This is a genomic window from Salinispora goodfellowii, assembly GCF_059570675.1.
In genome coordinates this window covers 171,358-229,028 of record NZ_JCANTD010000006.1, presented here as the reverse complement: position 1 = coordinate 229,028, position 57,671 = coordinate 171,358, and the positions used below count along the sequence as shown (strand labels likewise).

The following is a 57,671-nucleotide window of genomic DNA, read 5'->3' as shown; positions in this document are numbered from 1 at the left end:
ACCTCACCGGTGTCCAGGTCCGCGACCAGCCACGAGCTCGCGGTCACCTCGGGCGGCTGGGCCGCACCATCCGGGACCACCAGCCCAGCGGTGGCCAGTGCCGCCCCGCCGACCGCCTGGTCGTCAGCGACCGCCGGTGGCGGGGAGGGCCGGGACGGCGTCGATGCCGACAGGCTGGCCTGTGGGCACGGCACCACCGTCGGCGTGGGTGCGGCGGCGGCCGACGCGGGCACCACGACGGGGAGTAGCAGGACGCTTGAGGCAGCGGCCATTAGCCGATTTCTCACGTCCGGGATCCTAGCTAATAAAGATCAGCAAACCGGGCATGGGCACCGTACCGCCATCGGGAGGTGCGCCGCCCGTGCCCGGCCTCAGGCCAACGGCCGCTTGAGGTGATAGCGGTGCACCTCAGTGCTGCCCTGGACGTTGTTCACGTCCTCGGCCGCGGCGACGAGCTCCCATCCCTCGCGCCCAACCCGGTTGAGGTGGGCGATCGCGGTGTCGCCGTAGCTGGTGACATCTCGGCGGGATCCGTCTGGGCCGTACCAGACGAAACTGACGTGAAAGCTGCGGCCCTGCCCTTGGTAGCGGCGGACCAGCAGTGCGTATTCCCAAGCGACCATGGACTCCATTATGGGTGTCCATCGAGGACCACTGGCAACGGGGTAGTCACTCCTTGCCATTCTGTGAACGCGAAGAGTCAACCCAACTCGGCCGGGACCGATGACCCGAGCCGTGAACCAGGTGACGCTGGACCGCGCGGGTCAAGGGCACACGCCGCTACCCGGCCATGACGCTGGCACCCGCCCTGCCCGTCGGGGCGACAGCCATCGCGTCGGGCCGCGCGCCGGCCGGCTACCCGCGCCGCCAGCGCGAGGGTGACACATCGCCGCTGCCGGCCGGGCACCTCGCACCAGCCAGGGTGCGGGATGCCCGGATGCCGTCAGGGCAGGGTCGGAGTCTGGGCAAGAATGTGGAAACGCAGGGAGCGGGCATCAGTGAAGCACTCCCGCATCGGGCGGACCAGGTCGCGGTGCTCCGGGCTCCGTTCCCACGCCTCAAAATCCGCCAGACTCGCCCACTCGCTGGTGATCAGCCACTGCTCCGGGTCCACCGCCGACCGGCACACCTGATCGACCCGATGTCCCGGCACCCCGTCCGCGACGAGATGCCGCACCGCCTCGTACGCGGCCAGGAACGCCTCCGTCCGCTCGGCCGGCACCCGTACCAGGAACACCACCCGCCCCCCGGCCGTACCGGCACCAGGCCGGGCCGCCGCCGTTCGTTCGTCCAGTTCGGTCACTACTCACCGCCGTCGCTCGGCGCCGCCCCCAGCAGGACCAGCGCACTGTTGAACCCGTCGAAACCGCGGGCGCAGACCAGCGACAACCGGTTCACCGGCTGTCGCTGCTCCCGCAGGAAATCCAGCTCGCACCCCGGCGCGACCTCCTCCGGTCCCGCGGACGCGGGCAGCGTGTCATGGGCGAAGGCGAGCAACGCGGTCGCCACGTCCAAGGCGGCTCCCCCCTGGTGGGCCCGCCCGGTCAGCGACTTCTGCGTGGTGACCGGGGGTGGCCGGTCGCCGAAGACAGCGCGCAAGGCAATCGCCTCGCTGCGGTCGTAACGCGGCACCCCCAACGCGTCGGGTACCACCACGTCGACCGCATCCGCGCCGACTCCGGCCCGGTCCAGCGCCAGCCGCATCGCCCGGGCGTACTGCACCGGATCGCCCGCTGTGTCCGCGGTGGTGTGCGCGCCGTCGTGGGTGGCGCCCCACCCCATCACCTCACCGTAGACCCGGGCCCCGCGGGCCAGGGCATGGCTCAACTCCTCCACCACGAAGACCGCACCCCCCTCGGCCGGCAGATAGCCACTCGCCCCCGCGTCGAAGGGTCGGTACGCCCGCTCCGGGTCCGCCCCCTCGCTGAGCATCCCGGAGGCAAGCTGACAGGCGAGCGCGTACGGGCTCAACGGGCACTCGGTCGCCCCCGCGATCACCACCGGGGTCCCCCGACGGACCGCCCGGGCGGCGTGCGCCAGGCTGTCCAGCCCACCGGCGGTCTCGGACACCAACACCCCGCACGGCCCCTTGAACTGGTGGTGGATCGAGAGCTGACCGACGCTCGCGGCGTAGAACCAGGCGATCGACTGGTACGCCCCGACCGTCCGGGTGGACCCGCCCCACAACCGTTGCAGCTCCCGCTGCCCGAACAGGTTCCCCCCGGACGAACTGGCCAGGGCGACCGCGTAGCCGTACGGGTCCGGGGCCCGCAGCGGCAGCCCCGCGTCGGCCAGGGCCAGCCGGGTGGCGGCGAACCCGAGGTGCGTCCACCGGTCGGTCTGCACCAGCCGGCGGTTGTCGGCGTAGGCAGCGGCGTCGAATCCGGACACCTCACCGCCGAAGCGGGTCGGGTAGCTGGAGGGGTCGAACAGGGTGATCGGCCCGGTACGGCGGGTTCCGGTGAGGACCGTCTGCCAGTGCGCGTCGGCGCCGACACCGCTCGGCGCGATCACCCCGATCCCGGTCACCACCGCCCGCGCGGTCACGACGTCACCGCCGACAACCGCCGAAACACCATCGCCGACTGGAAGCCGCCGAATCCACTGCCGACCGACAACGCCACGTCCACCGGCAGTTCCCGCGCCTCGTTCGGCACGTAGTCCAGGTCGCACTCCGGGTCGCGGGTCGCCCAGTTAGCCGTCGGCGGTACCACCCCGAACTCGATGGCCAGCGCGCAGGCGGCCATCTCGATCGAACCGATCGCACCGAGCGAGTGCCCCACCATCGACTTGATCGAACTGATCGGCACCCGGTACGCGACCTCGCCGAGCGCCCGCTTGAACGCGGCGGTCTCATGCCGGTCGTTCTGCCGGGTTCCGGAGCCATGGGCGCTGATGTAGGAGACCTGGTCGGCCCGGATCCGCCCCTGGCCCAGCGCGTCGGTGATGGCGAGCCCCATCTCCAGCCCATCCGGACGGAGCCCGGTCATGTGGTAGCCGTTACTGCGGCTGGCGTACCCGGCGACCTCGCAGTAGATGTGCGCGCCCCGCCGCCGGGCCCGCTCCTCCTCCTCCAACACCAGCACCGCGGCGCCCTCGGCGAGGACGAAGCCGTGCCGGTCGGCGTCGAACGGGCGGGAGGCGTGCGCCGGGTCGTCGTTGTCGGGGCTGGTGGCCTGGATAGCGTCGAACGAGGCGACGGTAACCGGGGAGATCGGCGAGTCGGCGGCACCGGTGAGCACCACGTCGGCCTCGCCGTCAACGATGAGCTGATGGGCGTAGCCGATCGCGTCGATGCCGGACGTGCAGCCGGTGGAGACCACCTGCACCGGGCCGTGCAGCCCGTACCGGCAGGCCACGTCGGCGGCGAGGCTGCTCGGCACCAACGCCTGATACAGGTACGGGCCGCCGAGGGCGGCGTCCACCAGCCAGTTCCGGCCACCGTCGCTGACCGTGACGTACTCCTGTTCCAGCGCCATCGTCCCGCCGACGGCGGTGCCCAGGACCACACCGGTGTGTTCCCGGAGCGCGTCGGTGAACTCCAGGCCGGCGTCAACGACGGCCTCGGCCGCGCAGGCGAGCGCGAACTGCACGTACCGGTCAGCACGCCGCTGTTCGGGAATGCTGAGGCCGGCGGCCACCGGCTCGAAGTCACACTCGGCGGCGATTCGCGACCGGAACGGCGACGGGTCGAAGAAGGAGATCCGCCGGGTCGCCGTACGCCCCTCGGTGATCGTCTTCCAGAACCGGTCCCGAGTGGCGCCACCCGGCGCGACCACCCCGACGCCGGTCACCACCGAGCGGCGCCCGGTCACGGTGCCACTCCGATCTTCACGCTCATGATGTCCTCAAGTCGCGACTGCGGGGCTCGCAAACCCGGCTCACTCCTCGCGCTCATGATGCCCGCCATTCGCGACTGCGGGGCTCGCAAACCCGGCTCACTCCTCGCGCTCATGACCCACCTCGTTGCGCGACGAGTTCGGTGTCGACGTGGCCCAGTTCGGGGCGCGGGGCGAGCGGACCGAGGTGGAACACGACCTCGGCGTCCACGGTGCCGGTGTTGCGCAGTCGATGCCGGACATTGATCGGGACGAAGAGCGCCTCGCCGGTCGCCAGCGAGACCGGCGCGTCGTCTAGGTCCACGGTGATCGCACCCCGGGCGACGTAGAGGAACTCCTCGCTGTAGGGGTGGTAGTGCTCGGCGATCCGCTCCCCCGGCCGCAGCGTCGCCACGCCCATAAACCCCGAGGTGCTGCCGACGGTACGCGGACCGAGCAGCACCCGCAGCTCGCCGCCGCGGCGGGTGTCGGCGGCTACGTCCGCCGCGGCCACCACCCCGGGCTCCCGCTCACTCATCCCCGGCTCCCGTCTCCTGCGCGGCCCGCCGCTCGACCTTCTCCTTGATCACCGCGAGCTGCACCGCGCTGTTGGCGTTGATCCGGTCGGTCATCTCGGCGTTGTTCAACGGGGCGGTGGGCTTCATGGCGAAGTCCTGCGTCCAGATCATCCGGGTGCCACCGGGCTCCTCGACGTAGCGCCAGTGGATCCGCATGTACTCGAACGGCCCCGGCTCCACCCGCTGTGCGTGGACCTCCCGCCCCTCCGGGTCGGCCGAGCGCTCGCTGACCCAACTCCAGGCGATCCCGTTCTCGTCGGGGTGCATGGTGAGCCGGAACCGGACGGTGTTCCCCTCCTGCTGCAGGATCTCGGCCACCGCGTACTCGGTGAACAGGTCGGGCCAGCCGGCGACGTCGTTGGTGACCTTCCAGACCAGCGGTAGGGGGGCGACGATCAGGATCTCGTTCTCGGTGTGCCCGGCCGGCTCGACGCGGCGCGCGACCAGATCCGCGACGCCCGCGATGCTGAGCTGCCCGGTCTCCTCGGGGATTCGCACCTGCCAGCGGTCGGCGACCACGGCGGAGAGCTCGAGCAGGGCGAGCGAGTCCATGCCCAGCTCCTCCAGCGAGGCGGCCGGGGTGCGGGCGGCGTCGTCGGGGTTAAGCCCGCAGTGGGCTACCAGGATGTCGGTGATGTCGGCGGCCAGTGGGCGGCCGTCGGTTACGGTCATGCGTTCCTCCTCGATTGGGTGGACAGGTCAGCGAGTAGCGTCTCGACCAGACCGGTGCAGTGGCGGCCCTTACGGAAGCCGGCGTCGTCGAGCACCCGCCGGACGAACGGAATGGTGGTGTGGACCCCGGGGCCGGCGACGTCGAACTCGCCGAGCGCACGTTCCAGCCGGTTCAGGGCCAACTCCCGGTCCGGGGCCCAGACCGCCACCTTGGCCAGGAGCGAGTCGTAGTGGGGGCCGACGACGTAGCCGGGATACCCGTGGGTGTCGACCCGGGTGAAGGGGCCCCCCGGGGGGACGAACCGCTCCAGCCGGCCGGGGGTCGGTACGAAGTCCCGATCGGGATCCTCGACGTTGACCCGGCACTCGACCGCCACCCCGTGCGTCACGATCTCCTCCTGCCGCCACCGCAGCGTTCCGCCGGCGGCCAGGTGCAGCTGCTCGTGCACCAGGTCGATTCCGGTGACCATCTCGGTGACCGGGTGCTCCACCTGGATCCGACAATTGATCTCCAGGAAGTGGAACTGTTCCGCCGGGTCAACCAGGAACTCCACCGTCCCGGCACCGGTGAAGCCGACCTCCAACGCGCCGCGTAGCGCGCTGTCGGCGATCGCGTCCAGGGCGGTCGTGGACAGGGCCGGGGCGGGCGCCTCCTCGACGAGCTTCTGGTGTCGGCGCTGCACCGAGCAGTCCCGGGTCCCCAGGTGCACTCCGTTGCCGTGGCTGTCGCAGAGCACCTGCACCTCCACGTGCCGGGCATTGCCGAGGTACCGCTCGACGTACACCCGGTCGTCGCCGAAGGCCACCTGGGCGGCGGCCCGGGTTCGGGCGTACGCCCGCGGCAGCTCGGCCGGCGTGGAGACCACGGTCATCCCCCGGCCACCACCCCCGGCGGCGGCTTTCACGATCACCGGGTAGCCCACCTCGGCGGCGACTCGGGCGGCGTCGGCGGCGGTCGGCACCGGTGCGATGCTGCCCGGTGGCAGCGGCAGGCCGGCCCGGCTCATCAGCGCCCGAGCGGACGACTTGTCGGCCAGCGCGGCCATCACCTGCGGCGGCGGACCCACGAAGGCGAGACCGTTGTCGGCGCAGATCTCGGCGAAGTCGGCGTCCTCGGAGAGAAAGCCGTAGCCGGGGTGCACCGCCTGCGCCCCGACCAGGCGGGCGGCCTCGACGATGGCCGCGGGGTTCAGGTAACTGCGGCGACTCGCCGCCGGTCCGATCAGGACCGCTTCGTCGGCGAGCCGCACCGCGGTCGAGTCGGCGTCCGCCGTGGAGTAGACCACCGCGGTCCGGATGCCCAACTCCCGACAGGCACGCAGCACGCGCAGCGCGATCTCGCCCCGATTGGCGATGAGTACCTTGCCGAACATCAGCTCACCCGCCTCAGATCGGATCCACCGCGAGCAGCGGCTGGTCGTACTCCACCGGCTGACCGTCGTCGGCGACGATCTCGGCGATTCGCCCGGCCCGGTCGGCGGTCACCTCATTCATCAACTTCATTGCCTCGACGATGCCGACGACCTGGCCGGGGTGGACCCGGTCGCCGACGGCGACGAACGGCGCCGCACCGGGCTCCGGCGCCCGGTAGAAGGTGCCGACGATCGGTGATCGCACCGCGTGCCGAGCGGCGGGCCCGGCTGCTGGTTGCGGGGGGACGACCGGTTGCGCGGCGAGAAGCGGTTGCGGGGGGACGACCGGTTGCGGGGGCGGTTGTCCGGTGTCACCTACCGCGTGCCACTCCACCTCCAGGACCGCGTCGCCGCTGCCCAGCCGGATCCGCCGGATCGGCCCGGCCAGCTCGGCGAGAAGTTCCCGGGCCTGACGGCGCAGGTCGGTCAGGGCGACGTCCGCGGGAACGTTGGCTACCGCCCCCGCCGTGACGTCGAGGGCCCCGCCGGACCGTGGTTCCAGGTCCACCGTCGCGTCACCATTGAGGATCGTGACGCCGGTCGGTGCCAGTTCGGCGCTCATCGGGCACCCGCCTTGGCTCCGAGGCCGGCGGCACCGAACCGACGGAACCGCCGCCTTCGGCGGCGAACCAGGGTCGCGGTGGGCACGTCGAGCAACGGCACCAGATGCGCCAGCACCGCCTCCCGCACCGCCCGCATGGCCGCCGGTGGGTCGTGGTGCGCGGCCGGCGCCGGTTCCGGCACCACCGCGTCCACCACCCCGAGCCGACAGAGGTCGGCGCTGGTCAGCCGTAGTGCGCGGGCCGCCTGCGGGGCCGCAGACCGGTCCGGCCAGAGAATCGCGGCGCACCCCTCGGGGCTGATCACCGAGTAGACGGCGTGTTCCAGCATCAGCACCCGGTCGGCGACCGCGAGTGCCAGCGCACCACCGCTGCCGCCCTCGCCGGTGATCACCGCGACGACCGGGGTCGGCAGCATCGTCAGGGTCAGGATGTTCTCCGCGATCGCCGCAGCCTGGCCCTGCTCCTCCGCGCCCACTCCCGGGTCAGCGCCCGGGGTGTCCACGAGGGTGACGACGGGCAGCCCCCACCGCACGGCCAGCCGGACCAGCCGGAGCGCCTTCCGGTGCCCGGCCGGGCTCGCCATTCCGAAGTTGCGGGACATCAGATCGGCGGTCGTGTGGCCCTTCTGGTGGCCGACCACCAAGACCGGCCGGCCAGCCAGCTCGGCCAGCCCGCCGACGACCGCCGGACAGTCCGCGCCCAGCCGGTCACCGTGCAGCTCGACGAAGCTGTCGAAGGCCGTCTCCAGATAGTCCAGGGTGGTCGGGCGCCCCGGGTGCCGGGCCAGCCGGACCGTCTCCCAGGCGTCCCGCTCGTCCGCGCCCGGCGCCGGCGGGCTGCTCACGGGTGGACCCTCCGGTTCGGGCCCGGCACCCACCGGTTGACGCCCGCCGGATGCGGCAGCGAGCAGCGTGGCGAGACAACCGCGCAGGGCGTGCCGGGGCACCACCCGATCAACCTGGCCGTGCCGCAGCAGAAACTCGGCGGTCTGGAACCCGTCGGGCAGCTCCCGGCCGGTCACCTGGCGGATCACCCGAGGACCGGCGAAGCCCATCCGGGCACCGCTCTCGGCGACCACCACGTCGGTGTTGGTGGCGAACGAGGCGGCCACCCCGCCGTACGTGGGGTCGGTGAGCACGCTGACGCTTGGCACTCCGGACTCGCGCAACGCGGCGACGGCCTGGCTGACCGTCGCCATCTGCATCAGCGACAGCACCCCTTCCTGCATCCGCGCTCCGCCGGAGGCGGTTACCACCACCAGCGGAACCCGGTCGGCGAGGGCGCGTTCGGCGGCCCGGGTGATCAGCTCACCGACCGCGCACCCGAGGCTGCCACCAAGGAAGCGGAAGTCCATCACGGCGATCACGCAACGGCTCCCGGCCACCGTGGCGGTGCCGCAGACAACCGCCTCGGCCAGCCCGGTGCCACTACGCGCGGCGGTAAGCCGATGGGGGTAGGGGAGCACGTCGACGAAGCCGATCGGATCCACCTCCGGCGCCTGGTCGGCGAGCGCGGTAAACGACCCGGGGTCCACCAGCTGCGCCAGGCGGGCCGGCGCGTCGAGCCGGGAGTGGGCGCCGCACTCCGGGCACACGTCCAGGTTCCGCCGCAGCCGCTTGCGATACAGCAGGCTGGCGCAGCCGCCGCAGCGGGACCAGAGCTGCCCGCCCGGGGGCGTGGTCGGGTTCATGGCCGCTCTCCGGGAGCGTCGAACCGGTACACGCACCGGGCCATCGCGTCTCGCGGCTCCCGCCAGGTCGGCAGGTACGGCGAGACGTACGGACGCAGCCGCTCACTGACCCGGACGAACTCCGGGTGATGGCGGGCCTCGGCGACCGCCGTCTCCCCCGGCAACTCCGTTTCCAGGAGGTGTAGATACAGGTTTTGCAGCCGGTACAGCGACCGGTGCTGGACCCCGGCCAGGCGAGGCAACTCGGTCGCGTCGGACTCGGCGAAGATCTCGGCGATCCGCTCCTCCGCGCTCGGGTCGACCTTCGCGACGATCAACGAACGCTCCATCGATGAACCTCCCCTAACGGCTGCGGACGCCGACGGCGCCGTACGCCGAAAAGCCGGATGACTATGCGCACCATGGCCGCGCCACCGTCACCGGCGCGTCACCGGAGCCGTCCCCGGCCCAGAGTTTGGTGACGTTGCGTTGACGCTGACTGTGTAGGAGCTGTGACATGCAACCTGCACATAGTGACCTATCCCCAGTTCAGAGCGGGTTTCATAGCTGTTACACACCGATCGGGATGTTGACGGTGCGTGACTAGATTGATAATCTCCGTCACGGTTAACCCGGTGGCCGCGACCCGACGCCGTGCCGCGGGACCAGCTACCCCGACCCGTGGGGTCACGGGCAGCCGCGCCGGGCGACACAACCGAGGAACATTCCGCAGGGGGTCCGCCATGGCCGCTGGTCCGTCCATGCCGACCGCCGGGGACCGTCCGGGTACTCCGATCCGGCTGCACCTGCTGGGCGGGTTCCGGCTGTTGCACAGCGACGCCCCGGTGGTCGTACCGCGCGGGCTCCAACGCGTACTCGCGCTGGTCGGCCTGCGCCCCGGCACCACCCGCAGCCACCTCGCCGGGCTGCTCTGGCCAGACACCCCGGAGGAGCGCGCCCTCTCCTCACTCCGCACCGCCCTGTGGCGGTTACGGCAGGACCCCTACTGCCCGCTGCGCACCAGTGGGGACACCCTCCGGCTCGGGCCCGCCGTCCAGGTTGACGTGGACACCCTGGTCGGCATGGCCGCCCGGGTCCGCGACGGGGACGACCCGAACACCGCCGCGGCCGTACTCGCCAAGGGCCGCCACGACCTGCTGCCCGGCTGGTACGACGACTGGGTGTTGGCCGAACGGGAGCGGCTACGCCAGCTGCGGCTCCACATGCTCGAGGAGTTGGCCGACCACTACCTGACAGCGGGCCGGCACGGTGAGGCGCTCGAAGCGGCGTTGGAAGCGCTGGCCGCCGAGCCGCTCCGCGAGACACCCCACCGCCTGGTGGTCCGCATCCACCTCGCCGAGGGCAACGCCTTCGAGGCGGTGCACGCGTTCTACGTCTACCGCGACCTGCTGCGTCGGGAGCTACGGCTGGAGCCGTCCGCCGCGATGACCGCCCTACTCGACGAGACGCTCCGGCCGATCCGGCAGGCCAGCCGTGACCCCCACGGACGCCGGCAGCCGCCGACCCCCCGCGTCACCAGAACCGACCTGGATGTGACGGGCAGGTGACAGGGGGCTCGGCAGCGTGGTGAACGGCACGCGCCCCGGACCGGCCGCACGGGGCACCACGGCGGAAGGAATCCCAAAATGAGCCGACTACTGATCGTCAGCAGGATCGTCCCCGGCGCGGAGGGACGGGTGGCCCAGATCTTCGCCGAATCTGACGCCACCGAGTTACCCAGCCTCACCGGCGTCCGGCATCGCTCCCTGTACTGCCTACATGACCTGTGCATCCACCTGATGGAGACCGCCGACGTAGACCCGGACACCCTGGCCGGCGCCCGGAACCATCCGCTCTACCGGCAGGTCAACGAACGACTCTCCGCGCACACCTCCCCGTACCTGCCGACCTGGCGCTCGCCGCGCGACGCCATCGCCGGCTGCTTCTACCGTTGGGACTCCGCGGCTGCCGCCGCGCCCCACGTGGCGGGCTGACGCGCACGTGTCCCGCAACCAACCGCACGTTCTGATCATCGGGGCGGGGACCGGTGGGCTCTGCCTGGCACAGGGACTGCGCCAGGCCGGAATCGCCGTGACCGTCTATGAGCGGTACCGCACCCGAGGCGATGGCCTACTCGGCTACCGGGTCGGCATCGGACCAACTGGCAGCCGGGCGTTGCGCGAGTGCCTGCCGTCCGAACTTTTCCACACCTACCTGGCCACCTGCGCCAAGTCGCCCCGCTACTTCAACGTCATCACCCAACGGCTCCGGCAGACCGCGTCCTTTCCGCTACGACCGGAGACCGACGTGGTGAACACCGAACGATCCGTCGCCCGGATGACCCTGCGCCAGGTCCTGCTCACCGGTTTGGAGGACGTGGTCCACTTCGACAAGGCCCTCACCCACTTCGAGCAACGCGATGACGGCAGCGTCACCGCGTACTTCGCGGACGGGGACAGCGCCACCGGCGACCTGCTGGTGGGCGCCGACGGCACCCACTCGGCGGTCCGGCGCCAGTACCTGCCGCACGCCGTCACCCGAAACGCGGGCACCATCAACATCGCCACCCGGGTCCCGTTCACCGAGGAGGTACGGGCGCTGCTGCCGGAGCGGATCGAGAAGGGCATCTCGCTCATCTTCGGCAACGGTGGGGTGATGGGTGTCCTACACGTCATGGAGTTTCCGTGGGACCGCTCGGGCGCCCTCAAGGACGGCCTCGATCCGGCCGATGTGGCGCTGTTGAACCGCTGGCCCGGCCGGGCGCACGACAGCACCCGCGACAACGTGAACCTGGTGGTCTGGAGTACCGCCCGGCGGTTCCCGCCGGACATCATGCGCCAACGCGGCGAGGAGCTGATTCGGACCGCGCTCGGCCTGACCCGCAACTGGCACCCGCACCTGCGCCAGCTGCTGAACCTAGCCGACCCGGCCAGTGCCCTGCCGGTCAAGGTCTCCACCAGCGAGCCGGTTCCGCCCTGGAAGAGCAGCACTGTCACCCTGCTCGGCGATGCCATCCACACGATGACGCCGGGGCGCGGGGTGGGCGCGAACACCGCCCTGCGGGATGCCGCCCTACTGACCCGGCAGTTGTGCCACACCGCCGCCGGGGAGAAGACGCTGTTGCAGGCGGTAGCCGACTACGAGGCGGCCATGCTGCCGTACGGCTTCGCGCGGGTGGCGGACTCGTTGAACCGCAGCGGCACCAGCGGCGACGACCCCATGTACAAACCGGTCGTCGGGCGGCTCGCCCTGCTCGGGGCCCGTGGTTACTTCGGCATCACCAGCCGGGTGCCGAGCCTGGCCCGTCGGTTTGTCGATGACTTCTACAGCTACCGGGGCGAGGAGGAGGACTGACCACAATGGCCGGACCCAGCCCGGGGTCCGGCCACACCCCGCTAACCTTTTCGGCGACGTTGAGTCGCGCCATGAACACCATGGGTGTGATCCGGTCCGGCTACGAGCAGTGTTAGCAGGCCATGCTGTCGTACCGCACCGGGAATGTGGCAAGCTGCGGCGAGCTTTCTCGACTAACTCGCTAATCGAAAAGGGGAGGTCTGCCGTGGCGTGGTCGGACTGGCCGTTGATTGTCGTGGCCCTGCTAGTGGGCGCCGCCGCCGGCTGGGTGGTCCGCAGCCGGCGTAAAGCCGTGCGGGATGGTGGTACCACCGGGGATGGTACGCCGGCACCCGCGACGAGGACCGCCGGAGGAGCGCCCGCCCCCGCCGACACCGACACCGACACGCGCAGCGCGACCGAACCGGCTCCGACCTCGGCGGCGCCACAGCCGGCGTCAGCGTCGGAGCCGGCGTCAGCGCCAGAGCCGGCGTCAGCGTCGGAGCCGGCGTCAGCGCCAGAGCCGGCGTCAGCGCCAGCGTCGGAGCCGGTCGACCTGGCACCGGCGGCCCGGGAGCACGCCCCGGCGGCCGACAGCAGCCCGGCCGAGGAACCAGCCGATGCCGAGCCGGCGGACCAGGCCCCGGTGGTCGCTGAGTCCGAACCGGAGCCGGACGCCGAGGACGACTTCCGTCGAATCCAGGGGGTCGGGCCGAAAATGGCCGCGGCGCTCCACACCGCCGGTATCCGCACCTACCGGCAACTCGCCGAGTTGGACGAGCCGGCGCTGCGGGAGGTGATTCGCTCCGCCGGCCTGCGTGGCGCGGCGAGCCTGCCGACCTGGCCACAGCAGGCGAAGGCGCTGGCCAAGGCGCCCGAGCCAGCGGGTGTGCTGCCGGCCGAGAGCGGCTCGGGCGCCTGACATCGCGGGCCCGGGCGACGCCGGCCGACGGGTATCCGACCGCACCGGGGACGGCAGAGCCGTCCCCGGTGCGGTCGGATACCCACCTGATCGCGAGTGGTGTTACCGGAAGCAGTTCAGCACCGGGCCGGTGCTACCCAGACAGTTGGTCTGCTGGTTCTCCCCGACCACAGTCTGCGAGTCCAGCGTCGCCTGCGCCTTGTCCACCAGCAGGCCGCCGGCCGGCAGGGTTGACTGATTCCCGGTTACCTGACTGCGGTAGAGCGCGACCCGGCCCATGCTGACCGCGATCCCACCGCCGGTGGACTTCGCTTCGACGGCACGGTTGTCCCGGACCGTGCTGCTCCGGACCAACAGGTTCGACTTGGCCGCGTGAACGCCGCCGCCCGAGCCGTGTGCCGTGTTGCCCGCCACCACGCTGTCGTCCAGCGGCACGAGGCCCTGGGAGGTGGAGAGGCCGCCGCCGTTGCCGGTGGCGAGGTTGTCCCGGATCTCCATTCCGCGCAGGAAGATCAGTGCGTCCGAGTTCGCGATCCCGCCCCCGGTTCCCGCCTGGTTGCCGACGACGGTCGAGTCGGAGACGCGGGTCCGGGCCGAGAAGCTGGCCAGACCCCCACCCTGCGCCGCCGAGTTCTGCTCGAAGGTGCTCGTGTGCACCTCCGCCGCGGCCTGGTAGTTGCCCAACCCGCCACCATAGGCGGTGGCGCTGTTCCCCGTGAAGGTCGAAGAGTGCAGGGCCAGCACCCCGTTGTTGAGCAGGCCCCCGCCCTTGCCCGCCGAGCCAAGGGCGTGGTTGTTGATGAGCGTGCTGTCCCGGACGACCATGTTGCCGTCGTTGAACAGGGCTCCCCCGCCGCCCTCCGCCGAGGACGAGGTGTTGTTCATCGCCGTCACCTGCTCGATCAACGCCGATGCGCCATGCACGACGTGGACGGCACCTCCCTCGGCATCGGAGTGACCGCCGACGAGCCGAACATTACGCAGAGTTAGCTCACCGGCGTCACGGACAGTAAAGAAGCGGAACACTTCGGCATCCTGCGCACGCTCGATCGTGGCCTGCTCGCCTTCGATGGTGACCGGGTGGTAGATGACCGGAAGTCCCGCCTTGTCGTCGGCCGGGTTACGCGGGGGCTTCTCGGCCGCACCGGGGTTCTCGGCCGCGTCCGCCGCCTCCCGCGCGTCCCGGATCCCGCCGTCGTACAGGTCGGGCTGATGGAAGGCGTCGGTGAGCGTGTAGGTGCATCTTGGCGCGAGCCGCAGCACCCCACCGCCCTCGGCGTTGACCCGGACCAACGCGGCGACCAGTTGGGCGCTGTCACAGGGCACCGGCGCCCCGAGGGACTCTCCGCCGACCTCGCCGACGGAGTCGCCTTGGGTCACGGAGGCGTTCTCGCTGCCGTTCGGTCGCTCGTGAGCCGCGGCCGTGCCGGCCAGCCCCGCCGCTCCGACGACCAGGCCGCTGGCCACCAACCCGCCGGCGAGCAGCCGTCGGGGCCGGCGCCGGCCCCGCGGCGGTCGCTGGCTGTCGTGATACGTGGACATCGTGCTCTCCTGCCTTCCCCTCACACCTGAGCCGACCGGACGATTCCGGACGGTAGGGCACCGACCACGTGGTCGTCACCGAACGTCACGGTACGGATCGAATGAGAGAGCAGGCGCGCCAACGTGAATAAATCACCTCTTTACCTCATATTCGGAGACACAGTGCCGACGGTCGACATCGCCGGGCGTTCACACCTCACCGCCCCAACGGCTCACCAGGGTGGCCCTGCCACCACATTTAGGGAGAGCTGCTCGTATTCATGCCTACGTGGGGGTTATGTCGGTTTAACTCGAGGACGGTTGCTACCGCCTACCTGGTAGTCGAGGAACAGCACCCGGCGCCCCGGGTGACTGGCTGCTCGTCCGCGACGGGAAGGACACCGAGACCGCGATGAACCATCCGCACCACGACCACGACCACGAACCGAACCAGTCAGGTGGAGGCCGAACGAGGGGACGATGGTGGACCCTCGGGCTGGCCGGGGTGGCGGGACTGGCCTTGACCGCCGCCGCCGCTGCCCCGGCCGCCGCCGCCATCGGGCGCACTCTCGCCACCGACGACCGACCCTCCGCCGACGGGCACCGCGAGGCGGGTAAGGGCGACAGCAAGACAGGCAAGGAGGACAAAGCCAAGGGCACCCCCGTCCCCTGCAACACGGACAAACTCATCGCCGCGATCGCCCTCGCCAACGCCCGCGGCGGCGGCATCCTCGACCTCGCCAAGGACTGCACCTACCTGCTCACCACCAACATCGAAGGCAGCGGGCTTCCCGCAATCACCACCCCGATCACCCTCAATGGCAGCAAGCGCACCACCATCGAACGCTCCACCGCCGCCGATCAATTCAGAGTCCTCAGCGTCGACACCGGCGGCAACCTCACCCTCAACAAATTGAAGATCACTGGCGGTGCGGCCGAGAACGACGGCGGGGGCGTCCTCGTCAACCAAGGCGGAGAGTTGACCGTCAAACACAGCACCATCACCCGCAACTTCGCCGAGGACAACGGCGGCGGCATCGCCAACAACGGCACCACCAGGGCCAAGAGCTCCATATTCACCCTCAATCGAGCACAGGCCGGTGGCGGCATCCAGAGCAACGGCCACCTCAGTGTGACCGAAACAGAGATCACCCTCAACGCCGCCGGGGATATCGGTGGCGGCGTTGACGTAGGCGAGGATGGCACCGCGCTGGTGCACAAGAGCGTGGTGAACAACAACATGGCGGAAGAGGCCGGCGGACTGAACATCGACTCCGGAATCCTCCAGCTCACCCACTCGGAAGTCGTCGGCAACTCCGGTACCGATGACGGCGGCGGACTCCTCCTCGGCGAGACGCAAGCCACCCTGCAGCAGGTTAAGATCATGAAGAACACCTCCTTCCAGGGCGCAGGAATAACTGCCAACTCCGACTCCACGCTCGTGGCTGAAAAAACTCTGATCAAGAACAACATCTCCCTTGGGGAGGGTGGCGGAATTTACAACGACGGCCAGGCCGTGCTGCGCAAGAACGAAATCGTCAGCAACCTTGCGGAAGGGGAGGGTGGCGGAATCTTCAACGACAGCGACGGCACCATCAGCCTGTTCACCACCAAGGTCATTAAAAACATCTCCGCCGAGGACGGTGGCGGGATCTTCAACGAAGGCGGCGGCACGGTGAACCTCAACACCGCCACCGGCACCGTGGTGGCCAAGAACCGGCCGAACAACTGCTCCGGAGACGTGCCCGACTGCGCCGGATAGCAGCATCCGAACACCTCGGCCCGAGGGGGTTCCGCTCCCGCCGCCCGCCGGTGGGGGCGGAACCCCGCAGTTCGTACCGAACCGGCTCAGTCCCCGTTCAGGACTCGGCTACGACCCCGGAACTCGGCGATCACCACACCGTCGGCTCGGGTGACGGTGACGTCGTAGATCCCGCTGCGGCCGTAGCGGAGGCGTTCGGTGGCGTGGGCAAGCAGCAGATCCCCCTCGCGCGCCGGTCGGACGAAGATGATGTCACCGCCGGCCGCTACGGTCACCGGTCCGTGGCTGTTACCGGCCAAGGCGAACGCGGTGTCGGCGAGCAGGAACAGATAGCCGCCGTGGGCGATGCCGTGACCGTTGACCATCGCCCCGGTTACCCGCATCCGGGCCACCGCCGACCCCGCCGCCGCCTCAACCAGCTCGATACCGAGCGCACGCGAGGCGAGGTCGGCAGCGAACATGTCGTACGCGGCGTTGCGCCGTTGTGGGTCAGGCGGATGATCCGGGTGGGGCGGATGATCCGCCATCGCCGCTCTCCTCCCTGCGCCGGACCGACAGTTCGTCGATCTTGCCACCGTACGCCACCGCGACGGTTCCGGCACCACCCGCTACCCGCTACCGCGTGGCCGTGCCGCCCTGCCGTTAGGGTGGGCTCGGTCAACGGCGGGGTGGATGGGGGAACGGGTGTCCGGACCGGAGCGGCGACGCGTCGACCCCGATGTGGACCTGGCAGTGCCCGCCGATCGAGCCGAGTTGCCCGCCCACCCGGCCGCGGTGCTCGCCGCCGTCTCCGCCGGCGGTGTGCTGGGCGCGCTGGCCCGCGCCGGCCTCTCGGCGGTGCTGCCGCACAATCCCGCGGGCTTCCCGTGGCCGACGTTCGCGGTCAACCTGAGCGGGTGTCTGCTGATCGGCGTGCTGATGGCGGTGCTCGCCAAGCAAACCAACCCACCGGTGCTGGCCCGACCGTTTCTCGGGGTCGGGGTGCTCGGCGGCTACACCACTTTCGCCACCCACGCCGTGGAGGCGCGGCAGCTGGCCGCCGCCGGTGCGGCGACGACCGCCCTGGCCTACCTAGCGGCGACCCTGGCCGGTGCGCTGCTCGCCGTCTGGGTCGGGTACGCGGCCACCGACCGGCTCACGCCGCCGGTCGGCGGGACCGGGGCGAGGCAGCGGGCGGTGCGCGGATGACCGCGCTGCTCGTCGCGCTCGGCGCGGCCGTCGGGGCGCCGCTGCGCTACCTCGCCGACCGAGCGGTACAGGACCGCTTCGGTGCCCGCTTCCCCTGGGGCACCTTGACCGTCAACGTGGCCGGCTCGCTGCTGCTCGGGTTCCTGCTGGGACTCCCGCTCCCGCCGGCGGCCGGCGTACTGCTCGGCACCGGGCTCTGCGGCGCCCTCACCACATACTCGACGGCCAGCTACGAGACCCTGCGCCTGGCCACCGCCGGTCGGTTTCGTCCGGCGGCGGCCAACGCGTTCCTCGGTGTCGCCGCCGCGGTGGCCGCCGCGACGCTCGGCCACCTCGCGGCGACCGCCCTGCCCTGGCCGTGAGCCGAGACCGCCGCGCTTCCCCACCACCGGGTTGGCTCACCTGCGCGGCGGACGTCAGCCGGGAGTCAGGTCAATGACCCGACGCGGCCAGGACGGGCTCCGCGACGAACGCCGCGACCGGGCCGACCACGAAGACCGCCGGGGGGCAAACGCCCGCCCGAGCCGCCACCGCAGCGATCCCGTCCAGGCGCGCCGGCAACGAACGCTGCCCGGGATGGCCGGCATCCTGCACGGCGAGGGCGGGGGTGTCCGGGGCGCGCCCGTGCGCGATCAGCTCCACGGCGACGGCGCCGATCGTCTCGACTCCCATCAGCACCACCAGGGTGCCCTGGGCCCGGCCCAGCGCCGCCCAGTCGACCAGCGAGTCCGGATGCCCCGGCGGCAGGTGCCCGGAGACGACGGTGAACTCGTGCGCCATCCCGCGATGGGTGACCGGCACCCCGGCCAGGGCCGCCGCGGCCACCGCGCTGGTCACCCCCGGCACCACGGTCACCGGCACCCCGGCCGCCACGCAGGCCAACACCTCCTCGTGCCCGCGCCCGAACACGTACGGGTCGCCGCCCTTGAGCCGGACCACCCGCCGCCCAGCACGGGCGTGCCGGACCAGTGCGGTGTTGATGGCGTCCTGCCCGACGGACGGCCCCCGGGGTGACTTCGCCGCGTCCACCACCTGCACCCCCGGGCGTAGTCCGGCGAGCAGCTCCTGCGGGGCGAGCCGATCCACCACCACCACGTCGGCGACCGCCAGCAACGCCCGACCCCGGACGGTGATCAGGTCTGCCGGGCCCGGTCCGCCGCCAACGATCGCCACCGCACCCGGCCGCAACACGGGCTCGGGGTGCTGGTGCTGGTGCTGGTGCTGGTGACTGTGTCCGCCCACCGGGTCGTCCGGGTGGTCGTGCGGGGTCTGCGGCCGACCCACCTTGTCGACGAAGCCCGGCATCGACACCCGGTATGCACAGGTGTCGCAGTTCATCCGGATGTCGCCCCGCACCGCCTCGGCGTGGCGTTCCAACACCAGGTCGGCGAGGGCATCGCAGTCACCGATCAGGTCCGCCACCCGCAGGTCCAGCTCGGGATGGGCGGCGGCGTACTCCCGGGACTGGGCCCGAATGCGATCCGGTAGCACCCCGGCGAACAGGAAGTACGGAGCGACGACGATCCGCCGCGCCCCCAGCCGGCGCAGCCGATCCAGGACCGCCGGCACGGACGGCTCGGCGAGCGAGATGAAGCCCGGCTCAACGCCCGCGTAGCCCCGGCCCTCCCACAACAACCGGGCCACCTTGGCAACCTCGGCGTTCGCGTCCGGGTCGGTGGAGCCACGCCCGATCAACGCCACCCAGGTGTCGGCCCGCTCCGCGCCGGCCAGCGCGGCGTCAATCCGCTCCTGGAGAGCGGTGTGCAGCAACGGGTGCGGGCCAAGCGGTCGGCCGTAGGCGTAGCGCAGGCCGGGGTGGCGCTGCTGTTCCCGAGCCAGTGCCGCCGGGATGTCACCCTTGCCATGCCCGGCCGCGGTCAACACCAGCGGCAGCGCCACCAGTGCCCGGTGCCCCCGGCCGGCGAGCGCGCCGACGGCGTCGGTCAGGGGCGGACGGGACAACTCGATGAAGCCCCCCTCGACGTCGCCGACCGTATCGCCGGCCCGGGTCCGGACCCGTTCGATCAGCGCGGCGAACTGCGCCACCCCCTCAGCGCTACGGGTGCCGTGCCCGACGATGACCAGTGCGGTCACTCTTCCCCCTCCACATAGAGCAGGGCGTTGAGGGCGGCGGCGGCCACCGCCGACCCGCCCTTCTCGCCCCGGTTCGAGATTCCCGGCAGACCGCTGATTCGGAGCGCGGCCTTCGACTCCGCGGCGCCGACGAAGCCCACCGGCAGGCCGACCACCAGGGCCGGCCGGGCGTCCAGGGCGAGCAGTTCGGTCAGCGCGGTGGGCGCGCAGCCGACCACCCACACCGCACCGGGCCCCACCCGGCCCAGGGCGATCCGCACCGCGGCGGCCGAACGGGTGATCCCGGCCTGCCGGGCCAGCGCGGCGGTGCCCGCCTCGGCGACTGGGCAGACCGTCGCCCGGCCGGTGATCCCGGCGGCAACCATCGCCACATCGGCCACGATCGGCGCGCCGGACCGGAGCGCGGCCAGCCCACCGGCCAGCGCGGTCTCGGCACAGACCAGATCCGTCACGTAGCTCAGGTCCGCGCTGGCATGTACCACCCGCTCGGTGACCGCGCGGGTCAGCGGCGGCAGGTGCCGAAGGTCAACCCGCTCCCGCAGAATCCGGTACGACTCGACCTCGATCGGATGCACCGGCCGGCTCATCCGTCCTCCCGCGCGGGTGCGGGGTTGACCGGGGTGCTGACCATCGGCTCCTCCAGGTGTCGCGGACCGGCGGTGCGGATGGCGCCGACCGGGCAGATCTCCAGACATTCCAGGCAGCCAGTGCAACGGTCGGCCCGGATGACAAGGCCGCCGGGCACCGGCCGGATCGCGTGCGTGGGGCAGGTCAGCAGGCAGGCCCCGCAGCCCTGGCAGGCGGCAACGAATACCGGTGCGGGGCCGGTCACGTCCGCCACCGGTAGCCCCGCGGGGTGACCATCCGGCCGGCGACCCGGCGCGTCTGGCTACTGCCCACGACCACGACGCTGTACATGTCGACGATCGCCGGGGCGAGAGTCGCCAGGGTGGCCAGGTGCACCCGCTGCCCAGCTCGGCTGGCGTTACGGACCACCCCGACGGGGGTATCCGGCGGTCGATGCTCCGCGAGGAGCCGCAGCGCCGCCGGCAACTGCCAGTCCCGGTTCCGGCTACGCGGGTTGTAGAGCACCGCGACGAAGTCCCCCTGCGCCGCGGCGGTCACCCGACGGGCGATGACCTCCCACGGGGTGTGCAGGTCGGAGAGGCTCAGGTAGGCGTGGTCGTGCCCCAGCGGCGCCCCGAGCAGGGCCGCCGCCGCGAGGGCGGCGGTCACCCCGGGCACGCCGACCACATCGACCCGCTCGTCGGCGTACTCCAGGGCAGGGCTCGCCATCGCGTACACCCCGGCGTCGCCGGATCCGACCAGGGCGACGGCCTGGCCGGCGGTAGCCTCGGCGACGGCGGACCGGGCCCGCTCCTCCTCGGCGCCGAGCCCGCTGGCGAGTACCCGGGTCCCCGGGCGCAACAGGTCGCGGATCTGGTCCAGGTACTGGTCCAAGCCGACCACGACGGCAGACCGCCGTAGCTCCGTCACCGCCCGGGGGGTACGCAGTTCGGCCGCACCGGGTCCGAGGCCGACCAGGGCGAGCCGGCCGCGCGGCGCATGCCGGGCGACCGCGACGGTCGCCATCACGGTCGCGGTCTTGGGCACCAGCAGTTCGGCGTCCCCGCCGAGCAACGCCGCGGCCTCCGCGACGCTTGGCGTGCCGACCGCGGCGCGAACCACCTCGCTGGGATTGGGCACCGCAACCGCCGCCAGCTCCGCGGCGGACCAGGTCGTCAGGGGTATCCGCAGCGCATCGGCGGTGGTACGGATACCGTCCTCATCGGCCTTGATGTCGACGCTGGCCAGACAGCGCAGGCTCGCCGCGCTGAGGCCCGCGGTGGCGAGCACCCGATCCAGCAGGGCACGTACCTCGGCGGCGGGCACGCCGCGGCTCGCCCCGACCCCGGCGACCAGGGAGGGGGGCCGGAGCACGGCGGTCCGCCCGTCTAGGGGCACGATCCGGTCGGTAACCAGCACCCGATAGCCCACCGCGGGAGCACCGGCGGGGCCGGCCGGGGCGACCTGGACGTTGGTTGGCAGTGCCGGCAGGGGCCAGGACGCGTCGGCAACCACCGTGACCGGCTCGCCGTCCAGGATCGCCCGGCTCACCGTGGCGACCGCCCCCTCGACCGGCCAGCCCAGGGTGTCCAGGCCAGGTAGGTCGACCGCGTCGGTGGCGGTGGTGACCACCGGCGCCGCGTCGAGTAACGCCCCGACCTCGGCCGCGAGGGCGTTGGCGCCGCCGGCGTGCCCACCGAGCAGGGCCACCGCGTGCCGGGCCGCCTCGTCCACCGTCACCACCGCCGGATCGCGGCGCTTGTCGTCAAGCAACGGCGCCAGCAGGCGGACCACCGCGCCGGTGGCCAGGAATGCGACGATCTGGTCGCACTCCGACCAGGCCGCCCGAAGTCCGGCGGCGGCGCTCTCCGCCTCCAGCAGCCGGGCCTGCGGCCAGGCACCGGCGAGGACCCGGGCGTGCCGGCGCCCCGCCGCGGTGACCGCGACCAGCCCGATCCGGCCCGACCGCGCCTCGGTGCATTCGACGTGCTTCACAGGAACTCCCCGGTGAGGACGACCACCGGATTGGTGGCCGCGAGACGGATCGACCCGCCGGGCAGGTCGGCGAGGCGAGCAGCGGAAAGTTGGACACCGTCGACGGTGTAGCCGGCGGCGCGCAGCACGTCCCGGGCCGGGGCGACCCGGTCCACCGCGGCGAGCGCGACGAGGACCCGCGCCGGTCGGCGGGCCGCCACCGCGGCGAGCACCCCGGTGCCGCCCCCGCCGACGAAGGCCGCGTCGGCGTCGGGAAGCCCGGCCAGGGCGGCCGGGGCGGCGCCGAGGACCACCCGTACGTCCACGCCGTGCCGAGCGGCGTTGTCGTGCACCAGGTCCACGGCGGCCGGGTCCCGCTCCACCGCGACAACCGCCGCGCCGAGCAGGGCACACTCGATGCCCACCGAGCCGCTGCCGGCACCCACGTCCCACACCAGCCGGCCGAGCCGGGGCCGCAGCCCGGCCACGACCAGCGCCCGCACCTCCGCCTTGGTGATCATCGAAGCGCGGTGCCGGTACGCCCCCTCGGGCAGCGCCCACCCGGCGGCCGGGGCAGCGGCCGGTTGGTTGTCCGCCCGGACCGCTCCGCCCGGACCGGGGCCGAGGCTCAGCAGCACATGTGGATCGGTCCAGCTACCAGCCGCCGCCTCCGCCGGGGTCGTCCAGGTGACCCGTTCGGCGTCGCTGCCGAGGTGCTCGGCCACCACCAGTCGACGGGACCAGCCCACCAGGCCGGCACCGAGTTCCGCGGCCCCCGCCCCCGGCGCGGTGAGCACCGCGACCCGGGGCAGCGCCCGGCAGGCGTTGAGCGCCGCTCGGGCGTCCCGGCCATGGGCGCTGACCACCGCCGCGCCGTCCCAGGAGAGCCCGGCCCGGGCGAACGCGGCGGCGACGCTGGACACCGCCGGTAGCACCCGCACCGGCAGCCCGGCCGCCCGCAGCCGGCGCACGATCCCGAAGCAGCCCGGATCACCGCTGGCGAGGACGACGGCCGGGGTGCCCGCGGCGACCGCGGCGGTGAGCCGTTCCAGGGCCGGCGGCAGCGGACCGAGCACGACCGTCTCCGCGCCGGCCGGCACCGGCGCGGCCGCCAGGTGCCGGGCGGCACCGACCACGAGCCCCGCCCGCGCCAGCTCGGCGGCGAGGGCCGGGTGCGCCGGGTTACCAGCGGCGTCCACACCGGCCACCGTCACCACCGTCGCACCGGCACCGGCACCACCGACGACGGAGGCGCCGGGGCCCTCAACACCGGTGTCCCGCCGACCCGTACCCGGCATACCGGTCACCGGGCCCACCGCCCACCGGCGGCCACGCATCGCCGCCCGGCGAAGTCCACCATCGCCACGTCGACGGCGAGGGCGTCCCCGGCGAAGCGTCGCAGCACCGCGCCGACCCGACGGCAGAGCAGGTCACCGGCGGGGCCGAGCAGGCCGGCGGCCTCCCACAACTCGTACGCGTGCCGACCGGTGTTGGCGGCGGTGACGGCGGCGGCCAGCTCGGCGGTGCCGCCCGCCTCGACGGTCACCGCGCCGAGGAGCGACAGGTCCACCCGGGAACGGGTGTAGTGGGTCATCAGCACCCCGGCGGCGAGCTTGGCCAGCTTGCCGGCCATCCCGACGAAGGCCACCCCGGACAGTCCGTGGGTAACGGCGGCGGTGACCGCCGCACCGGTGAAGTCACCCACCTCCACGAAGCACACCTCGGGCAGCTCCGGCAGCAGCTCTCGGGCGGCCCGCTCGGTCCGCCCACCCGTGCACAGCACCACCGTCGGCTCCCCCTGCGCAGCCGCCACCTGTACGGCCTGCACGACGCTGGCCCGCCAGGACGCGGTGGAGAAGGGCCTGACCACACCGGTCGTACCGAGGATCGAGATGCCGCCGAGGATGCCGAGCCGGCGGTTCGTGGTCTTCCGGGCCATGATCTCGCCGCGCGGGACGCTGATCACCACCCGGACGCCGAGGACGGCCAGGTCGACCAGCTCGGCGACCGCCGCGCCGATCATCTGGCGCGGGGTGTCGTTGATCGCCGGCCCGCCGACCGGCAGTCCCAGCCCCGGCTTGGTCACCGTGCCCACCCCGGGCCCACCCGCCAGGGTCAGTCCGGGGACCGGTCGCCAGCCGACCGTGGCGGTCAGCTCGGCGCCGTGGGTGACGTCCGGGTCGTCGCCGGCGTCCTTGACCACCACCGCCTCGGCGCCGCCAGCCGTACGGTCGCAGCGGGCCACCGGGAAGCACACCCGCCGCCCGGCCGGCAGTCCGATCTCGACCTCCTCCGGTGACACCCCGGTGACCAGGGCGGTCAGCGCGGCCTTCGTCGCGGCTGTCGCGCAGGCGCCGGTGGTCCAGCCGGTGCGCAGCGCCACGGGCCGGACCTTCGCGGTACGCGGCAGGTCCGGCTCGCGCAGGGGCGGCAGGTCGTAGGCCATCAGGTCGGCCGGTCCGCCCGAGCGGTGACCTCCCGGCGAAGGGCGGCCCGCGCGGCCGGCTCCGCCCGCCGGTGACCGTGGAAGTGCCCCGGATGGTAGAGATGCGAACGGGTACCGGCGGCCGCCAGCGCCGGCCCGACCAGGATGAGGGTGTGCTTCCAGAGCCGGTGTTCCTTGACCGTCGCCGCTAGGGTGCCGACGGTGCAGTGCGCCACCAGCTCGTCCGGCCAGGTCGCCTGATACGCCACGACCGCCGGGGTGTCGGCCGAATACCCCCCGGCGAGCAGCTCGGCCTGCACCTGACCGGAGCGGGCGGCGGAGAGGAACAACGCCATGGTGGTGCCGTGCCGGGCGAACTCGCGTACCCGCTCCCCCGGCGGCATCGGCGTCTTCCCACCCTCCAGGCGGGTGAGGATCACCGACTGCGCGACCTCGGGAACGGTCAGCTCCCGCCCGATCCGGGCGGCGACCGCGGAAAACGAGGAGACCCCCGGCACGATCTCCACGGCCAGCCCGAGCGCCCGGCACAGGTCGAGCTGCTCCTGCACCGCACCCCACAGCGCCGGGTCGCCCGAGTGGATCCGGGCCACGGTCAACCCGTCGGCGGCGGCCCGCCGGTACAGGGGCAGCACCCCCTCCATCGGCAACCGCGACGAGTCGACGATCTCGGCGTCCGGTCTGGCGTGGGCCAGCACGTCGGCGTGGACCAAACTGGCCGCCCAGACCACCACATCGGCGGCGGCGATCACCCGGGCCGCGCGCAGGGTCAGCAGATCCGCCGCGCCGGGTCCCGCACCCACGAACCAAACGGTGCCGCTCACAGTTTCCCCCCTCGGCGGTCCCGGCGGGCCGGGACCAGCAGTGTCGACAGGTACGGCGGGTCGTCGCCGGCCTCGGCGGCCGGACCGACGCGGTCGCCGGCCAGGCCCAGCCCGCTGCCGAGCACCGCGTCGGTGAGTCGACCCTGCCGGCGGAGCTCGGCCAGCAACTCCGGGTGCCGCCGCCACCCCTTGTAGGCGACGACCGTGCCCGGCCCGGCGACCGCGTCGGCGAAGAGCGCCAGCCCGGCGGTGGCCGGCAGCAGGGTCAGCGGCTCTCGTCCCTCGCAGAGGGGAACTCCGCTTCTGGCGGCGAGTTCCTGCATGGCCGTGATCCCGGGAACGGTGTGCACGGCGACCGCCGGCCGCAGTTCGCGGAGGGTCTGCGCCAGATAGCCGAACGTGGAGTAGACGTTGGGGTCGCCGATGGTGGCGAAGGCCAGCGCTCGGGCACCGTCGTCCACCGCGGTGGCGACCGCCTGCGCGGCGGCGTTCCACGCGTTCTCCCGCCGTCGGGTCACCCCGCCCCGGTCGTCCAGGGCGAACGGCAGCCGGCGCAGCCGCTCCGGCGGTAGGTACGGGGCGATCGTGGTCTCGGCCCGGCCGGGGGCCGCGGCGCCCGCCGGCCGGTCCAGCACGGGTACGAAGACCACGTCAGCCTCGCGCAGCACCCGTACCGCGCGCACGGTGAGTAGCTCCGGGTCGCCGGGGCCCACCCCGACCCCGGTCAGCGTCACGGTCATCGGGTCGCCGCCGCTACCAGCCGCTGGGCCGCTCGGGGCTGCCCGGCCCAGTGGGTGTGCAGGTACGAGGCGTGGATCCGGCCGGCGACGAAGCCGTGCGCGGCCCCGTCCCAGCGCCACGCCGGCTGCTCACCGTGACCGGGATCGGTGCCGGTGCGGTGGAACTCGTGCCCGCGGACCAGGTCCCCGGCGGCGTGCGGCACCGAGTCGGCGGCGGCGACGGCCATCCGGTAGCCGAGGGTGAGCCGTCCGGTCATTCGGGCCGTCAGGTCGAGTCGGCCGCACATCGGCACCCCGTCCAGTTCGCGTCCCAGGTAGAGCAGACCCGCGCACTCGGCCACCACCGGCCCGTCGAAGGCGGCCAGATCGGCGCGCAGCCCGGTGTTCGCGGCGAGCGCCTCCACGTACACCTCGGGAAAGCCCCCGCCGACAACCACGGCCCGGGTACCGGCGGGCAGCGCCTCATCCCGCAGCGGATCGAACGGCACCACGGTGGCACCGGCGGCCGTGAGCAGCTCGGTCGTCTCGGCGTAGCCGAAGGTGAAGGCTGGGCCACCGGCGACGGCGACCACCGGCCGGTCGGGCCCGGCCGGGCCGCCGACGGCGACGGCCGGGTCCCAGGGCGACGCGGTCAGGGGCGGGGCACTTCGGGCCAACTCCAGCACCGCGTCGAGGTCCACGGTGGCCGCCACCAGGTCGGCCAACGCGGCAACCACGGCGATTGACTCGGCGGCCCGTTCCGCGACCGGCACCAGGCCGAGGTGGCGGGCGGGGGCGGCGACCTCGGCGGCCCGGGTGACCGCGCCCAGCACCGGTACGCCGACCTCGGCCAGGGCCTCGCGCAGCAGCGACTCGTGCCGGGGCGAGCCGACCCGGTTGAGCACCACCCCGCCGATTCGCACCGCCGGGTCGAAGGCGCCCATTCCGAGGGCCAGGGCGGCGGCGCTGCGCCCCTGGGCGGTGGTGTCGAGCACCAGCAGCACGGGCGCGGCGACGAGCCGGGCGACGTGGGCGGTGGAGGCGTACCCGCGGTGGCCGACCGCACCGTCGTGCAGCCCCATCACCCCCTCGATCACCGCGATGTCGGCGGGGTGGGGCACGGCCGCGCCGTGCCGCAGCAGACCGGCGACCCGCTCCTCCCCCACCAGCCACGGGTCGAGGTTGCGGCCGGGCCGGCCGGCGGCGAGGGCGTGGTAGCCGGGGTCGATGTAGTCCGGGCCGACCTTGTGTGGACTGACCGGGTGACCCCGACGACGCAGCGCGGCGAGTAGCCCGGTGGCGATCGTGGTCTTGCCGTGGCCGCTGGCCGGTGCGGCGACCACGACCCGCGGCAGGGACCAGGGGGCGCTCACCATTCGATGCCCTTCTGGCCCTTCTGGCCGGCGTCCATCGGATGCTTCACCTTGGTCAGCTCGGCAACCAGGTCGGCGGCGGCCACCAGGCGCGGGTCGGCGTCCCGACCGGTGATGACGACGTGCTGAAAGCCGGGTCGGGTGGTGAGGGTGTCGACCACCTCGGCGACGTCCACCCAGCCCCACTTCATCGGGTAGGTGAACTCGTCGAGCACGTAGAGGCCGTACCGCTGGGCGGTCAGGTCGCGCTGGATCTGCCGCCACCCCTCACGGGCGTCGGCGGCGTGGTCGGCCATACCGTCGCGCTGGATCCAGGACCAGCCCTCACCCATCTTGTGCCAGCTCACCGGGGCGCCCTGACCGGTCTGCTCGTGTACCTCGCCGAGGGCGCGGAACGCGCTCTCCTCGCCCACCCGCCACTTGGCGCTCTTGACGAACTGGAACACCCCGATCGGCAGTCCGGCGGTCCAGGCCCGCAACGCGAGACCGAAGGCGGCGGTCGACTTCCCCTTCATCGAGCCGGTGTGGACGATCAGCAACGGGCGGTTCCGCCGCTGCCGGGTCGTGAGCCCGTCGGCCGGCACGTGCGTCGGTTTACCCTGCGGCATCAGCGCACGCTCCGCTCCGCGGCGAGGCCGGCGGTCGCCAACGCCGCCAACGGGGCGGTCGTCACGGTGGGCAGGGGGTGGTGGGCGGCGGCCAGCTGGGTGGCCAGGCGGCGGGCCAGGGCGAGTCGGACGGGGCCGGACTCGCAGTCCACGACGACACAGGGGGCGCCGGTCGCGCGCAGCACCGCCGCCGCCCGCGCCGCGCGGGGCAACGGGTCCGCGCCCGCGGTGGCCCGACCATCGGTCAGGACCAGGGTCAACGGTTGCCGGCGGGGGTCCCGCAGGCGCTCCACCCGCAGCAGCTCGGCGGCGGCGAGCAGGCCCTCCGCGAGCGGGGTACGCCCACCGGTGGGCAGCTCGGCCAGCCGGGTGGAGGCGGCGAGCACCGAGGCGGTGGCGGGCAGCAGGACCTGCGCGCCAGCACCACGGAAGGCGACCACCGCCACCTTGTCGCGGCGCTGGTAGGCGTCGGTGAGCAGGGCGAGCACCGCGCCCTTGACGGCACTCATCCGCTGCCGGGCACCCATCGAACCGCTGGCGTCCACCACGAAGAGCACCAGATTGCCCGCCCGCCCCTCCCGAACGGCCTCCCGTACGTCAGCCGGATGTATCCGCAGCGGTCCACCGGCCCGTCCCCGGGCGACCTGGTGCCCGGCGGCGGTCCGGATCGTCGCCGGCAGGTGCAGCGCGCCGGGGCGGCCAGCCGGCACCCGGGCACCGGTGGTGCGACCGCGCCCGGTCCGCGCCCGCGACCGCCGGCCCGGCACCCCCTCGCCGATGCCCGGCACGGTGAACAACCGCGCCCGGAGCCCGAGCTGCGGCGCGGCCACCGGGTGTGGGACCCCACCCGGGTGCACGTCCCGGCTCGGATGCATGGACCGGGACGCACCGTCCTCGGGGACCGCGGGTCGGTCCGGACCGGACGGATCAGTCGCGGAGCCGGTGCTGCCATCGGGGTGGATGTCCGCCGTGGAGCCGGTGTCCGGCTCGGGCCCGGTGTCGCCGGCCGGGCCGCCCGCACCACCGGGACCGGTGCCCCCGCCCGGACCGCCGTCGGGACCGGTGCCCCCGCCCGGACCGCCGTCGGGTGTGGTGCCGCCCCCCGGACCGCCGTCGGGGCCGGCGTCATCCCCCGGACCACGGCCCGGACCGGCGCCGTCGTCCGGGTCGTCGGGGTGTTCCTCCTGCGCCCGGTTCAGCGCCTCGTCCAGGCGTTGTTCGTCCAGTCCCGGCGGGTCGAACGGGTCCCGGCGGCGACGGTGCGGCAGGGCGAGTCGGGCGGCCACCCGAACATCCTCCGCGCTCACCCGGTCCCGGCGCTGCCAGGCGGCGTGCGCCACGGCGGTCCGGGCGGTGACGATGTCGGCCCGCATCCCGTCCACGTCGAACGCCGCGCAGACCTCGGCGATCTGCCGCAGGGCCGCGTCGGTCAACACCACCCGGTCCAGCCGGTCGCGGGCCTCGGCCACCCGCCCGGCGACCGCCGCGTCCGCCCCCGCCCAGCGCGCGGCGAAGCCGGAAGGGTCCGTGTCGGCGTCGAGCCGGCGACGCACCACCTCCACCCGTACGGCCGGGTCGCGGCTGGCCGTCACCTCGACGGTCAGCCCGAACCGGTCGAGGAATTGCGGACGCAGCTCCCCCTCCTCCGGGTTCATCGTGCCGACCAGCAGGAACCGGGCCGCGTGGCGGACCGACACGCCCTCCCGCTCGACGTGGCAGCGCCCCATCGCGGCGGCGTCCAACAGCAGGTCGACCAGATGGTCGTGGAGCAGGTTCACCTCGTCGACATAGAGCACCCCCCGGTGGGCGGCGGCGAGCAGGCCGGGCTCGTAGGCGCGGACCCCGTCGGCGAGTACCCGCTCCAGGTCGAGCGAGCCGACCACCCGGTCCTCGGCGGCGCCGACCGGCAGTTCGACCAGCGCGGCCGGGCGACGTTCGGTCGCCGGCACCGCCGGGTGCGGCCCGTCCGGGCAGCCGGGATCAGGCGTCTGCGGATCGCAGGCGAACCGGCACTCGGCGACCCGCACCACCGGCGGCAGCAGGGCGGCGAGGGCGCGCACCGCGGTCGACTTGGCGGTGCCCTTCTCGCCCCGCACCAGCACCCCGCCGATCGCCGGGTTGACCGCGTTCAGCAGCAGCGCCAGGCGCATATCGGCCATGCCGAGTACGGCCGAGAACGGGTAGTTCGCCCCGGGCGCCTCCGGTCGCGGCGGCCGTGCAACCCGCAGGCCGGGTTCACTCGTCGTGCTCATCCGCGGTCCTCCAGATCGCCCTCGCTGGCCAGATACGTCTCCCGGAGCCGGTCCAGGGTGCTCGGCTCCGGCTTTTCCCACAGCCCCCGGTCGGCGGCCTCCAGCAGCCGTTCGGTCATGCCCCGCAACGCCCACGGGTTGGACCGCTCCAGGAACTCCCGGGTCTCGGCGTCGAACAGGTACGCCTCGGCGAGCCGCTCGTACATCCAGTCGTCGACCACACCTGCGGTGGCGTCGTAGCCGAACAGGTAGTCGACGGTGGCCGCCAGTTCGAATGCGCCCTTGTAGCCGTGCCGGCGCATCGCCGCGACCCACCTCGGGTTGACCACCCGGGCCCGGAACACCCGGCGGGTCTCCTCGCTGAGGGTGCGGGTCCGCACGTCGTGCGGCATCGCCGAGTCGCCGACGTACGCGGCCGGGGCGGCGCCGGTGAGGTGTCGGACCATCGCCACCATCCCGCCGTGGTACTGGAAGTAGTCGTCGGAGTCGACGATGTCGTGCTCCCGGGTGTCCTGGTTCTTCACCGCCACGGCGATCCGCGCGAAGGCGCGTTCCATGTCGGTACGGGCCTGTCGGCCGTCCAGCCCCCGCCCGTACGCGTAGCCGCCCCACACCGCGTACACCTCGGCCAGGTCGGCGTCGCTGCGCCAGTTCCGGGCGTCGATCAGCGGAAGCAGCCCGGCCCCGTACGCGCCCGGCTTCGATCCGAAGATCCGCGCGGTGGCCCGGCGCTCGTCGCCGTGCCCGGCGAGGTCTGAGGCCACGTGCGCCCGGAGGTGGTTGTCCGCGGCCGGCTCGTCCAGCGCGGCCACCTGTCGTACCGCGTCGTCCATGAGCGCCACCACGTGCGGAAAGGCGTCCCGGAAGAAGCCGGAGATGCGGACGGTCACATCGATGCGGGGGCGACCCAACTCGGCTAGGGGCAGCACCTCGACTCCGGTCACCCGCCGGGACCGGTCGTCCCAGGTGGGTCGGCAGCCGAGTAACGCGAGCACCTCGGCGATGTCGTCGCCCTGCGTCCGCATGGCGCTGGTGCCCCACACGGTGAGCCCGACCGAGCGCGGGTACACCCCGGTGTCGGCGAGGTGCCGGCTCAGCAGCGAGTCGGCCAGGGCCACGCCGACGTCCCAGGCGTTGCGGCTGGGGATCGCCTTCGGGTCGACCGAGTAGAAGTTGCGACCGGTGGGCAGCACGTTGACCAGACCTCGGGTGGGTGATCCGGACGGGCCGGGGGGCACGAACCGCCCGTTGAGGGCGGCGAGGGTGTGCGCCAGCTCGTCGGTGGTGCGCTCCAGCCGCGGCACCAGCTCGGTGGCGGCGAAGCGCAGCACCGCGGCGGCCTCCGGAATCGCCCGGCCGGTGACCTCGACGACGACCTCCTGCGCCCGGTCGGCCGGCCAGCCGAGCGTCTCCATCCCGAGGGCGAGGCGCCGGGCCAGACCCTCGATCAGGTCGACGGCGTCGGCGGCGGTGCCGGCCGGCCCACCGGCGGCGTCGGTCAGCGCGGCCGGTACCCGCACCCGGGCTCCGGGCACGGCGAGCAGCGCGGACTCGTCCAGGCCGTAGCTGGCGGCGAGGGCCTGCCGCAGGCCGGGCAGGGCCCGGGTCCCGCCCCACACCTGTGGGGCACGCAGCACGGCGAGCACCAGGTTGACCCGCGCTTCGCCGCCGGGTGCTTCGGCCAGCACGTGCAGGCCGTCGCGGATCTGCACGTCCTTGACCTCGCAGAGGTAACCGTCGAGGTGCAACACGAAGTCGTCGAAGTCATCGGCGGCCGGCATCTCCGACTGGTGCAGGTCGTGGTGCAGTTCCGCGGTGCGCACCAGCTCCCAGATCTGTCCTCGTACGACGGGCGCCTTCGCCGGGTCGAGCGCCTGCACGGTGGCGTACTCGTCGAGTAGTTGCTCCAGCTTCGCCAGGTCCCCATAGGTCTCGGCGCGGGCCATCGGCGGCACCAGGTGGTCGACGACGACCGCGTGCGCGCGGCGCTTGGCCTGCGTCCCCTCCCCCGGGTCGTTGACGATGAACGGGTACACCAGCGGCAGGTCACCGAGGACCGCGTCCGGGGCGCAGTCGGCGGCCAGCCCGAGGCCCTTGCCCGGCAGCCACTCCAGGGTGCCGTGCTTGCCCAGGTGTACCACGGCGTCCGCGCCGAAGCCCCCGGTCGTGGCGGGGGCGGCCAGCCACCGGTACGCGGCCAGGTAGTGGTGACTGGGGGGCAGGTCCGGGTCGTGGTAGATGGCGATCGGGTTCTCCCCGAAGCCGCGGGGCGGCTGGATCAGCAGGACCACGTTGCCGAACCGCAGACCGGCCAGGACGAGGTCGCCGCCGTCGGTGTACAGCTCCCCCGGCGGCTCCCCCCAGTGGCGGACCATGGCGGCGCGCAGCGGCGCCGGCACCTGGTCGAACCACCGCCGGTACGTCTCCCGCGGCACCCGCGCGCTGGCGGTGGCGAGCTGCTCGGGGGTGAGCCACTCGACGTCGTGGCCGCCGGCGGCGATGAGGGCGTGGATGAGGGCGTCCCCGTCGTCCGGGACGGGCGTCGCGCCGAGGTCGTAGCCGGCGGCGGCGAGCGCGGCGAGCAGCCGCACCGCGCTGGCCGGGGTGTCCAGGCCGACGGCGTTGCCGACCCGGGAGTGCTTCGTCGGGTACGAGCTGAGCACCACCGCCACCCGCTTGCCGGCGTTCGGCAGGTGCCGCAGCCGGGCGTGCCGGACGGCGATTCCGGCCACCCGGGCGGCGCGCTCCGGGTCCGGCGCGTAGACCGACAGCCCGTCGGCGTCGAGCTGTTTGAACGAGAACGGCACGGTGACGATCCGCCCGTCGAACTCGGGGATCGCCACCTGCATCGCCGCGTCCAAAGGCGATAGTCCGGCGTCGCTGGCGGCCCACTGTTCCCGCGTGCTGGTGAGACAGAGCGCCTGGATGACCGGCAGGTCGAGGGCGGCGAGCGCGCCCACGTCCCAGGCGTCCTCGTCCCCACCACCGGCTGCGTCGGTGGCCACGGTGCCCCCGGCGGCGAGCACGGTGACCAGCAGGGCGTCACAGCGGGCGAAGAGCTCCAGTGGGCCCGCGCCGGCGGTCAGCCCACGCAGCGAGCCGCAGAAGATCGGTGCCGCGTTGCCCCCCGCGGCCTCCACGGCGCCGGCGAGCGTGTCCACGAAGGCGGTGTTGCCGGCGAGCGCGTGCGCCCGGTAGAAGACGATCCCGACGGTCGGCCGGTCCGGGTCGGTCGACCAGTCACCGTGCATCCCGTACGCCGGGGTCGGTGTGGGGGGCGCGAACCCCTCGCCGGTGAGCAGCACCGTGTCGGACAGGAACCGGGCCAGCTGCGCCAGGTTCTCCGGGCCCCCCTCGACCAGGTAGGAGAGGGCTTGGGTGGCGACACCGGAGGGCACGGTGGAGGCGGCGGTCAGCTCGGCGTCGGGGACGCTCTCCCCGCCCAGCAGCACCGTTGGCACGTCCGAGGCGAGGACCGCCGCCAATCCGTCCGGCCACGCGGCCCGGCCACCGAGCAGGCGGACGACGGCCAGTTCCACGCCGTCGAGCAGTTCCGGTACGCCGTCAACGGCCACCCGGGTCGGGTTGGCCAGGCGGTAGTCGGCCCCGCTGGCTCGCGCGGCGAGCAGGTCGGTGTCGGCGGTAGATAGCAACAGAATGCGCACGGGAAGCTCCGGAGAGTGAAGCCCGCGTCGAGGGGCGGACGATCAGCGAAACGGGAGATGATTCGGCTTCACGGGCGCCGTCTCGGGCCACCCGACTGGGCGGCCGACCGGGCCCGCGTCAGGCAGCGATCAACCGCGGGCAGCGGGGCCGAGAACGGCGGCACCAAGCACGGCAGCGGGGACATTCTCGGCGGCGGGGCCAGTCGCGGCGGCGCCCGGCCACGGACCGGTCGCGGGCATACCGCCGCCCGCCAGGATAATGCGACAGCTGTCGATAGCTGGGACGCTACGCGTCATCGGTTCCTCCTCGGGTATCCACGCCCTGGGGTGCACCGACGGCCGAAGTATCCTGGCTCCCGGATCGACGCTCACCCCCGGCCTTCCAACCGCGCGACGCACGGTCGTGGCTCCGCAAGGAAGATCACTCCCCGGTGACAGTGGCGGGACCGCGCCGGATTCACACCGGCTTCCTTCACTGCCGTCCGGCCGCGAACTCTGCCACACCAATACGTTCCGGTCAACGAAACGAGGGGAGACCAGCGGTCAACCGGTCCCGGTGCAACGGCCCCGGAGGGCGCGGCGGCTACCGCAGGCGCCGCTCCGGGTGGGCCCGGTTCCAGGCGCGCATCCGCTCCGGATAGCCCATCTTGGCCGCTTCGTAGAGCGGCAGGGCCAGCCGGCGGGCGAGTGATGCGGCAACCCGCGGCGACCCGGTACGGCGGCGGATCCACTCGCCGTCATGTGCGATCGCCACCACCGTCGTGTCCGTCGCCGTCGTCTCCGGCTCCAGGTAGAACTCGACCCCGGTCCGGCTGGCGACGAACTGCTCCAGCGCCACCAGGTCCGCGCGGGTGCCCTCCCGGTCGAGCTTCGTCGGCACCCCGTCTGATCCCCAGGTACGCGACCGCTTCCGACTGAACCAGCCCATGCCGCTCCTCCTTGAAACTCCAGCGCCGCCGGCCTCCAGTGCACCACCCATGGCTGAGTGCCGTCTGTACGCCACCTGATGACGCGCTGAGGATGCACGCCAACGGGGGCACCAAGCCCGCGGGAAGGCATCGGCCGGCTCACCACCCCGGGGGCGGCGGGAGTGAGGCGTGCGTCACCGCGAGCACGAGCCGGTCCCAGGAGTGGGTCAGGCTGCGGCCGGTGAGCTCGGTGAGCCGGCGAAGCCGATGGCGCATGGTCTGCGGGTGCAGTCCAACCGCGGTCGCGGCCTCGCTCGCCGACCCGTGGGTGAGGTACGCGTGCAGGCCTTCGAGCAGGTGGGTGTTGGCGGGGGTGAGCACCGGGCCGAGGACCGCGGCGTGCAGTGCGGCACGGTCAACGGGGGGCGCTCCGTGCAGTACCGCGACGGTGAGCGCGTCGCCGCGGTCGAGGACGGTCCGGCGGGCGAACGCCGCCACGGGTGCGTGCTTGAGCGCGGCAACCGCTGCCCGATAGTCCTGCGGCAGGGTCGCCGGGGAGGCGCCGCTGATCAGACAGGCCCGCCAACCGTCCGCGGCCACGGCCGCCGCCACCGCGGACCGATCGTGCTCGTCCGGGAGCAGCAGGACACCCGCGCCGGCCCGCACCGTGCTCAGCAGCGCACCGGTACTCAGGTCGACCGGGCCGTGGTCCGCGCCGACGGCTGGAGCCGCAACGAGCACGGCGACGCGGGCGGGGTGGGCCTCCGGACTCGCCGGGCCGCCGACGGCGAGGAGGAGACCGAAGCTCGCGGGGACGCGAACGTTGAGCTGCTCGGTACGGTCGGCGAGGGCGCCGGGCGAGGTCTGGCGACCGGCGAGCAGATCGTGCAGGAACTCGTCGATCAGTCGGCGCCGGTCGGTGATCAACTCGGCGGCCTTGTGCTGGTAGCCGTTGGCCAACGCCTCGGACAGCTCATCGAGCGCGGCGACCAGGGCCTGCACCAATGCGGCAAGGTCGGCGACGGTCAGCCCGGGCGGGGCATGCTCGGCGACAGCGTCTGTGATGATGGCCGCCGCGACCCGATAGGCACGCAGCACCGCCAGCAGTGGTCGACCGTCCGTGGCGCGGGTGGCGCCGATGCCCCGAAAGCGGCTGATGTCCCGGGCGGTCAGCCGGGTGCCGTCCACCCACATCTCGGTGAGCCGGGTGACGGCCCACCGGGCGATGGCGGTGACCTCCCGAAGTTGGGTTTCACCGAGTTCGCGGTAGATCGGAACCTGGTCGACAACCGCGCCGACCAGCTCGTCCACGAGGGTCGAGCTACGCTCGGTGAGCATCCGATGCACGACCAGCCGTTCCGCGAGGCCCATCGCGGTCACCGCCCCTCGCACTGCCAGCCGGCCCGACCGCCCACGAACCGCGCGCATTGACAATACTCATGCTCACCCAGCGCGGAACTGGTGGCGTCGCCCGGTCGGCTGCGGCACGGTGGGGCAACCCCCCGGCGCCGTCCCGCTCCCGCGATCGGCCCGGAAGCGGGTCAATGTCCGCCCCACCAAAGGAGGCATCCGTGGAAGCTGACGTCGTCGTGGTCGGAGCCGGTCTGGCCGGGCTGGTCGCCGCCGCCGAGGCGGCAGACCTCGGCCGGAGCGTGCTCCTCGTTGACCAGGAGGGGGAGCAGAACCTGGGCGGACAGGCGTTCTGGAGCCTGGGCGGGCTGTTCCTGGTTGACAGCCCCGAGCAGCGGCGGATGGGCGTTCGGGACTCCCTCGCGCTGGCCCGGCAGGACTGGTTCGGCAGCGCCCAGTTCGACCGCGACGAGGACCGGTGGCCGCGCGCCTGGGCCGAGGCGTACCTGGATTTCGCCGCCGGAGAGAAACGGTCCTGGCTGCGGCAGTACGGGCATCGCTTCTTCCCGGTGGTCGGCTGGGCCGAACGCGGCGACGGCCGGCCCGGTGGGCACGGCAACTCGGTTCCGCGGTTCCACATCACCTGGGGCACCGGTCCCGGCGTGGTGGAGCCGTTCGAGCGACGGGTACGGGCGCACGTCGACACCGGGCGGATCCGGTTCGCGTTCCGCCACCAGGTTGACGGGCTACTCGTGGAAGCCGGTGCGGTGGTCGGGGTGCATGGCAGCCGGCTGGAGCCGACCACGGCCGAGCGGGGCCGGCCGAGCAGCCGCACCGTGATCGGCGAGTTCCAGGCCCGGGCCCAGGCCGTCATCGTCACCAGCGGCGGCATTGGCGGCAACCACGACCTGATCCGCCGGGCGTGGCCGGCGCGGCTCGGCAGCCCGCCGAAGCGGATGGTGGCCGGAGTGCCGGCCCACGTGGACGGCCGGATGCTGGGAATCGCCGAGGAGGCCGGCGCCAACATCATCAACCCGGACCGGATGTGGCACTACGTCGAAGGGCTACGGAACTGGGATCCGATCTGGGAGAACCACGGAATTCGCATTCTGCCCGGCCCCTCCTCGCTCTGGCTGGACGCCGCCGGCAACCGGCTACCGGCTCCGTACTTCCCCGGCTTCGACACCCTCGGGACCCTGCGCCACCTGCGCCACAGCGGCTACGACTACTCCTGGTTCCTCCTCACCCAAAAGATCATCGAGAAGGAGTTCGCGCTCTCCGGCTCCGAGCAGAACCCGGACCTGACCGGCAAGAACCTCAAGCTGCTGCTGTCCCGGGTGCGCGCCGGTGCTCCCGGGCCGGTCGAGGCGTTCAAGCGGCACGGCGAGGACTTCGTCGTCGCGGACACCCTCGACGACCTCGTCGCCGGGATGAACCGCGTCGCCGACCCGGATGTGCCGGCGATCGAGGTCGGCCGGATCCGTACGCTCGTCGCCGAACGGGACCAACAGCTCACCAACACCTTCTGCAAGGACGCCCAGGTCAAGGCGATCCGCTCCGCCCGCACCTACCGCGGTGACCGGCTCCTGCGGGTCGCCGCGCCGCATCGCCTCCTGGATCCGAAGGCCGGGCCGTTGATCGCCGTACGGCTCAACGTCCTCTCCCGCAAGACCCTCGGTGGGCTGGAGACCGACCTGGACGGTCGCTGCCGTACCCGCGAGGGCGACGCCTTTCCCGGCCTCTACGCCGCCGGCGAGGTCGCCGGGTTCGGCGGTGGCGGCATGATGGGCTACAACGCCCTGGAAGGCTCCTTCCTCGGCGGCTGTCTCTTCTCCGGCCGGGTCGCCGGCCGTGCCGCCGCCCGCCAGCTCAGCTGACGGTGGTGGGCAAGGATTCGGATCAACTACGCCTCCCGACGCAGTCCATTGAGGATACGCGAGGGCCGGCCGAGCGTTCACTGCCCGCGCCGGGACGGTCAGCGAGGAGGGCGGGTCGCCGGTAGCAACGCCAGCGACGGCAGCAGCAGGATCGGCACGACCAGCAGGGCGTGCAGCGTCCCGACCCGATCCCCGATCAGGCCCAGCAGCGGTGGTCCGGCGAGGAACGCGGTGTAGCCGATCACGGCCACCACGCTGACCCGGGCCGGGGCGTGCTCCTCCTCATTGGCCGCAGCGCTCATCCCCACCGGGAAGCTGAGAGAGACGCCGAGGCCCCACAGCGCCACGCCGGCGACCGCAACCGGTCCGGAACCGGCCAGCACCGCCACGCTCACGCCGACCACGGCGAGCAGGGTCGTGGTGCTGAGCACGGGCACCCGGCCCCAGCGGTCCAGGGCGAGGGTGCCGACGGTCCGTCCTACGGTCATGCCGATCACGAACACTCCGTAGACGGCGGCTCCGGCCGCCTCCGTGACACCGTAGCCGTCAACGAACGCGACCGCGACCCAGTCGGTGGCGACCCCTTCGCTGAACGCTGCTACCAGCACAAACAGGCCGATCAGCAGGGTCCGTGGCTCCCGCCAGGCGGCCAGCAGCGCCTGGCGGCGGGCTGCCGGGGAGACCCGGTCGGCGGCCGGCGGTGAATCGGGGAGCGGCAGGAACGCCCGGGCGCCGAACACCGTGCCGACCAGTATCGCCCCGGCGATAAGCGACAGGTGTACGCCAACCGCCAGCCCCACCTGGGCGGCCAGCGCACCGAGGCCAGCCCCGGCCACCGAACCCAGGCTCCACGCGGCGTGGAACCGAGGCATAACCGTGCGGCCGAGCCGCCGCTCAACGGCAGCTCCCTCGATGTTCATCGCGACATCACAGGTGCCGGTGCCGTAGCCGAAGGCGAACAGACCCACCGCGACCCCGGGCAGCCAGGCGGCCGCGCTGGCCGAGACACCGGCGGTCACCGCGCCGGCCGCAAGCAGCAGGGTCGCCGCCACCACCGTCCGGGCCGTTCCCAGCCGCTGGGCGACCAGACCGGAGGTGGGCATCGCCACCACCGCTCCCGCCGACATGGCGAGCAGCAACAGCCCGAGCCGGCCGGCGGTGAGGTCCAGCGCCTCCCGGACCGCCGGCACCCGGGAAAACCAGGACCCGACGGCGAGGCCGTTGACGGCGAACACCACCGCCACCCCGGTGCGGGCTGCCAGCACCGACCGGGGTACGGCAGCGAGGGCGACCGGGGGGGTGACGCTGCTCACGACAGGGTTCCTTTCGCTTGGTGATCAGGCCCGACCACACGAGCACACCCCTGAGAGCGTTCTCAGGGCAAACCGAGAAGCATTCGCAGGTCACCGCCGTCGGATCGAGCAATAATGTCCGGACACACGTCGCGCCGGCGACGGGAAACGGGGGACCACGATGCCAGCGCCGCAGCGCGCGCCGACTCTGGCGGATGTGGCTCGGGCGGCCGACGTCTCGCGGGCCACCGCCTCTCGAGTGCTCGCCAACAACGGGTACGCCGCGGCCCACACCCGCGACCGGGTCACTGCTGCCGCCGAACGACTCGGCTACGTGCCGGACCCGGCCGCCCGCGCCCTGGTCCGCGGCACCGGTGTGCGGCTGGTCACGGTGGTCCACGGCACTTCGCCCCGGGTGCTCGAGGACCCGTACGTCGACCAGGTTGTCGGCGCGGCCGCCCGGGTGTGCGCCCCGCACGGCGTCGGCGTGGCCCTGCACTGGCTCCCGACCCGGGGCCTGGACCAGTTACGCCGGCTCACCGAACAGCGCGGGGCGAGTGGGCTGATCCTGGTCAACACCACCCCTGCGGTCCTGGCCGCCGTGCCGCCCGAGCTGCGGGGCCGGGTCGCCTCGCTCGGCGTCGGTTCCCCCGTGGTGGCCTCCTTCGACATCGACAACGGCGGCGGCACCACAGCGCTGGTGGAGCACCTGTACGCGACGGGCCGCCGCCGCATCGCCATGATCAGCGGTTCTCGCTGGTTACCCTGCGCCGGCCGCTCGGTGCGCGCCTACCGGGCAGTGCTGCGGGCGGTGGGACTGCCTCCCCGGCTGGTTCGGGGTGACTTCACCGCAGGCCGAGGACGTGCCGCAGCACGGGAGGTTCTGGCCCGCTGGCCGGACACCGACGCGATCGTCGGCGCCAGCGACGTGACCTCGTTCGGCGTGATCAACGGGCTCCTTCGGGATGGCGTCCAGGTCCCCGGGGACATCGCGGTGACCGGCTTCGACGACACCCCACTGGCCGAGATGACCAACCCCTCGCTCACCACGTCCACCCACCCGGTGGCCGGAATCGCGACAGCTGCCGTGACCGCCGTACTCAACGGCGACGCGGTCCTACCGCCGACGCTCTTTCCGTCCCGCCCGGTGCACCGGATGAGCGGCTGACCGCCGGTGACGGGGTCCCATCATGAGCGGCGCCAACCATCGCCTGGACGGGCCCTCGACCTTCCCGTTTCCAATTATGGGTGGCGCCTGGAGTGAACACTTCGATCTCCTCACCAACCTGCCCGGGCGGGTGACACGGTGGTTGGCAACGACGTATGGTTCGGCTACCACACCATGATTATGCCCGGTGTTCACATCGGCAGTGGGGCGATCATTGCTGCTGGATCTGTGGTCGTCGACGATGTCCCCGAATACAGCGTCGTCGGCGGCAACCCGGCCAAGGTGATCCGCCGCCGCTTCCACGAAGACGACGTTCGCCGCCTGATGGCGCTTGCCTGGTGGGACTGGCCGCTGCAACACATCACCGACAACATCCGCATGATCATGTCCGGCAGTATTGCCGCCCTGGAGACCGTGGCACCGCCAACGAGCTGATGTGTCTTATCCGTCCACTGGCAACAGCCGCCTCCCCCACCAGCTCGGATCCGGCAACAACGACGACGGCTCGGTAGTCATTCGTGACGTCCGCGAAGAGGGCGGGTGGCTGGCACCAGCGCGACCGACAACAGCAGCAGAATCGGTACCACCAGCAGGGAGTGCAAGGTCCCGACCCGTTCCCCGATCAGGCCGAGCAGGGGCGGTCGGCGAGGAACGCGGTGTAGCCGATCGCGGCGACCACGCTGACCCGGGCCGGGGCCTGCTCCTCCTCGTCGGCCGCCGCACTCATCCCCACCGGAAAGCTGAGCGAGCCGCCGAGGCCCCACAACGCCACGCCGACGGCCGCGACCGGCTCGGACTCAGCTAGTACCGCCACGCTCACGCCGGCTACCGCGAGCAGGATCGCACCGCTGAGCACCGGCAGCCGCCCCCACCGGTCCAGGGCGAGGGTGCCGGTGATCCGGCCAATGGTCATGCCGACCACGAACATTCCGTACACGATGGCCGCGGCCGCCTCGCTGACGCCGTACCCATCAACGAAAGCAATTGCGACCCAGTCGGTGGCGCTCCCCTCACTGAACGCCGCGACCAGCACAAACAGGCCGATCAGCAGGGTCCGTGGCTCCCGCCAGGCCGCCAACAGCGAACGACGGCGGATCGCCGGGGATGTCTGGCCACCGGCCGAGGTCGTCCCGGCAGCCGGCAGAAACTTTCGAGCGCCGAAGACCATCCCGACCAGCACCACCCCGCCGACCAACGGTAGGTGGAAAGCGAGCGCCAGCCCCACCTCGGCGGCCACCGCACCGAGACCCGCCCCCGCCACCGAACCCAGGCTCCACGCCGCGTGAAACCGCGGCATCACCGCCCGACCGAGCCATCGCTCAACAGCGGCGCCCTCGATGTTCATCGCGACATCGCAGGTACCGGTGCCGTAACCGAAGACGAACAGGCCCACCGCCACCCCGGCCGGCCAGCTGGCCGCGCTCGCGCAGACGCCCGTCACCAGCAGGCCGACGGAGAGCGTCAGCGCCGCCCCCATCACCGTCCGGGCAGTGCCGAAACGCTGGACGACCAGACCGGAGATGGGCATCGCCACCACCGCACCCACCGACATCGCGAGCAACAGCAGCCCGAGCCGGGTCGCGGAAAGGTCAAGCGTCTCCCGGGCCGCCGGCACCCGGGCAAACCAGGACCCGATAGCGAAACCGTTGAGGGCGAACACCAGCACTACACCGGTCCGGGCAGCCAGCACCGACCGCACGGCGGATGGTGCGACGACGCTGCGCACGACTGGATCCTCTCGCTCGAGGAGTGGTGCTGGGGCCGGGCCACACGAGCACACCCCCCGAGAGACACTCTCCACGCGTACCGAACCTCCCGGCCCAGCTCACGCACTGTCCGCCAAGCGCCGATCGGCACGCCGCGCCGCTGCTGCCCCACTGGCCCGGTCCTTGTTAACGTGAGTAGGCGGCGACACCGCACCTGCCGGCACTCCCCTCGTACCTGGCACCGACCGCACCACCCTTCGGCCCGACGGACCGGTTGACGGACGAGGGAGGCGACATGGCCGACGGCCCGCCGACAGAGGAACGCCCGGCGGCCACGCCCCCCGATCCGGGTCAGCATCGCCAGGCCCCGCCGGACCCCGGGCGACCTGGCCGCTGGGCCCGGCTGGGGCGAGCATCCCGACGGAGCGCCGCACGGCTGGCGGCCGGAGCACGGCGAGTTGCCGCCCGGCTGGCACCAGCGGCCCGTCCGTTCGCCGCCCGGCTGGCACCGGCCACCCAGCGGCTGTGGCGGTGGCTACTCACGGTGGCCCGTATGGTCGACACGGCCGCGAAGCAGGGGCCGGCACCGCCCCCACCACAAGATCCGATCGAGCGGCGGGAGCCAACCGGTCCGATCACCGTCTTCGCCCGGGGTTACGTCTTCACCTTCACCATCCGCGCCGACCTCACCTGGCGTTCGCAGGGACTGCGACCGGATCAGCTGGCCTGGTACGCCCACTACTTTCTGCCACCGGCTACCCAGCGGCTAACCAACATCGCCGCCGATCTCGCCCGTACCGTCGCACCGCACCGGGCCGGTGAGCTGGAGGCGCAGCTTCAGCGGAAGCTTTCTCAGCAGGAACCGTGGTCGTTCGAGCGCGGCGGTCAGACGGTCACCTGCCGTCCCACCGCATGGGTGCAGCTCGATGAGCGAGTCCGTCAAGCCCTCCAGCCCTACTGGGAACGCGTGATCGCGCTGGACTGCCGGCACGAGGAGCTCCTACGCCGCGCCCGCTACGCCGAGCAGCTCAACCGACGCTGGTCGGCGATCCTCGCCGACCAGCCCGACGCCGACCTCTCCGAAGCGGTCGGCGAGGAGCTGGCCCGCGCCCGGGAGCGGATCCTATCCGAGCAGCGGGCCGCCGCGCGGTGGAGCGGTGAACTGCTACGCCAACGCCACACCGGCCCGGAGTCCGAGCCAGAGCCGGAAGTCTCCGGCTAGCGCCCCGGACTCGTGCTGCGAGCCAATCAGCTGGGGACGTCGCGGCGGCGGAAGCCGGCCAGCCCGGCGGCGAGCAGTGCACCGGCCACGGCGGTGAGCAGCACCAACGGCGGCGCGGTCGCCTCGACCGCCGGCACTGCGGGGACATGGGTGTAGGGCGAAAGGTTGAGCACCGCCTGCGGCAGGTCGAGCGCCGCGCCGAGCTGCCCCAACAGCAGTAACCCGATCAGCACCACCCAGGACAGCGACACCGACCACCGGGGAACCAACCCGAGCAACGCGGTCACCAAGCCCGCCACCACCAGCAACGCCGGTAGCTGCAGCAACCCGGCCCCACCCAGGTGGAGCGCCCACCTGCCCGGGTCACCGGCCGCGAGTCCGTAGCCGAGGCCGGTCGCGAGCCCGGCCAGCAGCACGAGGACCGCCGCGCCCAGGACGGCGCCCACCACCTGGGTGGTCAGCCAGCGAACCCTACCCACCGCGGTCGCGAGTACCGCCTCCAGGACGCCGCCCGACTCGTCGGCGCGGGTACGCAGCAACGCCTGCACCACGTACGCGCCGATGACCAACGCGAACAGCCCCAGCATCGCGGCGAGGAACGCGTCAACCAGGTCGTCAACCCCGCCCCCCATCGCGGCGATCAGCTCGGCGGCGGCCGGATTCTCGGCGATCACGTCGTTGACCTCGTCCGCGGCGAAGCCCATCGAGAACCCGAGGATCACCACGGCCACCGACCAGCCGGCCAGGGAGCCGCGGTGCAGTCGCCAGAGCAGTCCGTTCGGGCTGAGCAGGCCAGCGGCGGCACGGGCCGGCCCGCGCCGGTCGCTGAGCAACCCGGCGCCGAGGTCCCGCCGACGGGCGAGCCCGAACGCGGCCAGGGTGGCGCCGACCAGCAACACGACCGGCAGGCCCAGTACCCACCACCGCTCGGCACCGAACGCGCGGACCTGAGTGCCCCAGCCGAGCGGGGAGAGCCAGGACGGCCAGGCGCTCACCAGTTGCAGGCCCTCCCGCTCGCCGAGGACATCCCCGGCGGCGCGGAGCAGGAAAGCCACCCCGACGCTGGCCGCGGCCAACGCGTTCGCACCACGGGAGGTAACCGTGAGCTGGGCGGTGACGGCGGCGACGGCGGTGAAGGCGACACCAACCCCGGCGATCGTCCCGCCGGCGGCGAGGGATCCAGCCAGCGGCAGACCGGCGGCGGCGAAGGCCAGCCCGAGGAGTAAGCCGGCGGCCACGTTCGCCCCGACGACGACAAGCAACGGGGCGGTGAGCAACGCGTGCCGACCGACGACGGCCGCACCGAGCAGCTCCGCCCGGCCGGTCTCCTCGTTCTGTCGGGTGTGCCGGACTACGGCGAACGTACTGACCAGGGCGGCGAGCAGGGTTAGCGTCAGATATGCCTCGACGAGGACGATCGAGCCCAGCTCGGCGTTGGAGATTGGCCCGTTGAAGGCGCGCGCCACCACGCTGGTTAGCGCGGTCTCGGCATAGCTGAGGCGAGCGGCCTCGTCGGGGTAGAACTCGATGACGCTACCGGCGAGGGCGTACCCGAGCAGCGGCGTACCGAGCACCCAGGCCCCGAGCTTGATCCGGTCACGGCGCAGAACGAGCCGGACCAGTCGGCCGGTGCCGGTAAATGCGCTCACCGGGCCTGCTCCGCACCGCTGTCGGCGGCGGCCCGGCCGTCGTCGGCCCCGTCGTAGTGCCGCAGGAACAGCTCCTCCACGGTGGGCGGCGCGCTCACCAGCGCCCGGACCTCGAAGCGGATCAGGTGGGCGAGCAGTGCGTCGAGGTGCTCCGGCTCCACCTCCAACCGGACCCGGCCGTCAACGGCCCGGACCTCGTGCACGCCGGGCAACTCCGCGACTCCGGTCAGCGGACGCACCGTCTCGACGGTGACCGTGGTACGGGCGAGGTGCCGCAGCTCACTCAGCGAGCCGGACTCAACGGTACGGCCGGCGCGGATGATGCTGACCCGATCGCAGAGCGCCTCCACCTCGGCGAGCACGTGACTGGAGAGCAGCACCGTGGCGCCGTTGCCGGTGAGCCGCCGCACCTCTTCCTGGAACACCGCCTCCATCAACGGGTCGAGCCCGGAGGTGGGTTCGTCGAGCACGTAGAGCTCGACGTCGGAGGCGAAGGCGGCGACGATCGCCACCTTCTGCCGGTTGCCCTTGGAGTAGGCCCGGCACTTCTTGGTCGGGTCGAGGTCGAAACGTTCCAACAGCTCGTCCCGGCGACGGTGGTTCAAGCCACCGCGCAATGCTCCGAACAGATCGATCGCCTCTCCGCCGGAGAGGTTGGGCCACAGGTTCACGTCGCCCGGCACATAGGCGAGTCGGCGGTGCAGCGCCACCGCGTCGCGCCACGGGTCACCGTCGAGCAGCCGCACATCGCCGGCATCACCGCGCAGCAGCCCGAGCAGGACGCGGATGGTGGTGGACTTTCCGGAGCCGTTGGGCCCGAGGAAGCCGTGCACCTCCCCCGCCTCCACCTGCAGGTTGAGCCCGTCAAGCGCGCGGACCGCACCGAAGCTCTTCACCAGTCCGTCGACTGCGATAACGGGCATGTGACCTCCTGCCGCCGTCAGTTCACGCCGGGTGCGCGTGTCAGTACCCCACCCGGGTGAACCGATCGCCACCACTCTAGGGGTCGCGCGCCACGCTATACCGGTCTCGGATCCGTCCCGGAACTCGGGCCCGGACGGCGGTGGGCACCGGGCCGGGTTTGAGCGACCCGATCACGGGTACCCGCCGCACCCGTCCGCGGGACGGGCCCGGGCCATGCCCGGTGGCCAGGTGAGACGGTGCGACGGGACGGTGGCCATGGAATCGACGCTCAGCCACCGGCCCGCCCGGACCGCCGGACAGCGGCCGGAGGGGCACTGAGCGTGTGCGGTATCAGCGGGGAAGCGCGTTTTGACGGCTCGAGACCGGACACCGAGGCGGTGATCCGGATGAGCCAGGCGATGGAGTCCCGCGGCCCGGACGACACCGGCCACTGGACGGACGGCTGGGTAGCCCTCGGGCACCGCCGGCTCACCATCATCGACCTCTCCGACACCGGTGCTCAGCCGATGGTGCGCGAGGACCTCGGATCAGCGCTGGTCTTCAACGGATGCATCTACAACTATCCGCAGTTACGCGAGGAGCTCCGGGCCGCCGGGCACACCTTCCGTTCCACCAGTGACACCGAGGTCATCCTGGTGGCGTACGCCGAGTGGGGGGAGGCCTTCGTCGACCACCTGGTCGGCATGTTCGCGATCGGGCTGTTCGACCGGACCCGCCAGCGGCTGGTGCTGGCCCGCGACCGGCTCGGCATCAAGCCGCTCTACCTGGCGGAGTCCCCCGGCCACCTGCGCTTCGCCTCAACTCTGCCCGCGCTACTGCACGCCGGCGACGTGGACACCGACATCGACCCGGTTGCCCTGCACCACTACCTCTCCTGGCATTCGATTGTGCCGGCGCCCCGGACCGTGCTGCGCGGCGTCCGGAAGCTACCCCCGGCGACGCTGCGGGTGGTCGAGGCGGACGGGCGCAGCCGCGAACACGTCTACTGGCAGCCGGAGTACGCTCGCGACCCCGGCCATGCCGGCCGGGATGCCCGGGACTGGCAAGCGGCGGTCGGTGACGCCCTGCGCGCGGCGGTTCGCCGGCGGCTGGTGGCGGACGTCCCGGTCGGAGTGCTGCTCTCCGGTGGCCTGGACTCCAGTCTGATCGTGGCCCTGCTCGCCGAGGCGGGCCAACACCATTTGCAAACGTTCAGCATCGGCTTCGACAGCCGGGGCGACGAGGCCGGCGACGAGTTCCACTACTCCGACCAGGTGGCCCGGGCCTTCGGCACCGACCACCGGCGGATCCGACTCGCCGACAACGACCTCCTGCCGGCGGTCCAAGCCACGATCGCCGCGATGACCGAGCCGATGGGCAGCCACGACGTGGTGGCCTTCCACCTGCTCAGCGAGCAGGTGGCCAAGCACGTCAAGGTGGCCCAGTCGGGGCAGGGCGCCGACGAGGTGTTCGCCGGCTACGGCTACCACCAGCCGCTCGCGAGGGCGCCCCGGGACGGGGCGGCGGAGGTGTTCGCCGCGTCCTTCTTCGACCGTGACCACGCCGAGTTGTCCCGGGTTGTCAGTCCGACGTACGCCCACGACCGGGATGCCAGCCGGGAGCTACTCGTCGCCGAGTTGGCCGCGCCCGGTGCGGAGACCGCGCTGGACGCGGTGCTGCGCCTGGACACGCACCGGATGCTCCCCGACGACCCGGTCAAGCGGGTGGACAGCATGTCCATGGCGTGGGGGCTGGAGGTCCGCACCCCCTTCCTGGACCAGGATCTGGTCACGCTCGCCGCGGCCTGTCCGCCGGAGCACAAGGTGGCGCAGGGCGGCAAGGGCGTACTCAAGGAGATCGCCCGGGAGGTGCTGCCGGCGGAGGTGATCGACCGGCCGAAGGGGTACTTTCCGGTGCCGGCACTGCGCAACGTCTCCGGGCGGGTGCGGGAGCTGGTCCTGGACGCGCTGCGGGCACCGGCCGCCCAGGAACGGGGGCTGTTCCAGCCCGAATATGTTGACGAACTGCTCGCCGACCCGGCGGCGACGCAGGCCGCGGCCGGCAGCAACAAGCTGTGGCAGCTCGGGCTGCTGGAGCTGTGGCTGCAGACGCACCAGCGGTAGGAGGACGGACGGCCGCACCACCACCAGCGGTCGGACAGGCGGTTCGGCTCAGCGGTAGGGCGGGCGGTTCGGCTCAGGCCGAGGTGGGGCGGGTCTGTGCGGCCAGGTGGGCCAGCACGGCGCCGACATCGCAGCCGGTCCGCTCCAAAATCCGACGCTGCCGTGCCGCACCGGTGCCCTCGTCCCGGAGCCGAGTTAGCTGGTCGAGTACGTACCCCCGGTCGCCCTGGCGCTCCAGGGCGGGCGTGACGAGGGCGAACATCTCGTCCACCAGGTCCCAGGCCGGCCGGGCGTGCCCGGTACGAAGGTCGACAAGGTCACCGTCAAGCCCGTCGTGAGCGGCTCGCCAGTGCGCGGCGGAGACCAGGCAGCCTCGGGTCCGGGTTGCCCGGGCACCACCCCGGACCTCCGCCGCGAGGGTCGCGACGAGGGCACGTACCAGCGCGGCCACCAGTACCGTGTCGTCAACCGTGGGACAGACGTCACCAACCCGGACCTCGACCGTGGGGTACGCGACGGAGGGCCGGACGTACCAGTAGACCATCCCGGCATCGAGCATGATCCCCGCCTTGATCAGGTCCGCCACCGTGGCGTCGTAGTCGGCGGCCGAGTCGAAGTACGGGGTGGGGCCGATGCTTGGCCAACGCTCCAGCTGCATCCCCCGCCAGCTCGCGTGCCCGGTGTCCTGGCCGTCGTGCAGCGGCGAGTTGACGGTGAGGGCCTGCACGACCGGCAACCACGGGCGCAGGTGATTGCAGACCTGGACCGCCAGTTCCCGGTCGGGCAGGCCGACGTGCACGTGGCAGCCGCAGACCGCCGGGTCGTGCGCGACCGGTCCGAACCGCTGGGACATCGCGTGGTAGCGGGGTTCGTCCGGTACGGTCCGGTGCGCCTCGTTCACCGGAGTCGCTCCCACCGCGACGAGGCGGGCACCGGCGGCCTCGGCCGCGTCAATGGCGGCGGTACGCAGCGCCACCAAGTGCCGCCGCAGCTCCGTCAGGTCGGCTACGACCGGCGTGACCATCTCGACCATGCTGTGTCGAAACTCCTGCCGGCTCTGCTCGTAGGCGGTGCCGGACAACCCGCCGAGTACCTGGGCGGCGACCGGCATGCTCTCCCCCGTGTCGGAGTCCAGCAGCAGAAACTCTTCTTCCACCCCGAGGGTGAGGGTGTCCAGGTCGGGGCGGTCGGTGGCCGGACGGTACGTCATGGCGATCGGCGTCCGTTCGTCGGGCGGCGCGCGACGCCGCGTGGCCGGGGTGCCGTGGTGCCTTGGCTCTGATTTCCCCGAGCGACGGGGTGGGAAACACCCCGGCTGGCGACAACCGGGCAGGTCCGGACGCGGCGTAGCCGGCGAAGGTCAGGACGCGGCGCAGCCGGCGCAGTTGCCGAAGATCTCCAGGGTGTGCCCGACCTCGGTGAAGCCGTGCTCCGCCGCCACCTGGTCGGCCCAGCGTTCGACTGCCGGACCGGCCACCTCCACGGTCCGTCCGCAGGACCGGCAGACCAGGTGGTGGTGGTGACGACTCTGGCTGCACTGGCGGAAGAGCTGTTCGCCGCCGGGCAGCCGGGTGGAGTCGATCTCACCGGCGTCCACCAGAAGCTGCAGGGTCCGGTAGACGGTGGTCAGGCCCACCCGGGCGTCGCGGTCGCAGAGCATCCGGTGCAGTTGCTGCGCCGTGTGGAACCCGTCGACCTCCCCGAGTAGCGCGAGCACCTCGGCCCGCTGCCGGGTGTTCCGGGTTGCGTTCGGAATCGTCTGCGGCACCGTACTCCCCACCATCTCACGTGTGCTGCCCGCCGGGGCAGCTCCGGCCTACCCACATTATGCGCGGCCGGGTCAGACCGGCCCGCGCCGTACACCGCGACGGCCAGCCGGACCCCTCGATCCCGCCGCCGACAGGTCGACTGACCACCGGGTCAGGGTCGGCACGCCGGTACCGACCGGGAGCAAACTTCGTGGTTGCGAGGAAATTTACCTCCGATGCCTCGCAACCGCCGGGTAGAAGCGGTTCAACACCTCTCGGATGCAAACGCTAAGGTGACCGGGTGACGAGGTTCCGGATCGGGGAAGCGGCCGAGCTGCTCGGGGTGAGCGCCGACACCGTCCGCCGCTGGATCGACTCCGGGCGCATTCGGGCGGAACGCGACGAGCATGGACACCGCGCCGTGGACGGGGTGGATCTGGCGGCGTTCGCCCGCGCGCAGGCGGCCGAGCGCGACGAGCGGTCCGACGCCTCGTCTGCCCGCAACCGACTACGCGGCATCGTCGTCGGCGTGGTCCGGGACACCGTGATGGCCCAGGTCGACATCCAGGCCGGCCCGTTCCGCATCGTCTCCCTGATGAGCCGGGAGGCCGTCGACGAATTGGACCTGCGGGTCGGCTCGCTGGCCGTCGCCGTGATCAAGTCAACGAACGTACTGGTCGAGCGGGCTACGCCGCCGGCCGGCACCCGGGGAAGGCCGGTGCCGTGAGGCCGCGTACCGCGATCGTGGCCGGCGCCGTCACGCTGGTCCTGGCCGGCTGCGGCACCCCGGGTGGTGCAGTCGCCGACGGTGGCGTGACCGGCACGGTGACCGTCTTCGCCGCCGCGTCGCTCACCGCGACGTTCGACCGGATCGGGCGCGACTTCGAGGCAGCCCATCCGGGCAGCACCGTCGTGTTCAACTTCGCCGGCAGCTCCGCCCTCGCCACCCAGCTCACCGAAGGGGCCCCGGCGGATGTCTTCGCCTCCGCCGCCCCGCAGCACCTGGCCGCCGTCGCCACCGCCGACGACGCGGAGGGCACGCCGGCCGTCTTCGTCCGCAACCAGCTCGTCATCGCGGTCGCCGCCGGCAACCCCGAGGGCATCCGGGGCCTGGGTGACCTGACCCGGCCTGGGCTGAAGGTGGCGCTCTGCGCCGAGCAGGTGCCGTGTGGGTCGGCGGCCCACCGGGCGCTCGACGCCGCCGGCGTCGCGCTGACCCCGGTCACCCTGGAGGCGCACGTGCGGGGCGCCCTGGCGAAGGTACGGCTGGGTGAGGTGGACGCCGCCCTCGTCTACCGCACCGACACGCGGGCCGCCGCGCCGGACGTGGCGGCGGTGGAGTTCCCCGAGTCCGCCCAGGCCGTCAACGACTACCCGATCGCCGTGTTGGTCGACGCGCCGAACCCCACCGCGGCCCACGCCTTCGTGGCCCACGTCCGCTCCGCCCGGTCGCGGGCGGTGCTCACCGAGGCCGGGTTCCAGGCGCCATGACGCTCACCGCGCGTCCGGTGCGCCGGCCGACGGGCATCCGCCGGCCGCGTGGCGCCCGGCAACGGGGCGGTGGCGTCCCGGTCGCGTTGCTGCTGCCGGCGCTGCTCGGCCTGGCCTTCCTGACCCTGCCGCTGATCGGTCTGCTGGCCCGCACCCCGTGGAGCACCCTGCCGCAGCGGCTCGCCGAGCCCGGGGTGCTGGCCGCGCTGCGGCTGTCGCTGCTCACCGCCACCCTGGCGACCCTGCTCTGCCTGCTGCTCGGGGTGCCGCTGGCGTGGCTGCTCGCCCGGGTGGAGTTCCCCGGCCGGCGGCTGGTGCGCGCCCTGGTCACCGTGCCCCTGGTACTTCCGCCGGTGGTGGGCGGGGTGGCCCTGCTGCTGGTCTTCGGTCGGCGTGGGCTGATCGGCGGCTGGCTCGACCAGACCTTCGGGATCACGCTGCCGTTCACCACCACCGGCGTGGTGTTCGCCGAGGCGTTCGTGGCGATGCCGTTCCTGGTCATCGCCGTGGAGGGGGCGCTACGGGGCGCCGACCGCCGGTACGAGGAGGCCGCGGCGACCCTCGGCGCCGGCCGGTGGACCACGTTCACGCACGTCACCGTGCCGCTGGTCGGCCCGGGCCTGGCCGCCGGGGCGGTGCTGTGCTGGGCCCGGGCGCTGGGCGAGTTCGGTGCCACGATCACCTTCGCCGGCAACTACCCGGGCCGGACCCAGACCATGCCGCTCGCGGTTTACCTGGCGCTGGAGACCGATGTCGAGGCCGCGATCGTACTCAGCCTGATCCTGCTCGTCGTCTCGGTCGTGATCCTGGCGGGGCTGCGCGACCGGTGGATCAGCACACCGTGACCGGGTATCTCCTGGACGCACGCCTCGCGGTGGAGCGGGGCGGCTTCCTGCTGGACGTACCGCTGCGCGTCGCTGCCGGTGAGGTGGTGGCGCTGTTGGGTCCGAACGGCGCCGGCAAGACGACCGCCCTACGGGCACTCGCCGGCCTGCAGCCCCTGACCGCCGGCCACCTCACGGTGGCGGGCAGCGACCTGGACCGGCCGGACCGGCGCACGTTCGTCCCCGCCGAGCGCCGTTCGGTCGGTGTGGTATTCCAGGACTATCTGCTCTTCCCGCACCTGAACGCGCTCGACAACGTGGCCTTCGGCCCGCGCCGGCACGGCGCCAACCGGCGGACGGCCCGGCGCAGCGCCGGCGACTGGTTGGCTCGGGTGGGGCTGGTCGAACATGCCCGCCGGCGACCCGGGCAGCTCTCCGGCGGGCAGGCCCAGCGGGTGGCGCTGGCCCGGGCGCTCGCGGTCCGGCCGGCCATGCTGCTGCTCGACGAGCCGCTGGCCGCCCTGGACGCCCGTACCCGCCTGGACACCCGCGCCGAACTGCACCGGCACCTGACCGCCCACCCCGGCGCCACCGTGCTGGTCACGCATGACCCACTCGACGCGCTGGTGCTGGCCGACCGGCTGGTGATCGTGGAGGAGGGCCGGGTGGTCCAGGAGGGGGATGCCGCCGCCGTCACCGCCCGGCCCCGTACCGGCTATGTCGCCCAACTGGTCGGGCTGAACCTGCACCGGGGCCGGGCCGAGAACAACCACGTCCGGGTCGCCGACGGGCTCCTGCTCACCGTCCCGGAACACCTCGACGGGGATGCCTTCGTCGCGTTCCGTCCCTCAGCGGTGACGCTGCACGATGACCAGCCCGCCGGTAGCCCACCCAACACCTGGCCGGCCACGGTCGCCGGGGTGCAGCGCCACGGTGACAACCTGCGGGTGCAGTTGGACGGGCCGGTCCGGGTGGCGGCCGACGTACCGCCCGCGACCGCCGCGACCCTGCGCCTGATGCCAGGCCAACGGGTGTGGGCCGCGGTCGGGGTGACGGAGACGCGCGCCTACCCGGCGGGGTAGCGGACGCGCCTACCGGCCGGGTAGGCGCGCTCCGGACCGGGTAGGCGCGCTCCGGACCGGGTAGGCGCGCTCCGGACCGGGTAGGCGCGCTCGGGGCCGGGCCGTCAGCTCCCCGGTCGGTACGGAGCGAGCGGGTTCGCCAGCGTCCCCACGAGTTGCAACGCCCCCGCCGGACGGCCTCCACTCGGGCCAGCAGCAGGGCGTGCAGGTTGGACTGGGTCCCACCGCTGGTGAGGATTCCGTCGGCGGTCGCTCCGACGCCGACCCGGGCGGCCGTCCACCCGATCAACCGGCGCCCGATGAAGGTGGCGCCAGCGCTCTGGCCCCACGTGTCCAGCAACGGGTTGACGACGGTGAGCATCGCCTCGCCGAGCAGCGCGGGGATTGCGACCGGGCAGTGGAGATAGGCCAGGGAGCGGGGGTGGTGGAACCAGACCGCGTCGCGCAGCCACAGCTCGTCCAACTCGTCCAGGGCGGTGGTGGGTCAGCTGACCTTCTTCGCACCCTTGATCGCGGTGGCCAGGTTCTCCAGCAGCGGAGCGGCACCGGCGTACGAGAAGCGGGGCACGGAGTCCCAGGCGGTGATCTGGTTGGCCGCCACGGCCGGCAGCTGCGCCCAGGTCGGCTTGGCGGCGAGATCGTCGGCCTGCAGCGCGGTGCCGCGGTTGTCGAGCAGAATCAGGTCGGCCGGGAACTTGCTGGCATTTTCCCAGCTGAGTGCCGCGAAGTAGTCGCCCGCCTCCAGCTTGGTCGGCACCACGAGGTCGACGCCGAGCTCGGCGAAGTACATCAGGTCGGTGCTGACCTTCGGGTTGGAGACGTAAAACAGGTCGGGGCTGCCGGAGCAGGCCATCACCTTGATACCCGGGTTGGCCTTGACGGCTTCGCGGACCGACTCCGCGGCGGCGTCGAAGCGGGCCTTCGCCTTGGTTACCGCCGGCGCGGACAGGTCCGCGCCGAGGGACTCGGCGAGCTGCGCGTATCGTTCGATGGGCTGGGTCATGGGCACCCGGGCAGTGGTGATCGCCGCGACCGGGGCGAGGGGAACGATCTTGTCCTTGCTCTCGTCCGGCACGTACCAGAGCGCATCGCGGTCGTACATGTGGGTGACCAGCAGTTCGGGCCGCAGGCCCGCGTACTTCTCCAGGTTGAACTCGCCCCAGGTGTTGCCCAGGATCTCCACGCTCTCCACGTTCAGCTCCCCGGCCTGCGGGTCCTTGCTGCCGTCGGCGCGGGTGGTCTCGCCGAACACGCCGACGACCTGCTCGTTGACGCCGAAGTCGACCAGCGCCGCGGCCACTCCAGTGAAGGCGACGACACGGGCGGGAGGCGCGTCGGCGGAGAGCTTCTCACCACGGTCGTCGGTGAAGGACCAGGGGCCGCTGCTGGTGTCGGCGGAGGGGGTGTCGGTGTCCTCGCTGCCGCAGCTGGCGAGGAGGGCGGCCAGACTGACACCGCCGGCGGCGGCGAGCAGGCCACGACGGGAAAGTCGACGGGCGGACGCGGGGTGCGACATGTTAGGTCTTTCGGTCGGGGTCGCGGGCGACCATGGATAGCGAAGTTAGGTTAACCTAACCTAACCTAACCTCCTGTCAACCCTGCCCCGGCGATTCGCACCAACTCGGAGTTCACCCTGTCCCTCACTCATGCACCGCCGTCCGCTGCGCAAACGGAGTCGGCGCACCCCATCCGACGCGGTCGCACCGCCACCCGCGCCAGTGGCCTCGCCGCCGCCGTGCTCCTACTCGCCGCCGTCGCGGTGCTCAGCATCGCCGTCGGGGCAAAGGCGCTCCCCCTCGCCGACGTCTGGCCCGGACTACTCGACCCTGACGCGGACGAATACACCGTGGTCCACCAGATGCGACTGCCCCGCACGCTGCTCGGCCTGCTCGCCGGGGCTGCCCTCGGGGTGGCCGGGGCGGTCATGCAGGCGCTCACCCGCAACCCGCTCGCCGACCCCGGGCTACTCGGCATCAACGCCGGCGCCTCCGCGGCGGTAGCCACCGGCACCGCCCTCGTGGGTGTCGCGGGACTGAACGGACAAGTCTGGTTCGCGATGATCGGCGCCGCCGCCGTCACCGCCGCCGGCTACGTCGTCGGCGGCGGGCGCGGCGCCACCCCGGCGCGGCTGGCCCTCGCCGGCGCCGCAATCAACGCCACCCTCTACTCGTATGTGAGCGCGATCATGCTGCTCGACACCGCCTCGCTGGAACGGTTGCGGTTCTGGACCGTGGGATCGCTGGCCAGCGCCGAGCTGGCCATCGTCGGCACGGTGGCGCCGTTCATCGCGGCAGGTCTGCTGCTCGCCCTCGCCGTAGCCCGCCCACTGAACGCCCTCGCCCTCGGCGACGACACCGCACGGGCGCTCGGCGCGCGGCCGGCGCTGATCCGGGCGGCGGTCATCGCGGCGGTCACCCTCCTCTGTGGCGCCGCCACCGCCGCCTGTGGACCGATCGTCTTCGTCGGGCTGCTGGTCCCGCACCTGGTACGCGCGCTGACCGGGCCGGACCTGCGGTGGCTGCTGCCCTACTGCGCCGTGCTCGCACCCGTGCTCCTGCTCGGCGCCGACGTGCTCGGCCGGGTCCTCAGCCGCCCCGGCGAACTCCAGGTCGGCATGGTCACCGCCGTGCTGGGTGGGCCGCTCTTCCTCTGGCTGGTACTCCGCGGGCGGGTGGGGCAGCCATGATCGTCTTGCGTACTCCGGGCGGCGTCTCGCTGCGCCTGCACCCGCGCGCCCTCACCGTCGGCGCGACCTGCGCGCTACTCACCCTGGCCGTGGGGGTGCTGGCACTGGGTAGCGGCGACTACCCGATGAGCGCCGCCGACGTGCTCCGCACCCTGGTCGGCGACGGTACCCCGGCCGAGGAGTTCATCGTCCACGAGCTACGGCTCCCCCGCCTCGCCACCGCCATCGCGGTCGGCGCCGCGCTGGCTCTGGCCGGCGCCGTCTTCCAGACCCTGGTCCGCAACCCCCTCGGCAGTCCCGACCTGCTCGGCTTCACCCAGGGCGCAGCGACCGGCGCGCTGGTGGTGATCGTCGTCGGCGGCACCAGCACGGTGCTCTCCGGCGCCGCCGCCGTCAGCGGATTCGCCACCGGCCTGTTGGTCTACATGATCGCCTGGCGACGCGGAGTGCACGGCTACCGACTCGTGCTGGCCGGCATCGGGATCGCCGCGATCCTCACCGGCGTCAACGGCTGGCTGCTCACCCGCGCCCCCCTGATGGACGCCGCCCGGGCCGTACTCTGGCTCACCGGCAGCCTCGACGGCCGGGGCTGGATCCACGCCCTGCCGGTTCTGATCGCCCTCGCCCTACTCGGGCCGGCGGTGCTGGCCGGCGCCGGGCCCGCCCTGCGGTTGATGGAGATGGGCGACGACTCCGCCAGCGCCCTCGGTGTGCCGGTCGAGCGGCTACGGCTGGCCCTGCTCGGCGCCGCCGTGCTGCTGGTCTCCCTCGCCTCGGCAGCCGCCGGCCCGGTCAACTTCGTGGCACTCACCGCGCCGCACCTGGCCCGGCGACTCACCCGCGCGCCCGGGCCCAACCTGCTGCCCTCGGCACTGCTCGGGGCACTGCTACTGGTCGTTGCCGACCAGATCGCTCAGCGCGCCGTCCCCGGCCACCAACTGCCGGTAGGCGTACTGACCGGCTTGATCGGCGGCGGGTACCTAATCTGGCTACTGGCGGCCGAACGCCGGGCGGGTCGGCTGTGACAACGACGGAGAACGGAGCACCGAAGATGCGGTCCCGGTTACGCGGTAGCGCGATGACCCTGGCGTACGAACGGCGGACCATCTCCCATGAGTTGACCGTTGACGTTCCGGACCAGTCGTTCACCGTCGTCATCGGCCCGAACGCGTGTGGCAAGTCCACCCTGCTACGCGCCCTGTCCCGGCTGCTTCGGCCGAGCACCGGTGCGGTCCTGCTGGACGGAGCGGACATCCACCGGCGTCCCGCCCGGGAGATCGCGAAAACCCTTGGCCTGTTGCCCCAGTCGTCGGTCGCCCCGGACGGCATCGGCGTGGCCGAACTCGTCTCCCGGGGCCGATACCCGCACCAGGGGCTGCTGCGGCAGTGGTCCCGTGCGGACGAAGCGGTGGTCGCCGAGTCGATGGCGGCCACCGGCGTCGCCGACCTCGCCGACCGCCCGGTAGCCGAGCTCTCCGGCGGACAACGGCAACGGGTCTGGCTCGCCATGGCCCTCGCCCAGCAGACTCCTCTGCTGCTGCTCGACGAACCCACCACCTACCTGGATATCGCCCACCAGATCGAGATCCTGGACCTCTGCGCCCGGCTACACGAAGAGGAGGGTCGCACGCTGGTCGCCGTACTCCACGACCTGAACCAGGCCGCCCGCTACGCGACCCACCTGA

The 57,671-nt window shown here is 72.6% G+C and carries 51 protein-coding genes, 3 pseudogenes and 1 riboswitch (2 of these 55 only partly in view); of the genes and pseudogenes, 19 read left to right on the top strand and 35 right to left on the bottom strand.

The window, feature by feature from the left end:
- The 11 genes from T398_RS09805 to T398_RS09755 form a co-directional block, all read right to left on the bottom strand.
- Positions 1–287, bottom strand: the beginning of a protein-coding gene (locus T398_RS09805) for a D-alanyl-D-alanine carboxypeptidase family protein (protein ID WP_496446008.1). 952 nt of this gene lie to the left of the window's left edge; the window shows 287 of its 1,239 coding nt (coding positions 1–287); it begins with the start codon at positions 285–287; its stop codon lies off the left edge, out of view.
- 84 nt (positions 288–371) lie between these two features.
- A complete protein-coding gene (locus T398_RS09800; protein ID WP_018215655.1) occupies positions 372–632 on the bottom strand; it encodes a hypothetical protein in 261 nt (86 codons plus the stop codon).
- 311 nt (positions 633–943) lie between these two features.
- The gene (locus tag T398_RS09795) at positions 944–1,303 is read right to left on the bottom strand and encodes an antibiotic biosynthesis monooxygenase family protein (RefSeq protein WP_496446007.1); all 360 of its coding nucleotides are present in this window, start codon (positions 1,301–1,303) and stop codon (positions 944–946) included.
- On the bottom strand, positions 1,303–2,547 hold the full coding sequence (locus T398_RS09790) for a beta-ketoacyl synthase N-terminal-like domain-containing protein (protein ID WP_496446006.1): 1,245 nt from the start codon (positions 2,545–2,547) through the stop codon (positions 1,303–1,305). Before T398_RS09790 ends, T398_RS09795 begins: the two co-directional genes overlap by 1 nt.
- A complete protein-coding gene (locus tag T398_RS09785) occupies positions 2,544–3,815 on the bottom strand; it encodes a beta-ketoacyl-[acyl-carrier-protein] synthase family protein (RefSeq protein ID WP_018215680.1) in 1,272 nt (423 codons plus the stop codon). Before T398_RS09785 ends, T398_RS09790 begins: the two co-directional genes overlap by 4 nt.
- 136 nt (positions 3,816–3,951) lie before the next feature.
- Entirely contained in the window at positions 3,952–4,356 is a 405-nt protein-coding gene (locus T398_RS09780; protein ID WP_496446005.1) for a cupin domain-containing protein, read from the bottom strand.
- Complete coding sequence (locus T398_RS09775) at positions 4,349–5,068, bottom strand: SRPBCC family protein (RefSeq protein WP_496446004.1); 720 nt, start codon at positions 5,066–5,068, stop codon at positions 4,349–4,351. Before T398_RS09775 ends, T398_RS09780 begins: the two co-directional genes overlap by 8 nt.
- A complete protein-coding gene (locus T398_RS09770; protein ID WP_496446003.1) occupies positions 5,065–6,441 on the bottom strand; it encodes an acetyl-CoA carboxylase biotin carboxylase subunit in 1,377 nt (458 codons plus the stop codon). The genes T398_RS09775 and T398_RS09770 overlap by 4 nt, the downstream gene beginning before the upstream one ends.
- A gap of 13 nt (positions 6,442–6,454) precedes the next feature.
- Positions 6,455–7,042: an acetyl-CoA carboxylase biotin carboxyl carrier protein gene (accB, locus tag T398_RS09765; protein WP_496446002.1), complete on the bottom strand. Its 588-nt coding sequence runs from the start codon at positions 7,040–7,042 to the stop codon at positions 6,455–6,457.
- The gene (locus tag T398_RS09760; protein ID WP_496446001.1) at positions 7,039–8,733 is read right to left on the bottom strand and encodes an acetyl-CoA carboxylase carboxyltransferase subunit alpha; all 1,695 of its coding nucleotides are present in this window, start codon (positions 8,731–8,733) and stop codon (positions 7,039–7,041) included. The genes accB and T398_RS09760 overlap by 4 nt, the downstream gene beginning before the upstream one ends.
- On the bottom strand, positions 8,730–9,062 hold the full coding sequence (locus T398_RS09755) for a TcmI family type II polyketide cyclase (protein ID WP_496446000.1): 333 nt from the start codon (positions 9,060–9,062) through the stop codon (positions 8,730–8,732). Before T398_RS09755 ends, T398_RS09760 begins: the two co-directional genes overlap by 4 nt.
- Before the next feature lie 393 nt (positions 9,063–9,455).
- Between T398_RS09755 and T398_RS09750 the strand changes: the two genes are divergently transcribed.
- The 4 genes from T398_RS09750 (at position 9,456) to T398_RS09735 (ending at position 12,967) form a co-directional block, all read left to right on the top strand.
- Positions 9,456–10,280 carry an AfsR/SARP family transcriptional regulator gene (locus T398_RS09750; RefSeq protein ID WP_496445999.1) on the top strand — a complete coding sequence of 275 codons (825 nt, stop codon included), beginning with the start codon at positions 9,456–9,458 and terminating at the stop codon, positions 10,278–10,280.
- A 78-nt stretch (positions 10,281–10,358) separates the two neighbouring features.
- Complete coding sequence (locus T398_RS09745; RefSeq protein ID WP_018730483.1) at positions 10,359–10,706, top strand: TcmI family type II polyketide cyclase; 348 nt, start codon at positions 10,359–10,361, stop codon at positions 10,704–10,706.
- 7 nt (positions 10,707–10,713) lie between these two features.
- Positions 10,714–12,066 (top strand): FAD-dependent oxidoreductase, encoded by a 1,353-nt coding sequence (locus T398_RS09740; RefSeq protein WP_496445998.1) that lies wholly within the window; start codon positions 10,714–10,716, stop codon positions 12,064–12,066.
- A 205-nt stretch (positions 12,067–12,271) separates the two neighbouring features.
- Positions 12,272–12,967 carry a helix-hairpin-helix domain-containing protein gene (locus T398_RS09735; protein ID WP_496445997.1) on the top strand — a complete coding sequence of 232 codons (696 nt, stop codon included), beginning with the start codon at positions 12,272–12,274 and terminating at the stop codon, positions 12,965–12,967.
- Between the two features lie 102 nt (positions 12,968–13,069).
- On the opposite strand, the gene T398_RS09730 is transcribed toward T398_RS09735, so the two are convergent.
- Positions 13,070–14,509 carry a right-handed parallel beta-helix repeat-containing protein gene (locus T398_RS09730; protein ID WP_496445996.1) on the bottom strand — a complete coding sequence of 480 codons (1,440 nt, stop codon included), beginning with the start codon at positions 14,507–14,509 and terminating at the stop codon, positions 13,070–13,072.
- 391 nt (positions 14,510–14,900) lie between these two features.
- Here T398_RS09730 and T398_RS09725 point away from each other — a divergent pair, with 391 nt between their 5' ends.
- On the top strand, positions 14,901–16,250 hold the full coding sequence (locus tag T398_RS09725; protein ID WP_496445995.1) for a right-handed parallel beta-helix repeat-containing protein: 1,350 nt from the start codon (positions 14,901–14,903) through the stop codon (positions 16,248–16,250).
- A gap of 86 nt (positions 16,251–16,336) precedes the next feature.
- Here the strand turns inward: T398_RS09725 and paaI are convergent, their stop codons facing one another.
- Positions 16,337–16,777, bottom strand: a complete 441-nt coding sequence (paaI, locus tag T398_RS09720) for a hydroxyphenylacetyl-CoA thioesterase PaaI (protein ID WP_496445994.1) — start codon at positions 16,775–16,777, stop codon at positions 16,337–16,339.
- A gap of 145 nt (positions 16,778–16,922) precedes the next feature.
- Here paaI and T398_RS09715 point away from each other — a divergent pair, with 145 nt between their 5' ends.
- Positions 16,923–17,438: a FluC/FEX family fluoride channel gene (locus T398_RS09715; protein ID WP_496445993.1), complete on the top strand. Its 516-nt coding sequence runs from the start codon at positions 16,923–16,925 to the stop codon at positions 17,436–17,438.
- Positions 17,435–17,800: a fluoride efflux transporter CrcB gene (gene crcB / locus T398_RS09710; protein ID WP_496445992.1), complete on the top strand. Its 366-nt coding sequence runs from the start codon at positions 17,435–17,437 to the stop codon at positions 17,798–17,800. Before T398_RS09715 ends, crcB begins: the two co-directional genes overlap by 4 nt.
- A gap of 70 nt (positions 17,801–17,870) precedes the next feature.
- On the opposite strand, the gene cobA is transcribed toward crcB, so the two are convergent.
- The 14 genes from cobA to T398_RS09640 form a co-directional block, all read right to left on the bottom strand.
- Complete coding sequence (gene cobA / locus T398_RS09705) at positions 17,871–19,532, bottom strand: uroporphyrinogen-III C-methyltransferase (RefSeq protein WP_496445991.1); 1,662 nt, start codon at positions 19,530–19,532, stop codon at positions 17,871–17,873.
- Complete coding sequence (locus tag T398_RS09700) at positions 19,529–20,119, bottom strand: precorrin-8X methylmutase (RefSeq protein WP_496445990.1); 591 nt, start codon at positions 20,117–20,119, stop codon at positions 19,529–19,531. The genes cobA and T398_RS09700 overlap by 4 nt, the downstream gene beginning before the upstream one ends.
- Complete coding sequence (locus T398_RS09695; protein ID WP_496445989.1) at positions 20,116–20,373, bottom strand: DUF362 domain-containing protein; 258 nt, start codon at positions 20,371–20,373, stop codon at positions 20,116–20,118. Before T398_RS09695 ends, T398_RS09700 begins: the two co-directional genes overlap by 4 nt.
- Positions 20,361–22,094, bottom strand: a complete 1,734-nt coding sequence (cobJ, locus tag T398_RS09690; RefSeq protein WP_496445988.1) for a precorrin-3B C(17)-methyltransferase — start codon at positions 22,092–22,094, stop codon at positions 20,361–20,363. The genes T398_RS09695 and cobJ overlap by 13 nt, the downstream gene beginning before the upstream one ends.
- On the bottom strand, positions 22,091–23,410 hold the full coding sequence (cbiE, locus tag T398_RS09685) for a precorrin-6y C5,15-methyltransferase (decarboxylating) subunit CbiE (RefSeq protein WP_496445987.1): 1,320 nt from the start codon (positions 23,408–23,410) through the stop codon (positions 22,091–22,093). Before cbiE ends, cobJ begins: the two co-directional genes overlap by 4 nt.
- Positions 23,377–24,519, bottom strand: a complete 1,143-nt coding sequence (locus tag T398_RS09680; protein ID WP_496445986.1) for a cobalt-precorrin-5B (C(1))-methyltransferase — start codon at positions 24,517–24,519, stop codon at positions 23,377–23,379. The genes cbiE and T398_RS09680 overlap by 34 nt, the downstream gene beginning before the upstream one ends.
- Entirely contained in the window at positions 24,519–25,340 is an 822-nt protein-coding gene (cobM, locus tag T398_RS09675; protein ID WP_496445985.1) for a precorrin-4 C(11)-methyltransferase, read from the bottom strand. The genes T398_RS09680 and cobM overlap by 1 nt, the downstream gene beginning before the upstream one ends.
- Entirely contained in the window at positions 25,337–26,080 is a 744-nt protein-coding gene (gene cobI / locus T398_RS09670; protein WP_496445984.1) for a precorrin-2 C(20)-methyltransferase, read from the bottom strand. The genes cobM and cobI overlap by 4 nt, the downstream gene beginning before the upstream one ends.
- A complete protein-coding gene (locus T398_RS09665) occupies positions 26,077–27,435 on the bottom strand; it encodes a cobyrinic acid a,c-diamide synthase CobB (protein ID WP_496445983.1) in 1,359 nt (452 codons plus the stop codon). The genes cobI and T398_RS09665 overlap by 4 nt, the downstream gene beginning before the upstream one ends.
- Entirely contained in the window at positions 27,429–28,040 is a 612-nt protein-coding gene (gene cobO, locus T398_RS09660; RefSeq protein WP_496445982.1) for a cob(I)yrinic acid a,c-diamide adenosyltransferase, read from the bottom strand. The genes T398_RS09665 and cobO overlap by 7 nt, the downstream gene beginning before the upstream one ends.
- On the bottom strand, positions 28,040–30,292 hold the full coding sequence (locus T398_RS09655; RefSeq protein WP_496445981.1) for a VWA domain-containing protein: 2,253 nt from the start codon (positions 30,290–30,292) through the stop codon (positions 28,040–28,042). The genes cobO and T398_RS09655 overlap by 1 nt, the downstream gene beginning before the upstream one ends.
- Complete coding sequence (gene cobN, locus T398_RS09650) at positions 30,289–33,957, bottom strand: cobaltochelatase subunit CobN (RefSeq protein ID WP_496445980.1); 3,669 nt, start codon at positions 33,955–33,957, stop codon at positions 30,289–30,291. Before cobN ends, T398_RS09655 begins: the two co-directional genes overlap by 4 nt.
- Before the next feature lie 342 nt (positions 33,958–34,299).
- A riboswitch (cobalamin riboswitch) is annotated at positions 34,300–34,430 on the bottom strand.
- Positions 34,431–34,540: 110 nt separating this feature from the next.
- Positions 34,541–34,885, bottom strand: coding sequence for a hypothetical protein (locus T398_RS09645; protein WP_018822013.1), 345 nt, complete (start codon positions 34,883–34,885; stop codon positions 34,541–34,543).
- Between the two features lie 139 nt (positions 34,886–35,024).
- Complete coding sequence (locus T398_RS09640; RefSeq protein ID WP_496445979.1) at positions 35,025–36,236, bottom strand: PucR family transcriptional regulator; 1,212 nt, start codon at positions 36,234–36,236, stop codon at positions 35,025–35,027.
- Between the two features lie 200 nt (positions 36,237–36,436).
- Between T398_RS09640 and T398_RS09635 the strand changes: the two genes are divergently transcribed.
- Complete coding sequence (locus tag T398_RS09635) at positions 36,437–38,092, top strand: FAD-binding dehydrogenase (RefSeq protein ID WP_496445978.1); 1,656 nt, start codon at positions 36,437–36,439, stop codon at positions 38,090–38,092.
- Between the two features lie 98 nt (positions 38,093–38,190).
- On the opposite strand, the gene T398_RS09630 is transcribed toward T398_RS09635, so the two are convergent.
- Positions 38,191–39,405, bottom strand: a complete 1,215-nt coding sequence (locus T398_RS09630) for an MFS transporter (protein WP_496445977.1) — start codon at positions 39,403–39,405, stop codon at positions 38,191–38,193.
- 160 nt (positions 39,406–39,565) lie between these two features.
- Here T398_RS09630 and T398_RS09625 point away from each other — a divergent pair, with 160 nt between their 5' ends.
- Together T398_RS09625 and T398_RS09620 are read left to right on the top strand one after the other, a co-directional pair.
- On the top strand, positions 39,566–40,552 hold the full coding sequence (locus T398_RS09625; RefSeq protein ID WP_496445976.1) for a LacI family DNA-binding transcriptional regulator: 987 nt from the start codon (positions 39,566–39,568) through the stop codon (positions 40,550–40,552).
- Positions 40,553–40,571: 19 nt separating this feature from the next.
- Positions 40,572–40,987, top strand: a pseudogene (locus T398_RS09620) (CatB-related O-acetyltransferase); the annotation flags it as partial.
- Positions 40,988–41,064: 77 nt separating this feature from the next.
- Here T398_RS09620 and T398_RS09615 read toward each other — a convergent pair.
- Positions 41,065–42,278 (bottom strand): annotated as a pseudogene (locus tag T398_RS09615) (MFS transporter).
- Positions 42,279–42,553: 275 nt separating this feature from the next.
- Between T398_RS09615 and T398_RS09610 the strand changes: the two are divergent.
- The gene (locus tag T398_RS09610) at positions 42,554–43,480 is read left to right on the top strand and encodes a hypothetical protein (protein ID WP_496445975.1); all 927 of its coding nucleotides are present in this window, start codon (positions 42,554–42,556) and stop codon (positions 43,478–43,480) included.
- Positions 43,481–43,506: 26 nt separating this feature from the next.
- Here T398_RS09610 and T398_RS09605 read toward each other — a convergent pair whose 3' ends face one another.
- A complete protein-coding gene (locus T398_RS09605; RefSeq protein ID WP_496445974.1) occupies positions 43,507–45,129 on the bottom strand; it encodes an ABC transporter permease in 1,623 nt (540 codons plus the stop codon).
- Positions 45,126–46,052 (bottom strand): ABC transporter ATP-binding protein, encoded by a 927-nt coding sequence (locus T398_RS09600; protein ID WP_496445973.1) that lies wholly within the window; start codon positions 46,050–46,052, stop codon positions 45,126–45,128. The genes T398_RS09605 and T398_RS09600 overlap by 4 nt, the downstream gene beginning before the upstream one ends.
- Positions 46,053–46,373: 321 nt before the next feature.
- On the opposite strand from T398_RS09600, the gene T398_RS09595 reads away from it, so the two are divergent.
- The gene (locus tag T398_RS09595; protein ID WP_496445972.1) at positions 46,374–48,155 is read left to right on the top strand and encodes an N-acetylglutaminylglutamine amidotransferase; all 1,782 of its coding nucleotides are present in this window, start codon (positions 46,374–46,376) and stop codon (positions 48,153–48,155) included.
- Positions 48,156–48,228: 73 nt separating this feature from the next.
- Here T398_RS09595 and T398_RS09590 read toward each other — a convergent pair whose 3' ends face one another.
- Positions 48,229–49,365, bottom strand: coding sequence for a carboxylate-amine ligase (locus T398_RS09590; protein WP_496445971.1), 1,137 nt, complete (start codon positions 49,363–49,365; stop codon positions 48,229–48,231).
- A 150-nt stretch (positions 49,366–49,515) separates the two neighbouring features.
- Positions 49,516–49,938 (bottom strand): Fur family transcriptional regulator, encoded by a 423-nt coding sequence (locus tag T398_RS09585; RefSeq protein WP_018724739.1) that lies wholly within the window; start codon positions 49,936–49,938, stop codon positions 49,516–49,518.
- A 266-nt stretch (positions 49,939–50,204) separates the two neighbouring features.
- On the opposite strand from T398_RS09585, the gene T398_RS09580 reads away from it, so the two are divergent.
- The 4 genes from T398_RS09580 to T398_RS09565 are packed head-to-tail and all read left to right on the top strand — an operon-like array spanning position 50,205 to position 53,300.
- Positions 50,205–50,630 carry a TOBE domain-containing protein gene (locus T398_RS09580; protein WP_496445970.1) on the top strand — a complete coding sequence of 142 codons (426 nt, stop codon included), beginning with the start codon at positions 50,205–50,207 and terminating at the stop codon, positions 50,628–50,630.
- The gene (gene modA / locus T398_RS09575) at positions 50,627–51,394 is read left to right on the top strand and encodes a molybdate ABC transporter substrate-binding protein (protein WP_496445969.1); all 768 of its coding nucleotides are present in this window, start codon (positions 50,627–50,629) and stop codon (positions 51,392–51,394) included. The genes T398_RS09580 and modA overlap by 4 nt, the downstream gene beginning before the upstream one ends.
- Positions 51,391–52,239: an ABC transporter permease gene (locus tag T398_RS09570; protein WP_496445968.1), complete on the top strand. Its 849-nt coding sequence runs from the start codon at positions 51,391–51,393 to the stop codon at positions 52,237–52,239. Before modA ends, T398_RS09570 begins: the two co-directional genes overlap by 4 nt.
- Complete coding sequence (locus T398_RS09565; protein ID WP_496446037.1) at positions 52,236–53,300, top strand: ABC transporter ATP-binding protein; 1,065 nt, start codon at positions 52,236–52,238, stop codon at positions 53,298–53,300. Before T398_RS09570 ends, T398_RS09565 begins: the two co-directional genes overlap by 4 nt.
- A gap of 172 nt (positions 53,301–53,472) precedes the next feature.
- Here T398_RS09565 and T398_RS09560 read toward each other — a convergent pair.
- Positions 53,473–53,778, bottom strand: a pseudogene (locus T398_RS09560) (pyridoxal-dependent decarboxylase); the annotation flags it as partial.
- Positions 53,779–53,784: 6 nt separating this feature from the next.
- The gene (locus T398_RS09555) at positions 53,785–54,816 is read right to left on the bottom strand and encodes an ABC transporter substrate-binding protein (protein ID WP_496445967.1); all 1,032 of its coding nucleotides are present in this window, start codon (positions 54,814–54,816) and stop codon (positions 53,785–53,787) included.
- Between the two features lie 93 nt (positions 54,817–54,909).
- On the opposite strand from T398_RS09555, the gene T398_RS09550 reads away from it, so the two are divergent.
- The 3 genes in view from T398_RS09550 to T398_RS09540 are tightly spaced (at most 26 nt apart) and all read left to right on the top strand, a layout consistent with a single transcriptional unit that may run on beyond the window.
- On the top strand, positions 54,910–55,986 hold the full coding sequence (locus T398_RS09550) for a FecCD family ABC transporter permease (protein WP_496446036.1): 1,077 nt from the start codon (positions 54,910–54,912) through the stop codon (positions 55,984–55,986).
- Entirely contained in the window at positions 55,983–57,011 is a 1,029-nt protein-coding gene (locus T398_RS09545; RefSeq protein ID WP_496445966.1) for a FecCD family ABC transporter permease, read from the top strand. The genes T398_RS09550 and T398_RS09545 overlap by 4 nt, the downstream gene beginning before the upstream one ends.
- Before the next feature lie 26 nt (positions 57,012–57,037).
- On the top strand, positions 57,038–57,671 hold the 5' portion of the coding sequence (locus T398_RS09540; RefSeq protein ID WP_496445965.1) for an ABC transporter ATP-binding protein. It continues 164 nt past the right edge of the window; only the first 634 of its 798 coding nucleotides appear in the window; it begins with the start codon at positions 57,038–57,040; its stop codon lies beyond the right edge, outside the window.

Coding starts and splice junctions, on each gene's coding strand:
- T398_RS09770 (WP_496446003.1), bottom strand. CDS start 6,441: ATGTTCGGCAAGGTACTCATCGCCAATCGGGGCGAGATCGCGCTGCGC.
- T398_RS09590 (WP_496445971.1), bottom strand. CDS start 49,365: ATGACGTACCGTCCGGCCACCGACCGCCCCGACCTGGACACCCTCACC.
- T398_RS09725 (WP_496445995.1), top strand. CDS start 14,901: ATGAACCATCCGCACCACGACCACGACCACGAACCGAACCAGTCAGGT.
- T398_RS09780 (WP_496446005.1), bottom strand. CDS start 4,356: ATGAGTGAGCGGGAGCCCGGGGTGGTGGCCGCGGCGGACGTAGCCGCC.
- cbiE (WP_496445987.1), bottom strand. CDS start 23,410: ATGCGTGGCCGCCGGTGGGCGGTGGGCCCGGTGACCGGTATGCCGGGT.
- T398_RS09645 (WP_018822013.1), bottom strand. CDS start 34,885: ATGGGCTGGTTCAGTCGGAAGCGGTCGCGTACCTGGGGATCAGACGGG.
- crcB (WP_496445992.1), top strand. CDS start 17,435: ATGACCGCGCTGCTCGTCGCGCTCGGCGCGGCCGTCGGGGCGCCGCTG.
- T398_RS09715 (WP_496445993.1), top strand. CDS start 16,923: ATGGGGGAACGGGTGTCCGGACCGGAGCGGCGACGCGTCGACCCCGAT.
- T398_RS09800 (WP_018215655.1), bottom strand. CDS start 632: ATGGAGTCCATGGTCGCTTGGGAATACGCACTGCTGGTCCGCCGCTAC.
- cobI (WP_496445984.1), bottom strand. CDS start 26,080: ATGACCGTGACGCTGACCGGGGTCGGGGTGGGCCCCGGCGACCCGGAG.
- paaI (WP_496445994.1), bottom strand. CDS start 16,777: ATGGCGGATCATCCGCCCCACCCGGATCATCCGCCTGACCCACAACGG.
- T398_RS09680 (WP_496445986.1), bottom strand. CDS start 24,519: ATGGCCTACGACCTGCCGCCCCTGCGCGAGCCGGACCTGCCGCGTACC.
- accB (WP_496446002.1), bottom strand. CDS start 7,042: ATGAGCGCCGAACTGGCACCGACCGGCGTCACGATCCTCAATGGTGAC.
- T398_RS09585 (WP_018724739.1), bottom strand. CDS start 49,938: ATGGTGGGGAGTACGGTGCCGCAGACGATTCCGAACGCAACCCGGAAC.
- T398_RS09610 (WP_496445975.1), top strand. CDS start 42,554: ATGGCCGACGGCCCGCCGACAGAGGAACGCCCGGCGGCCACGCCCCCC.
- T398_RS09730 (WP_496445996.1), bottom strand. CDS start 14,509: ATGTCCACGTATCACGACAGCCAGCGACCGCCGCGGGGCCGGCGCCGG.
- T398_RS09745 (WP_018730483.1), top strand. CDS start 10,359: ATGAGCCGACTACTGATCGTCAGCAGGATCGTCCCCGGCGCGGAGGGA.
- T398_RS09775 (WP_496446004.1), bottom strand. CDS start 5,068: ATGACCGTAACCGACGGCCGCCCACTGGCCGCCGACATCACCGACATC.
- cobO (WP_496445982.1), bottom strand. CDS start 28,040: ATGCCGCAGGGTAAACCGACGCACGTGCCGGCCGACGGGCTCACGACC.
- T398_RS09570 (WP_496445968.1), top strand. CDS start 51,391: ATGACGCTCACCGCGCGTCCGGTGCGCCGGCCGACGGGCATCCGCCGG.
- T398_RS09750 (WP_496445999.1), top strand. CDS start 9,456: ATGGCCGCTGGTCCGTCCATGCCGACCGCCGGGGACCGTCCGGGTACT.
- T398_RS09555 (WP_496445967.1), bottom strand. CDS start 54,816: ATGTCGCACCCCGCGTCCGCCCGTCGACTTTCCCGTCGTGGCCTGCTC.
- T398_RS09760 (WP_496446001.1), bottom strand. CDS start 8,733: ATGAACCCGACCACGCCCCCGGGCGGGCAGCTCTGGTCCCGCTGCGGC.
- T398_RS09545 (WP_496445966.1), top strand. CDS start 55,983: ATGATCGTCTTGCGTACTCCGGGCGGCGTCTCGCTGCGCCTGCACCCG.
- T398_RS09625 (WP_496445976.1), top strand. CDS start 39,566: ATGCCAGCGCCGCAGCGCGCGCCGACTCTGGCGGATGTGGCTCGGGCG.
- T398_RS09600 (WP_496445973.1), bottom strand. CDS start 46,052: ATGCCCGTTATCGCAGTCGACGGACTGGTGAAGAGCTTCGGTGCGGTC.
- T398_RS09665 (WP_496445983.1), bottom strand. CDS start 27,435: ATGGTGAGCGCCCCCTGGTCCCTGCCGCGGGTCGTGGTCGCCGCACCG.
- T398_RS09655 (WP_496445981.1), bottom strand. CDS start 30,292: ATGAGCACGACGAGTGAACCCGGCCTGCGGGTTGCACGGCCGCCGCGA.
- T398_RS09755 (WP_496446000.1), bottom strand. CDS start 9,062: ATGGAGCGTTCGTTGATCGTCGCGAAGGTCGACCCGAGCGCGGAGGAG.
- T398_RS09700 (WP_496445990.1), bottom strand. CDS start 20,119: ATGAGCCGGCCGGTGCATCCGATCGAGGTCGAGTCGTACCGGATTCTG.
- T398_RS09640 (WP_496445979.1), bottom strand. CDS start 36,236: ATGGGCCTCGCGGAACGGCTGGTCGTGCATCGGATGCTCACCGAGCGT.